Here is a 57,310-nt window from a genome sequence, read left to right as displayed (position 1 = left end):
TGCCCTGGCTCAGTCCCCTCTCCGGTGAGCAAATGTTGGTCGGACTGGGCGGCACGCTGCGCAACTTGGCCAGCATGGCCGCCGCCCGGCAGCAGTACCCGCTCAACACCTTGCACGGCTTTCGCCTGCAACGCGCCGATCTGGACAAATCCATCGAACTCCTGGCGACGCTGCCACTGCGTAAGCGCCAAAAATTGGCCGGATTAAGCAGCGACCGCGCTGACATTATTTTGCCCGGCGCGCTGGTCATTCAGGCCATCATGGCCCAGGTGGGCGCGGAAACCGTTACCATCTCGGTGAATGGGCTGCGCGAAGGGCTGTTCTGTGAGCATTTCTGGCAGCATCTGGCTTATCCCGTGGTGGACAACGTGCGCCGTTATGGGGTGTTAAACATGGCCCGTACCTATCGTTACGACAAGCGCCATGCCAGCCACGTGCGTTTTCTGGCCGGCCGCCTGTTTAACCAATTAGCGCCCCTCTGTGGTTACGGCCCGGCGGAACGCGAACTGTTGGAGGCGGCGGCGCTGCTGCACGACATCGGCACGGTCATCAGTTACTACGACCATCACCAACATTCGCAGACGCTGATCATCAACAGCGGGCTGCCCGGCTTTACGCCGCGTGAAATGTCGCTGATTGCCCTGCTGACCCGTTACCATCGCAAGGGCACGCCGACCATCGCCGGCTACGAGAGCATTTTAGACGACCAGGATGAAACGCTGCTGCTGCGGCTGAGCGCCATTTTGCGGCTGGCCGAATTTTTGGAGCGCGGCCGTAACGCTACTGTGGACGACATCACCGTGCTCATGGACGACGCTGCGCTGCGCCTGATGCTTATCGCCGATGAGTACCCGGCGGTGGAGATGTGGGAAGCGGAGCGTAATGCGCTGGAGTTGATGGCGGTGGCCTTTGGTCGGCCGGTGGTGTTGGAATGCACGGCCGTCCCCGATGCCTGGTTCCGGCTGTAAGCCGATGATGGACGTCACCCTCCCTATCCCCACCTTGCCTTTCCTCAAGTGGGCCGGTGGCAAACAGCGGCTTATTGCCCAATACCGGCCCTATTTCCCGCCGCCAGGCAGCATCCGCCATTATTACGAACCGTTTATTGGCAGCGCCGCCGTTTATTTTCATTGGCAGCCCCGTCCGGCCATCCTGGCCGACCGGAATGAGCAGTTAATTGAAGTGTATAAGATGGTGCAGCGGGACGTGACGGCCGTTATCGCCGCCCTCCAGCCCCACCACAACGACCCGGGCTATTATTATGCTGTCCGCGCCCAAGACCCCGGCCAACTCACGCCGGCCGAGCGCGCCGCCCGCCTGATTTTCCTCAACAAAACCTGTTACAATGGCCTTTACCGCGAAAACAGCCGGGGCGAGTTTAACGTGCCCTTTGGCCGCTACAAGCGCCCCAAGATTTGCGACGTGGATCGCTTGCGCGCCGCTGCGGCGGCTTTGCAGCCGGTGACGCTGGTGGCGGCTGATTTTGCCTGGGTACTGGATACGGCCGTGTCCGGCGATTTCATCTATTTCGACCCGCCCTACGCGCCGCTGACCGCCACCAGCAGCTTCACCAGCTACCACAAGCACGGGTTCGACGCCGCTGATCAGAGCCGCCTGGCGCAGACGATTGAGGAACTGACGGGGCGCGGCTGCAAAGTGATGTTAAGTAATTCCAGCGCGCCGCTGATTTATGATTTGTACGGCCGTTCCCCCTACCGCCTCATCGAAATTCAGGCCCGGCGGGCAATTAACAGCAAGGGCAACGGCCGTGGCCCTGTCAAAGAACTGCTCATCCTCAACTATGCCTGACAAGGTGAGAAAATGTCAGATATCGCCTTTGCGCGTATAGACAAAAGACTTCATTCGAGTTGTCAAATCTTTAAGATTTGACAACTCTATTTTCAAGGGAGACTTGTTCAATCTCCATGCTCAACTTCCCCCGCTTGACACCAAACCCATTGCCACTAAAATTTGGCCCATGATGAAGCGAACATGGTGGATTGGATGTGGTCTATTGCTGCTCTTGACATTGGGGCGGCAGCAAACGGCCCAGGCCCGGCCGGCGCAGCAAGCCATAGATTGGCGCTTTGGCGTGATTGAGAGCTACACCTCTCCCCGCGCCGCCAACAATTTGGGCGTTAGCTGGACGCGCGTGCGCTTCCAATGGGCCGAAACCCAGCCGGACGGCCCCGATAGCTGGAAGCCCCGCGTCAGTGATGAGCAGATTGACGGCGAAGTTGCTGCCGGGCGTGAAGTGGTGGGCCTGCTCATCGGCATTCCCGATTGGGCGCGTGACGACAATTTGCTGCCGCGCGGCCTCTACCTGCCCCACAACGACCCTGGCAATACCTGGGCGGTTTTTGTGCGGGAGATGGTGGAACGATACGACGGCCGTATCAACCATTGGATCATCTGGAACGAGCCGGACATAGACGATGTGGCTGCCCCCGGCCACACCTGGGACGGCGACATCGAAGACTTCATCCAACTGCTGCGCGTCGCCTACCTGGTCGCCAAAGAGAGCAGCCCTCTGGCGGTGATTCATTTGCCCGCCTTCACCTACTTTTGGAACCCCGATTACATCGGCGATTTTTTCGACGTCCTCATCGCTCAACCAGACGCGGCGGCCAACGGCTACTTCTTCGACGTCGCCACCGCCCACCTCTACTTCCAGCCCGCCACCATCTACGACGGCATCCGCATTTTGTATGATGAGATGGCCGCCCGCGGCCTGCCCTGGCGGCCGGTCTGGCTGGTGGAGACCAACGCCCCACCGATGGACGACGAATCCTGGACAGTGGAAAACTGGACCCTTTCGGTGACGATGACCGAGCAGGCGGCCTTTATCCCGCAGGCAGCGGCGGCGGCGCTGGCGGCGGGGGCGGAGCGCATCGCTGTGTATAAGCTGTTCGATTTGCGCAGCGACCGCGAGGCCAACCCGGAGCCTTTTGGCCTGCTGCGGATGCAGGGCACACGCCGTCCGGCGTTTGAGACCTACATCCACACCATCCGTTATATGGCCGGAACCATTCGCGCGGAGCGGGAGCGTTGGAATGAGATAGGGCAGATTCGCCTGGACCAAAGAGGCCAGACGACGACAGTGTTGTTTGCTCGGCTGCCGGGTAAGACGTTTACGGCCGTTATCCCCGCCACCGCCCCCTCCGCCCTCTGGGTAGACATGTGGGGCCGCTCACGGGAGATTAAGGCCGAGGATGGTGAATTCCGGGTGGAACTGCCCGGCGCGCTTTGCACACAGTCCATCGGCGACTACTGCATGATCGGCGGCACGGCCTATTACCTGGTGCAGGCCACGCAGGGCACCGCCTTACCGCCGACGCCGCTGCCGCCCGGCTTCCCCACACCCACGCCCGACCCGGATGTGACGCCAACAGCCACCGGTTCGCCTACGGCCACGCCCACCACACCACCCACGGCGACGACCACGCCGACCACACTACCCACGGTGACCACACCGCCCACGGTGACCATCACCGCTACCCCAACGACGACACCAACAGCCACGAATACGCCCACCGCATCGCCCAGTTCCACCGTCACCGCTGTGCCAGCAGCGATAAATACGCCAACGGATACGCCGCCAACGGGTATTCCGCCAACGGCCGTGCCCTTACCACCGTCGTCACAGATGAACGATTCGCTCTCCTACTGGTTTTTGGGCGCAGCGCTGCTGGTAGGTCTGGTAGTGGTTGGCCTGTGGTTGGCTAAAAAGGTATAATTTCGCTGCCGTATAAACCGCATTCATCTAACAAAACCCATGACAGCATTTGCCAGCCTCATGCAAAGAATCGTGTAGAGCGTCTTAGGCCTGGCAAGGGATCCGCAATTTGAAAGAAGGTACCAAATACTATCCGCTTTATAACTATTTGCAGCAAAGCGGGCAAGATGAAGTAATACTAACGTTCACGGTCATTGAAACGCTGCTTGGTGACCGTCTGCCGCCCACAGCCCGCACCCAAAGAGCCTGGTGGAGCAATCGCAGCCAGGGCGCAGTGCAGGCCACTGCCTGGCTTGGCGCAAAATATCACGTCGAGGTTCTCGACCTGGCCGCCGAACAAGTCACTTTCGGCAAACGGGGCCGTGTCTACAATGTGCAGCGCGAAGGAAACATCGTTTTGTGGGACGCCAACCTCATCAAAGCGCTGCGCCACCACATGGGGCTGAACCAGAACGAGTTCGCCCGCGAGTTGGGCGTGCGCCAGCCCACCATCAGCGAATGGGAAACAGGCGCCTATGAACCACGCCGCTCCTCATCCAAGCTGCTCACCCTCGTCGCCGAACAGGCCGGTTTCCCATATGAATAACCGCGCTTTTTTTTGCCAAATTGTTGACAAAAAATCATATAACGAATAATATAGATTACTATATCGTATAAAATGTTTACAGATCGTACTGGTAAATGGCATATCTTGTCAAGAAGCAGACGGCACGGGCGCAGCACAAAAAAGGGAGTATGGCATGAGCGCACACGATTTGGATACCTTGCTGAAAAAATGGGAGCGAGATGAATTATCAACCGAGCAGGCTGTCGGCCAGATGATGCTGCTGCTGCAAAGTTTATCGCGGCGGGTAGGGCATTTAGAAGTGGCACAAGAAAACAAGCGTCGTCTGGACAAACCAGCAAGAGATAATTCTTAAGCCGAATCAGGCAGCAGGTTTAGCGTGCTGTCTGCCGTCTCTCAGGCAGATGCTTTTTAACCCGCCGGTGTTATACTCCCATCAACTTAATATGCGCTGCACCGGCAGCGTGGGAGGTATGCACCATGTCTTATGAATCGAATTATCAGCCGAATATCCCGGCTCCCATTTCAGACGTAAAACTGGCGGAGACGTTTAACGCCGTCATGGCCCGTGTTTATTTGTGGATGACATTGGGGTTGGTGGTAACAACGGCCGTTTCCTTCTACGTCGTCACCAATGAAGCTATCCTAAACTTTGTCTTTGGCTCTGTTTGGGTGCTGCTGCTTTTGTTTGTGGCCCAAATTGGCCTGGTTATTGCCCTGGTCCGAGCGCTGCCGAAGCTGTCTACTGGGGCGGCGTTGGGGCTGTTTTTTGCTTATGCCGCCCTGAATGGCGTCACCCTGTCGGCGATTTTGCTGGCCTATGATTTAGGCGTGGTGACGATGGCGTTTGGGGTAACGGCCGTTATCTTCATCCTGCTCACCATCGTTGGGCTGACGACCAAACAAGACCTCACCAAATGGGGGCCTATTCTATTTTTTGCCTTGATCGGTTTGATTTTGGGCACACTGGTCAACATGTTCCTGCGCAGCAGCATCCTGGACTATATCATCACCTACGCTGGCATCCTTATCTTCATGGGGCTGATCGTTTACGATACCAAAACCATCAAACAAATGACCTACCAGGCGGCCAGCCAAAGCGGTGACATCCAGGCTGTGGTAGGCCGGATCAGCGTCCTGGGCGCACTGAAGCTGTATCTGGACTTCATCAACCTGTTCCTCTACATTTTACGGCTGTTCGGCCGGCGTCGTTAAATCAGGACAAAAAAAGAGACATTCGGAAACTCCGAATGTCTCTTTTTTTTGCTTGTTACCAGCCGTAAACCGAAGTCCGTATGCGGTTTTCCGTTGGCATTTGCCAGAGGTAGCGCCCCACGGAATACCGAATACGGGTACTAATGTGCGTGACCGTGCGCCAATTCCTCGTCTGTGGCCGCGCGAATGGCGGTAATCTCAATCTCAAAGGTCAGGTCTTCACCGGCCAATGGATGGTTGAAGTCCAGCAGCACCTCTTCGTCACGAATTTCGGCCACGTAGGTCTCAATTAACTGTCCCGTGCTCTGGTCGCGCATCCGCAGCCCCATCCCTTCCTCCAGCGTTAGATCTTCAGGGAAGATGTCCCGCGGGACGATCTGGTAAGCGTCGGGGTCTATTTCGCCGTAGCCGTCTACGGCCGCCACGTTGACTTTTTTGTTGTCGCCCACAGCCAGGCCATACAGCTCTTTTTCCAGACCAGGGATAATTTGCCCAAAACCTTGGAGAAACTGCAACGGATCGTTCCCGATAGATGAATCAACGACCTGCCCATCTTCCAGGGTCAGGGTGTAGTGCATACTGATAACCAGGTCGTCGGCAACCTGTGTAGTAGTTTGGCTCATTAAAATGCCGGCCCTAAATTTTGCTGACGTTGACGGCCGATAGACCTTTCTGGCCCATCTGCACCGAAAATTCGACGCGCTCGCCTTCGGCTAACGTGCGGAAGCCTTGTTGATCACCCAGAGCAGAGAAGTGGACAAACACATCGCCACCCTTATCGCGGGCAATAAAGCCATACCCTTTTTGGTCGCTAAACCATTTCACTGTACCTTGTTCTATTTCGTCCATCTTAAAAAATCTCCTTCAAAATTCATTCTTGCCACGAAAAAAACCGTCCAGACGGTGTAAGTCTGGACGGTTCTCTCGGTTTCCGAAGCAAAAACTTACTAAAATCTTGGGCAAACTTTATCCTAAGATGTAGAGCAAGTCAATTGCTATCTGAGGATTTTTACCCCTCCGCCCAGCACCAGCGCCGCCCCGTGCGCTTTGTTTTCGGCTCGTTCCAGCATGGTTGCCGATTTGATAGCCCAACGTCACTTGTCACGTCTGGCGCTCTAACCGCAAACGGCCGTTCAACGTCACCACCAACCGGCGGCTGTGTGCCCGGTCGCGGTGTTCACAGAGGTAAATGCCCTGCCACACACCCAAATGGAGACGGCCGTTTTTGATGGGCATGGTCACACTGGGGCCAAGCAGCGCCGCTTTGATATGCGCCGGCATATCATCTGGTCCTTCATCGGTGTGCTGGTAATGGGCGGCATTTTCGGGGACCATCTGGTTGAAATGGCGCTCAAAGTCGTGGCGTACTGTCGGATCGGCGTTTTCGTTCAGGGTCAGCGAGGCGGAGGTGTGTTGGATAAAGATGTGGGCCAAACCGACAGCGTAGTCGCTTAATTCAGGTACCTGCTGCACAATTTCGGCAGTTACCAGATGAAGGCCACGCCGTTTGGCGGAGAGAGTGATTTCTTTTTGTAACCAAGTCATGGGCGGTATTGTAAGAATCGGGTATGACCCTGTCAATGACTGGACACAAAACCTGTTGTTGGCTACTGTACAACGCCAGCGGGCGGCGCCATTGTTGCCAGGCCCGATCAAACAACATATGAAATGCCCTAAGGAATGGCACTTAAATAACTTGTCCATTTGCTGTGGCCGGTAAGTTAATTAACTCTTGTTCCTAAACTGCCGATGTTTTCCATTCCACCGAGGACTTATGCGCCTGCAACTTTCCCTACAGCGGTGCGTAGTAGGGGGTGAATTGTCAGGAGATTGAACGTTGAACGAAGAACAAATTTGGCTTGACCATGCCAGGCAAGGCGACAAAGCGGCGTTCGGCAAGCTGGTCGAAGCTTATCAGACGCCTGTCTTTAATCTGGCGTACCGCATGTTGAACAATGCGGGTGAAGCAGAAGAAGCGGCCCAAGAGGCGTTTATTCGTGCGTATACGCGGTTGGATAGCTACAACCCGGAGCACAAATTTAGCACCTGGATGCTTTCGATCACTTCTAATTACTGCATTGATCTCATCCGCAAACGGCGGGCACTGCTGCTGTCTCTGGACGAACCGCTGCCACCCCACCCGGCCTTGATGTCCGATAATTCCAAAGGGCCGGAAGCGCAGATGGTGATGAATGAGCAGCAAGTGATGGTGCAGACGCTGCTGCAGGAACTGCCGGACGATTACCGCCAGACGGTTGTGCTGCGGTATTGGTACGACCTATCCTACGAGGAAATTGCTGAAATGATGGACACCACCGTCAGCGCGATTAAGTCCCGATTATTCCGGGCGCGCCGTTTGCTGGCGGAGGTGGGCCAGAGCAATGGGCTGGGTCCGATGGTTGAATCGGCGGCGTTGACGGCCGTCTCATGACAATAAGGAGAAAAGGGAGAAGGTTATGGAACACGAAGAGACTTATCTCTTAATGATGGAGGCGCTCGATGGTGAGCTTGTAGACAGCGACCAGGTCGAGCTAGAGGCTCACCTGCGCGCGTGTCCATCTTGCCAACAAGAATGGCAGGCGCTGCTGGCCGTGCATACGCTGTTGCAGCAAGCGCCGGCCCTCAGCCCGGCGGTGGATTTTGCCCAGCGTACCCTTGCCCGGCTGCCAAATCGGCGGACGCGCGTCTGGGCGTTGACGGCCGTTTATATCTTGCTGCTTTTGGGAGGTGTCCTGCCTATCGCTTTGGGCATCTGGCTGGCATTTGTGATGCGGCCAATCCTCAGCGAACCGACTATTCTGAGCAGTATTAGTCAATCCATCGGACAGGCATGGCAGGTAATGGGCACAATCGCCGCGGCGCTGCTGTCTGGATTAGGCCAGGTGATTGTGCAGCAGCCGGCCCTGCTGGGCTGGTTGTTGGTCCTGCTGGGCATCGTCTCTGTTTGGGGTGGTGTGTCCCGGCAGTTAATCTTCCAGCCGAACCCACAGCGAATTTCATAATTGGGAGTTATCCGATGAATAAACGAATGTTATTGGTATTAGTATTGGTTTTGTTGCTAACGGCCGTACCCGCCAGCGCCGCCTTTGCCGCCCCGCCGTTTGACGGCGATCAGACGGTAGAAACGGGTGAAAGCGTCAACAACGATGTGATCTTGTTTGAAGGCAGCCTGGAGATTGAGCCGGAAGGCACTGTCAATGGCAACGTGGCGCTGTTTAAAGGCGATGCCAACATCTCTGGCACGATCAACGGCGACCTGGTTTTGTTTAATGGCAACCTGGATGCGGCGGAAACGGCCGTCATCAATGGTGATTGTGTCGTCCTCAACGGCAGCATCAACGACAACAGCGCCGCTGGTCTGGGCTGCACCAACGTCGGCGGTCTGCCCGACTTTCTACCGCTGGCCGCTCTGGCCGGTTTAGCCAACCAGGTTTCGCCCCAGTTCGGCGAAGGTCCTCATCGAACGGTGCGCGGGCCATCGGCTGACACCGGTTCTGGTGTTGGCAGTTTTATCGGCGTCATCGCCCGCAGCCTGCTGTTTGGCATTCTGGCCTTTGCCGTCGTCTCCCTGGCGCCCAACCATCTGAGCCAGGTGGAATCGGCTCTAAGGCGCAAGCCAGTCGCCAGCGGCACTGTCGGTTTTCTGACGGCCGTAGCCGTGCCGACCCTGGCCCTCTTGCTTACCCTGATTTCGGCTGTGCTGCTGCTCATCTGCATAGGCATCGTCGGCTTTGCGGTGGTCTTTGCTTTGCTGGCCGGGTTGGGCGTAGCCGCGTTGTTTGGCTGGATTGCCGTCGGCGACCTGCTGGGTCAATGGCTGGCGCAGCGGGCGAATCGGCAAAAGATGAGTCCGGCAATGGTCGCCGCGATGGGCACGTTTGCACTAACGTTTGGCCTGGGTCTGTTCAGCCTGATTCCCTTCATGATTGGCGAAGGGCTGGTGAGCATGATCATCACTTTTGTCGGTCTGGGCGCCGTGGCTCTGACCAAATTTGGCACGCAGCCCTACCCGTTGGTACGCATGATGGGCGAAAATCAGGATAAGGTAACGGCCGTGCTAGACACCCTGCCCGATTCTGACTAAACCACAACCCCGGTTTACCAACAAAAAAAGAGGCGCGTCTGGTTAAGACGCGCCTCTTTTTCATTCGGTTGCAAGAGGGTCAGGCGAATTTAGCGGGTTTGCCGCCAACTTTACGGGCGATCTGGCCGTAGAGATGACCGGTAACGGTCGTTAAATACGGTCCCATCGCCAGACTAATCAGGAAGGTCAGCACCCACCCCACACACGGAATAATCGCTAACACAGAACTGATCGCGCCAATCGCCAGACTGGCGCCAAACGTCGCCAGGAACACAATCAAAATATCGCTGATGCTTTGCCGGGCAATGCCAATAACCTCGCCAAAACGGAAACAGGCGGCAAACTCGTCGGTGATGACGTATTGCACAATAATTGCCGGGCTAATAAAAAATAGTGCAATCGCAAACAAAAAGCCCAAACAGCCAATGATAAGTCCCGTTGTTCCCAGCAAGGCGGCCACCGCATCCGAACTGCCGCCGGAATCGGCCAGGGCGCCCAGGCCGCCAGTGGCGAAAGCCGCAATGCAGGCCAACAACCAAAATGGCAGCGTATAGACAAATTGGGCCAGGAAGATATACAGGCCATCCATAAAGAATTTGCCCCAATCGTCCCATTCCGGCAGCGGTTTTTCCACACCAGCCCGCACGTTACGGGTAATAGCCACGGAATAGCCAATCAAGAAAAACACGGGAATTACCAAAAATGAGAAAAGTGTCACGATAAGCGCGATCAACAACTTGTTGATCCACCGTTCATCTTCCAGCACATACGTAAATGCCTTGGCGATGTCCATAAAATACCTCCTGTTTCGACAGCTAAAAGAATATAAATGACAGAGACTCAAACAGTCTCCATTGTAAACCAGTTGTACACAAACAAGGGCTGGTAATTTTGTGAGAACTACCAGCCCTGTAAACGGTTAAAACGATCCAAACAGGTTGCTTATGCCCAACCCTGATTTTTAACAAAGCCGGTGATGACGGGAATCGTCACCATTTGTCCCTGGTAGGCTTGCCAGCCCCAGTAACAGCCTAGCAGCCACATCAGAAATGCCGGGATACCGCATAAAAATGATGTGAACATGCCGACCACAACGGTTAACAACCCCCAGGCCAAGGCCTGGCCGTTGTGGGCGCGTAAGAACGGCCGTCCCTTCTTATCCTCCATCACCATGATGATGATTGGGACTAGTGGGGATAACACATAAGCCAACAGCGCCCATAGTTTGTCGTCGCTGGTCACATCTGTACCAAACAGATTGGTCGGTTCTTCTTTTTCTGGCAGGGGTTCAAAATCTGACATTGGTTCTTTTTCGGGGAAGTCGTCGTAGTTTTCCATATCGTCGCTCATAAGTTTTTCCTCCATACAAAATTAGTGGAGCATCCAATAACTAAAAGCTATTGTATGGCTCCCCCCTGCTGCCGTCAATAGCCACCCAAGACCAAGAGACCTGGCGACTTTTCAAAACCCGTCAGCTCTTTTCAATTTGCCAACGGCCGTTTCCCCAGATAGAATGCCCCTATGTGTAGTAAAATCGTCTTCATGGGCACACCCGATTTCTCCGTGCCCGGCCTGAAGGTATTAATCCAAACCCAAACTGTCGTTGGCGTCGTCACCCAGCCAGACCGTCCGGCCGGGCGCGGCCAGCAGCTTCGCCCCTCCCCGGTGAAGGCGGTGGCCGAGGCTGCCGGTATTCCCGTTTACCAACCCAAATCGCTGCGCAGCGAAGAAGCCGCCGCACCGCTGCGCGATTGGCAGCCAGACCTCATCGTCGTGGCGGCGTTTGGGCAGATTTTGCGGCCCCATGTGCTGGACCTGCCGCCGCATGGCTGTGTTAACGTCCACGCCTCGCTGCTACCGCGTTGGCGCGGCGCGTCGCCCATCCAGCACGCCCTCATGGCCGGCGACGCTGAAACCGGCGTTTGCCTGATGCGCATGGACCCTGGGCTGGACACCGGCCCGGTTTTTACCTGCCGAGCCACGCCCATCGGCCCAGACGATACGGCCGTAACCCTGCACGACCGCCTGGCCCAATTAGGCGCCGACCTGCTGGCCGAACATCTGGCAGCCATCATCGCCGGCCGCCTGACGGCCACCCCCCAGGACAATGCTCTGGCTACCTATGCACCGATGATCCAAAAAGAGGACGGCCGTTTGCATTGGACCCAACCGGCGGCCGAACTGGACCGCCGCATTCGCGCCCTGACGCCCTGGCCGGGAGCCTACGCCATCTGGCAGGGACAGCCGCTGAAGATTTTGGCGGCGCGGCCATCTGCGCAGTCGGCGGCTGGCGCGCCAGGGCTGGTTTTCCAGGGCGAAATGGCCGGTACGGCCGTTGTCGCCACCGGCGCGGGCAGCCTGCAGCTGCACACTGTCCAGTTAGCCGGCAAACGCGCCCTGGACATGGCCGAATTTCTGCGCGGTCGGCCCGATTTCATCGGCGGCCAATTGGGAGAAGCCGTATGAAAATCCTGGTGTATGGCGCGGGGGCGGTGGGCGGTTACGTCGGCGCGCGCCTGGGCCAATCCGGCCATCAGGTGACGATGATCGTGCGCGATGTCACCGCCGAGAGCATTCAAGCCGAGGGACTGCGCATCAGCGAAGGAGAGCAGTCCTTTATTGCCCACCCCATCACGACCACTTCTGTCGCCCAAACCTTCACACTGCCAGACGCGCGATTTGACCTGATCATCATGGGCATGAAGGCGTATGATCTGAAAACGGCCCTGGACCATCTGGTGGCCTTTTGCCCCGACCCGCCGCCCATTCTAACGCTGCAAAATGGCATTGGCGTGGAACGGCCGTTTATTGAACAATTCGGCCCAGAGCGCATCATCGTCGGCGCGCTGACCACACCCGTCAGCAAGCCGATGTCTAACCAGATCATCGTCGAACGCAGCGACCGCGGGCTGGCGCTGGCTCCCGCTCAACGCGGCCAGGACATCGGCCAATGGGTCCATCTGTTTAACCAGGCTGGCCTGACCACCATCGCTTACAAAAATTATGAGGCGATGAAATGGTCTAAAGCGCTGTTGAACATCGTCGGCAACGCCACATCGGCCATCCTCAATCGGCCGCCGGGCGCTGTTTACAAATCGGCAGCGATGTTTGACCTGGAAGTACGGATGCTGCGCGAAACCCTGGCGGTGATGGACGCGCTGAAGTTAAAAGTGGTTGATTTACCCGGCTCTTCGGCCAAACGGCTGGCGTTTGGCGTGCAAAAGGCGCCTCGCTTTGCCTTAAAGCCCATTCTGACGGCCGTTGTCGCCAAAGGACGGGGCGACAAAATGCCCTCCTTCCAGATTGACCTGATGGCCGACAAAGGTCACAGCGAAGTCATTTACCACAATGGGGCCATCGCCAAAGCTGGTCTGGCCCATGCGGTCCCCACCCCGGTCAATACCGCCCTGACCGATGTGCTGGTGCGTCTGGCGCGCCACGACCTGGATTGGCGCGATTTTGATGGCAAACCGGCCCGTCTGCTGGCCGAAGTAGAACGATTCGAGAAGTAAGCTATGTTTGATCTGCGAACGCGCAAAAACGGCCGTCCCCTGCTGGTTGGTCACCGGGGAGCGCTGGAGGTCGCGCCAGAAAATACCATGCCATCTTTTGCTGCCGGTCTGGCCGGCGGCGCCGACATTCTGGAATTGGACGTACAGCTAACGGCCGACAAACAGGCCATCGTCTTCCACGACACCTGTCTGGCGGCCAAAGTCAACCTGCCGGGCATGATTGGCGATTACACCGCCGATTTTTTGCGCTCGTTGGATGTGGGCAGCCATTTTGACGCCCAATTCAGCGGCGTGCAGATGCCTTTTTTGCACGAAGTATTGGCCTGGGCCAAGGAGCGTATCCCCCTGATGATTGAACTAAAACATGGGCCACTGTTTGACCCGGCTCTGGATGACGCGGTGGTAGGGCTGGTGGAAGATTGGGGGATGGTTGAGGATGTGGTGTTGATGGGTGCTGATCAATTCGCGTTACAACGGGTAAAGCGGATCAATCCACGTATTGCCACCAGTTTTATCTACAGCGGCCGTTTACTCAACCCACTGTGCCTGGTGGAAGACCTGCGCGTAGACGCCCTCGGCCCACGCACCGATTTGCTAACCCACGAGGAAGTGGATGTGATTCACGCCGCCGGTTATGCGTGCAGCCCTGGTGGCTTTTGGTGGGATTATGCCCGCGTTGTCGCCTGGGGCGTAGACACCATCACCAGCAATAACCCGGCGGCTGTCCGCTGGGCTGAAATTTTAGCCGCCAAAACCTGACAGGTTTTCGGCAGCCTGCCAGGTCTATGAAGGTCATCCGCCCTTTTATTCGGGCAGTTCTTGCTCGAAGAAAGAAATCACCACTTTGGGATTGTCAATCACATACTGGTAACCGCCGAAGCGGTCGTCTGAATCCACAAAGAGCGGGCCGCGGGCGCTGCTCATGGCCTGGGCCATGTGGGCCACGTCTTCGACATCGCCCCAGGGGTCGTTGTTGCCCTGGACAAACAAGACCGGCGTTTTGCCGGCCCCGGCAGCGGCAAATGAGGGCCGGTACGCCGACCAATACAGCCCGCCGGCCGCCTGGTGCAGCAGCTCGGTTAGCGGCAGCACCACTTTGCTTAATGGACCGAGCAGTTCACGGCCGTATTTTTGGCTGAACACGCTCAGGGTAGTGGGCTGCACGGCCACGGCGGCCTGAATCTGGCTGGTCTGGGGCAGGGCGTAGAGCAGGCTGTTGGCCCCCATGGAAAAGCCAATCACGCCGATGCGTTGTGGGTCTGTGTCGGTACGGCCGTTCAGATAAGCAAGCGCGCCCAGCAAATCTTTGGCTTCTTCCTGTCCAAAGGCCACCGGCGGCGCGGCGGCGCTTTCGCCATGATTGCGCATGTCATACATCAGCACGTGAAAACCGGCTTCGTGCAGGTTGTAGGCCAGCCGCAGCAAATCTACCGGCTTTTCACCGGTCAGGTTGGCAAACAGGTTATCGGCCGTTTCTCCCAGCCGGTTCCACGGCCAGCCGTGAATCAGCACAATTGTCGCCCCGCGCCGGGTGGCATTGGCCGGGGCGGGGACGAACCAGCCGGCAATACGCACGCCATCTTGAGCCGGAAATTGAACATCGTCGTACCCTAACCCCAGGTCGCCCGGATTAGCCCACAGCGCCAGACGTGGCGGGTTGATGAGGCGTTTAGCAAAAAAGGCGGCAATGGCCGCCACCAGGCCGATAATCAGTCCAGCTATCCCAAAAAACCAACGAAGTGCGCGTCGTAAACTCATGGATAACCTCCTTGCTTCGTAAAACCTAATACCCGTAAGTGGTAATCCGTTATCGGTAATCCGTAGGCCGCTACCTCCGGAAAATGTCGTCGGATAACGGGATACGGACTTCAGCCTACGGATGACTAAACAGGTCCATTATACCTGAACAACCCGGTTTGTACCGATGTCAAAATTGGATAAACTGTAGGCGCGTTTACAGTGTTCAGTGTACAGTATTCAGTGTGGCTACCCCTGACTGAACACTGAACACTGGCTGCTGAACACTGGCTACTGAACACTGAACAAGGTAAACCAACCCATGATACCAACACCATTAGAGCAGCTTTTTCAACAGGCGAAAACGGCCGTAAAAACCAATCAATTCTGGCAGGCAGCCGAGTTGTACACCGAAGTGTTGGCGAACACTTCGCCCAAATCTACCGACCCAGACATCACGGAAATGCGTCTGGCGACGCTGCGCGAACGCGGCCGTTTGTTGGGTTTGTTGGGCGAACAAGTGGCGGCGCTGCACGCTTATGAGCAATATCACCTGGAGGCCGGCAGCGGCGCCCATGCCATCACCGCCCTGGTGGCTATCGGCGGTCAATATCGCCGCCTGGGGCAGTATGATCGCGCCCTGCGCGTGTACCAGGAAGCGGCGCAGCTGGCCGATTCGCTGGATTATGCCACCGGCCGAGCGCAGGCGTTGGCCGGGATTGGGGGCGTCTATGTGCTGGTCGGCCGTACCGAAGAGGCGATGGTCCATCTCAATCAGGCGACGGCTCTCTTTGAACAGTTGAGCGACGTGCCCGGCCAGGTGCAGTCGCTCAATCAAAAAGGGGTGGCTTACGGCAGCAGCGGGCAGCTGGACAAGGCCATCGCTGTTTTTAAGATTAGTCTGAAGCTGGCGGAACAGATGAATCGCCAGGATCGGTATGTTGTGACCCTCAATAATTTGGGCGAATGTTACCGCTTGTTGTATGACGTAGCCCAGGCTTTGCTCTATCACCAGCAAGCGCTGGAACTGGCGGAAAAGGCGCGGCTGCGCTTTGTGGAAGGGGATATTTGTCGCAATCTGGGCTTAAGTTATCGGGAACTGGGGCAGATGGACGAGGCGCTGTTTTATCTGCGCCGGGCGTTGGCTATCATGGAGGAAATGGAAAATCTGGATGGTCAGATGAATACCTTGTTTGGCCTGGCAGTGACGGAAGTACAACTGGGCCAGGTGGACAGCGCGTTGGTTCACGCGCATCACATCCGCGACCTGGCGATTAGCAGTGATTCGCAGGGGCATCTGGCCCGGTCGCTGTATGCGTTGGGGCTGGTGGCCCAGGCCCAGGCCGACCCCAACACGGCCGAGGAGCTGTGGCAGCAGGCGCTTTATCTAGCGCATGAAACGGACCGGCGAATGCTGTTGTGGCAGCTTCACGCTTCGCTGGCCGAAGTAGCACGCAATGAGAGTCTGGCGCAGGTTCATTATCGCATTGCCAGCGAGGTGATTTACCAGATTGCCGAGCCGATTGAGGATGAACGGCTGCGCCAGGTGTTTTTAACGGCCGTGCCCATCCAGGCTGTTCTGGCAAAAAGCGACGAATTGCGCAATGGTTAAGGAATTGATGGATACAAACGACAGGAAAAGGCTTTTATGGATGACCATAGTTTACGGCGATCCGGATTTTGGGCTGATGTGGGCATTCATCCACCGCTCATGGTGTGCACCGCTCATGGTGTGCACCGCTCATGGTGTGCAACTTGCTCGCAGCGGACTGCGTACTGACCATAGCTTAGCAAAGGGAGAGAAGATACGCGATGACCAATCAGGAAGAACCTATCCGCATTGTCATTGAAGAAGAAGACCTGCCGCTAATCCCTGATAAACCGGGGTTTACAGCGCCGGATGTCAGGGCTGGCGCGAAGCAAGTGGGCGAAAAAGCGACCGAATTGGTGCAAAAGGCGTGGGACAGCGAACCGCGCCGCAAGGTGACGGACGGCATGAAACACAGCGTTTCTAATGTCGCCGCCAGAAGCAGCAAAGCGGTTGCCAGTAAAGTCGCTGAGACGATGGAGCAGCAAACCCGCCAGCAGGCGACGGCGCTGCAAAATCGGGTGCAGGAAATTGATTGGAAAGAAGAAGCAAAAAAGGGTTCGGCGCAAGGGCTGCGTTGGTTGAGTGAGCGGCTGGCTGCGCTGGCGGAACGGGTGACGACGCCCAGTCACGCGAAACCAGTTAACACGCAGGAGCAAAACCAGGCTGACCAATAAAAGCTACCGGGGTCTGGTGAAACGTGCGCCGAACTGTCGTGTCGGGCAAAAACGCCAATGTCCGGTAAGCGATTCAATTCTTGGACTCTTTTGTAATTTTGCCGGACACATAAAAAACGGGGGCATGGTTCATCAAGCAAGACATCTTCTTTACAAATTTGCGCTGCGTTGTCATGCTGAGCGGAGTCTTCGGAGCGAAGCATCCCGCTCCCGCCAGAGGAGGGGGATGCTTCGGGCGACCTCAGCATGACGCGCTTTCTTGCCAAATTTGTAAAGCACAATATCGCCTGGAATGAACCATGCCAAAACGGGCTGGTTTTCCAGCCCGTTTTTAGATTCGAGGTACTCTGAGCGTTTGTTCAGGCGTAACTACCACGTTGGTTGGTCGGTTGGTTTACCAGCCCACTGACCAACTATTGCAGAGAGGCATGGTAGTTATGTTCAGGTTTTATATTCTGTCCAAAACAGTGATGCCGGGCAGGTCTTTGCCTTCCAGCAGTTCCAGGCTGGCCCCGCCACCGGTGCTGATGTGGGTCATTTTGTCTTCCAGGCCGGCTTTGCGCACGGCCGCGGCCGAGTCTCCACCGCCGATAACCACCTGAACGCCGTGGGATGTCAGCGCAGCCAACAGTTTGGACAGCGCGTTGGTTCCTTCGGCGAAACGGTCAAACTCAAATACACCCATCGGTCCGTTCCAAACCACCAACCGCGCGCCTTGTAACTCTTCATTGAAGCGTTCGATGGTGTCGGGGCCAACGTCCAGGGCCATCTGGTCCGGTGGGATGCCCCACACCGATACCAGTTCGGCCGGCGCGTCAGCCGAAAACTCGGGGGCGACGATGACGTCTGTGGGTAGGACGATGCGGTTGGCGGCAGTTTTTAACAAGCGCTGCGCTTCGGGCAGGGCGTCTTCCTCAACCAGGGATTTGCCAACCTGGTGGCCCTGAGCTTTTAGGAAAGTGTTGGCCATACCGCCGCCGATGAGGATTTTATCGGCCGTTTTGAGCAGGTTTTCGATGAGTTTGATTTTATCGGAAATTTTGGCCCCGCCCATGATGGCGACGTAAGGATGGGGCGGATCAGTAACGGCCGTACCCAACGCATCCAACTCTTTGCCCATCAGGAAACCAGCCACTGCCGGTCCGCCTTTGGCGCGAATCATGCGCGCCGCCCCTTCTGTGCTGGAATGGGCGCGGTGAACAGAGCCGAAAGCATCTTCTACAAATACATCGGCCAGGTCGGCCAGTTTTTGCGACAGTTCAGGGTTGTTTTTGGTTTCACCCGGCTCGAAGCGGGTGTTTTCCAGCATGATGATGTCGCCGGGCTGCATCGCGGCGACGGCGGCCGTCACGCTGGGGCCAACGACCTCGTCCATCTTCTGCACCGGGCGACCGATTAGCTCGCTCAGGCGGTCAGCGACGGGGTTCATGGCGTACTGTTTGTCGGCGGCGGAAGACGGCCGTCCCAGATGCGAACACAAAATGAGCGCCGCACCCTGGTCTAATAAATAATTTAACGTTGGCAAAGCGGCGCGAATGCGGGCATCGTCGGTCACAGTAATATGGTCGGCGGGGTTTTTGCTGCTCAGTGGCACGTTGAAGTCTACGCGCACCAGCACTTTTTTGCCATGCACATGGATGTCTTTAACTGTTTTTGTTTTCATAAATGTCTTTCCTTCCTGATTAAACCAAGCAAACTGAATCAAATCAATATAGCGTCAATCTAACCGTTGACCAGTGACAATTGTCATAAACCGGCGGAGAAATAGTCGCCGTGCGGTCCATTTGCGTGTCGCATCCATTATACGCCGTGTTGCCACGAAAGGGTAAGGAGCTTCGCTTGTCAGAAGCGGTTTTTTGCCGGCCGCCGACGTGTGGCGGCGATGAATTTGAGTTGTTATCTCCCCTGGCCTAAAGATAGGTAACGGCCGTTTACCGTAGGCGCTCCATACGTTGGTTGGAAATAAAGGGTCAGGTTTTTGGCCTCGGCCGGGGCTTGCAAGACAATCCATCCTTCCACCTCACCGCCAGCGTATAAATGAAAGAACAGTTTTGGTTCAGGGCTTACCACAGTGGGTGATTTGATTTCTTCACCGCTGCCATCAAGCAGGGTGATGGCCTGGGTCGTGATGGATTGTTGGTCCTCGGCCAACCCAATGTAGCGCACCCGAACTTTTGCCAGAATATACACCATGCCTTCTGGCGGCGGATTGTTAAACTGGTTGGTGTCCAGAATCATCTCCCAGGCGGCATCGCCCCAAACCACATCCATGACCATAACCTGCCAATCTTCACCGGTGGCGGTTTGTCCAAATGGCGTAGGATCGTCCCGCTTGACGCCCAAATCGGTTGGGTTGATGCGCAGCATGGTTTCCCGGTCTACGGTGATGGACGCGCCTTCGTTAACAGCCAGGTAGACGCTGGGGGGATCGTAGATGGTGTGATCATTGGCGACGAGCATCAGATTGCCTTCGTGCAGATGTATGAGGTATGCCTCCCACCCTTCGCTTACTTCTAAGCCGCTCAGGCTGGTGGCTAATGGCGGTTTGGGCGACACAACGCCGCTGTTAAAGCTGAAATGCACAATACGGCCGTCGCCAGTGACGTGCAGCCCCAAATATCGCTTTTGGGGGTCGCTGTCTGTGTTGATGACGCGAACTTTCACCAGCAGATATTCCCAGCCTTCGGGCGCGGGCGCGTTGTTGGCGTTTGCCAGGTGGATTTCTTGCCAGGCGGCGTCACCACGCAGGCTTTGCAGCAGGGTGATCTCAAATCGGCCGGTGACGGCCATTTTGCCCACCGGAATTGGGTTCTCCCGGCTGCTGCCCGGCAGGGCGGCGGCGATTGGCCTGTCCAGGTCCGGTTCGATCTGGCCGGTTTCTGTGGGGGTGGGAACGGCCGTTGTGGGCGGCATCACCGCCAGATCGCCTAACCGACAGGCTAAGGCCAAAAAGCTCAGGCACAATATGCCCCACAGCGGCCCCAATCGTTTGCAAATATGTCTTACGGGAGACGTGTGTTCTGTCATAAACGTTTGGGAGAAGGGATGACTAAAAGGTTTCCAGATACTTGAAAAAAGCCAGGGCCTGAACAATTTCTAAGGGATACAGACTACATTTGTGAAAAAGAAGGGGGAATTTTCGGTCAGGCCGTTGATCTGACGAAATTCCTCCAGTGAGATACCGGCCATCTGGCTGACGCTGAACGGCGTGTCCCCTTCTCTGATGACATAGGCGCGCCGGCCGGGGCAGTAGGCCGGGTTGGCCACGGCAACCTGAATCACCGCCCCCGGCATCAGATTGGCCGACGAAACGGCAAAACGGGCCATGAGTGGGATGGTGGTATTGTACCGATTGGCAATGCTAAACAGGGTCTCGCCGCTGCTGACCTGGTGATTGATCAGGATGATGGGGTCGGGCAGAGGCAGCGCTGTTGGCGGGATGGGGGTTTCGGTGGGCGGCGGCGGGGGGGGGATGTCTGTGGGAACGGGGAAGGTTTCGGCCGTCGGAACGACTGCTGGACCGCTCCCTTGCCCCGGATCCGTCACAATCATCACCTCATCTTCCGGGTTCATATTCACCTGCACGTCTACACCTTCCACCGCTATCGTGCTGCCACCGCCCATCCCTCGATTTTGGATGAACAGAAGCGTGAGAAATAACCCAACAGCCAGGATGATGGCCATGATAATGATGGTTGCAATGATGATGAGACTAGGCTTTTGCTGCTGCATAAGACAACGCCTAAGGTCGGCGCCAGACGAATCTGGTCGGCGGCAAACAATTCTACTGTTTCAATAGGTTTATGTTACACTTGTCATAAGATAATAGCAAACGGCCGTGTGTCGGCCACTTTTCTGCTGTTGATAGCAAGGAGCTGCATGATGATCTACTACCGCGAACAGCGAGAAAGCAACGAAGCCCATACCCTGGCGCCCTATGCCCTAAAAAGCATCGCTTCCCACGGGCGCGTTTTTCCCGAGGCAGAATCCAGCACCCGCACAGCCTTTGAGCGGGACCGGGACCGTATCATTCATACCACAGCCTTCCGCCGTTTGGAATACAAAACCCAGGTTTTTGTGTTTTATGAGGGCGACCATTACCGCACCCGGCTCACCCACACCCTGGAAGTGGCGCAGTTGGGCCGTTCCTTGGCGCGGGGTTTGGGAGCCAACCACGATCTGACGGAAGCAATTTGTCTGGCTCACGACTTAGGCCATGCGCCGTTTGGACATGCCGGCGAGCATATTCTTAATGCGTTGATGGCCGAGCATGGTGGGTTTAACCACAATACCCAAAGTTATCGGGTGGTGACCGAATTGGAAGAGCGTTATCCAGACTTTCCTGGCCTGAACCTGACCTATGAAACCCGCGAAGGGATGATCAAACATGAGACGGCTTACGACAAAAGTGACGCTACCGGCTATGCGCCGGAAAAACGTGCGTCGCTGGAAGCGCAAATCGCCAATCTAGCGGACGAGATTGCCTACAACGCCCATGATCTGGATGATGGGCTGCGCGCCGATTTGTTTACGCCGGCCGATCTGACCGAACTGTCTATCTGGCAGGAGTTGGTGGAGACGGTGGGCTGGGATGGGCAACGGCCGTTTACCCACAGCATCCGCCACGAACTCATCCGCGAACTCATCGGCCGTTCCGTCACCGATGTCCTGAAACAGACAGACCTGCACCTGAACACCTTCCACCTGGATACAGCGGAGAAAATCCAAACCCACACCGAAAATGTCGTTAGCTATTCACCTGAATTGGGCGTACAAATTCAACGCCTTAAGCAATTCCTTTACGAACGTATGTACCGCCATTACCGCCTCATGCGGATGCAGTTTAAGGCTGAGCGGTTCATCTCCGAATTGTTTGGCGTTTATCTTAAAGAACCCAACATGCTGCCCGACTCCCACCGCCATTATCTGAACCACGCCCCTCTGCCCCGCGTGATCACCGACTACATCGCCGGCATGACCGACCGCTACGCGCTGGATGAATGGCAAAAGATATTCAACCCCTACGCCCGAACATGAACAAAAAAGCCCCCTGACAATCAGGGGGCTTTTAATTCTTTGGTTACCGGCAGTGGTTAGAAGTCGAACGCATCGTCAACGTCTACCTGGCGGATTTCCTGAACGCGCCCTTCAATGTCTGGCGGTTCAAAGTCACCCTCTTTGCTCCAGACGTGGAACTTGATGGACAGCCGGTCAAAATAGCTGTTGGGCGGCAAGTTAGTGTCCTGACCATATTCCATCATGGTAATTTCGGCGTTCAGGATCAACGAGACTGTCTCTAACACAATGGTCTCATGCTCTCGGGCCAGAATTTGCTCCGTGCCTTTGGTCGCCAATTTGGCTTTGATCCCTTCGTCATAGAAGGCATGGTCGCTCATCAGAATCTTGGTACGGGTGCGGATGTCGTTTTTGTCGAACAACCATACCTCAAACGCCGCGACGTTGCGTGGCGTATCCGTCCCAATGGATTCCGATATGGCAATGCCGCAATCACCCAGAAAATCTTGAGATTGGTTCTCGATGGGGAAGGAATACTCAAAACGATCATCGCCCCAAACATAGGTTGTATCCACGCTGGCAATGGGGGTTGTGTCCATGCCAAGATCCGCAGACACCGGAGCGGCCGTGGGCATTTCGATGTAGGAAGACCGGCCCCCATCTTGCATGGCGTTACGCCGATTGAGAACAAACAGAATCGCGCCGATTAAGATGATGAGCAGCAGTCCTAAAAACAGAATGGATGCCAGACTGCTGCCGCCTTCTTCGGCCGGCTGCGCGGCCTCGCTGCCGGGGGGCGTGATGGCCGTTACACCGGCGCAGCCCACACCACCATTCACTACAGAAGCCACAGCTTGCAGCCGCTGCACTTCGGCCGGATCAGTTGAGCGAGTCGCTGCGGCACACGCTGCATCCGCGCCACCCCAACTACCCAGGGCCTCTTGTACCTTTTGCGCATTGTTGTCAAAAGAATACGCATCGGCCACAGCCCGGACAAAATTATCCTGATACTGCTGCGATAAAGCGTTTGGCGCTGCATCCTCCCAGGTTACCGGCGTCAGGCCCCAACCAAAAAGGAACAACCCAATTGCGAACCCAATCGCAAATACGATTAATAAAGAGATACCCGGTTGTTTACGCACAAAATCCATATGTCACCTACCTTCTAGCTCCTGGCGGGAACGATTCAACAGTGACATCCCCTCTGCAAAATAAATCTTATCACAACTAGACTAAGCGTCAAGTTATGTTTAATTCTTTCCTTAACGCTTGCCGCTGTGGTATACTGTCTGGCGATCTTCAATATGAAATTGACCCTCTAACACAGCCAGGAGATTACGAACGTGAAACACTTCTTGAGTATTGCAGATTTGACCCCTGATGAACTTCATGACCTCCTAGATTTGGGCCTTTCGCTGAAGGCGGAGTGGCGCGGTGGCGGCAACCGGCCGCTGCTAAAAGGCAAGAGTCTGGCGTTGGTATTTCAGAAACCGTCGCTGCGGACACGGGTCTCTTTTGAAATGGGTATGGTGCATTTAGGTGGGTATGCGTTTTATTTGTCGCCCAATGAAGTGAAGATGGGCGGGCGTGAAAGTGTGCCGGATGTGGCCCGGGTGTTGTCCAGCTATGTGGATGGTATTATGGCTCGCGTGTTTGAACATCAACATATTGTGGACCTGGCGGCTTATTCAAGCGTGCCGGTAATCAATGGCCTGTCCGATTATAACCATCCGGCGCAGGGATTTACGGATGTGTTTACCATTTTGGAGGACAAGGGCAAACTGGGGGGTTTGAAGCTGGCTTATGTTGGAGACAGCAATAATGTGACGCGCTCGTTGATGTTTGCGGCGATGAAGTTGGGGATGCACATGTCGGTGGCGTCTCCGCCCGGATATAATTTAACGGCGGAAGATGTGCGTCTGGCGGCGGAAATGAGCGTAGGTGGGGCGACGTTGGAGTTGGTGGAGGACCCAGTAACGGCCGTTACCGACGCCGACGTTATCTACACAGATGTCTGGACCAGCATGGGGCAAGAAGCCGAAGCCGCCGAACGCGCCCGGTTGTTCCCACCCTATCAGGTAAACCAGGCGCTCGTCGCCAAAGCCAAACCAGACTGCATTGTGATGCACTGCCTGCCGGCCCATCGTGGTGATGAGATTACCGACGAAGTAGCCGATGGCCCCCATTCCCGTCTGTTCCCCCAGGCCGAAAACCGAATGCACGCCCAAAAAGCGATTTTGGTTCGTTTGTTGGCGGAGTGAACATAGTTGGGAATGCGCGCAGATGGCTGCGCATTGTGGCTAATCACCACAAACAAACACTCGAATGAGGATTGCATGGCAACAAACCGTGCCCGTTATGAAGAAGCATTAAACAAAGGTCACAGCTATGGTTGGGACCAGCGTTGGGAAGAAGCCATCCTGTCTTTTACGCTGGCTGCTCAGGATGAGCCGACCGAAGCCGCCCCTTATGCCGGGCTGGGTATGGCTTACCTGGAGACGAACCAGCTCGAAAAAGCGTTAGACAATTACAAACTGGCGGCGCGTTACTCTCATGGGGAGGTGATGCACTTGCAGCGTGTGGCCGAGGTGCAGGAACGCCTGGGGATGGACAGCGAAGCCGGTAAAACGTATATGGCCATTGGCGAGATCGAGTTGAATCGCAAGCGCCTGACTGAGGCGATGAACAACTGGCATCGCGCTGTGCGTTTGGAACCGGATTTGCTTGGCGCTCACCAGCGGCTGGCTTCGGTTTACCAGCGTCAGGGGGCTGTGCGTAACGCGATTCAGGAGTATCTGGCTATTGCCCGTGTGTTGCAGAGTCAGGGCGAAAAGAACAAAGCGCTGCAAGCGTGCCAGCGGGCGCTGCAATTGGACCCGCGCAATCCAGACGTGCTTACAGCCATTGAATTGATCAAGCAGGGGGAAATGCTTTTTGCCGGCGAGCGCGTGGCAGCGCCCACCGGCGGCAAAGGCAGTGGGTTGCTGCGTATGGCCGTAGACCTGGGCAAAGAGTCGTCGGTTTGGGCGTCGGATGATCGGATGGTGGAAACGGCCGTGCCCGTGCAAGACGCCCGCCGCATGGCCATGGAACAATTAGCCGTTGAACTCTTTGAAGAAACCGAAGACGACGCTCAGACGGCCGGTAAAATTAAACGCGATTTTCTCATCAGTCAGGCCCTGGACAACCAACGTCGCGGCATGATCAATGAAGCAATTAGCGCCTACGAGCAGGCGCTGGCGGTTGGCCTCACCAGCACGGCCGCGCACTTCAACCTGGGACTGTTATACCAGGACAAGCTGCGTTTTGAAGACGCCATCCGCGAATTTGAATTTTCGGTCAAAGACCAGGAATATCGCCTGGCCAGCTATTTTGCCCTGGGGGAATCTTATCGGGCACGCGGCCAGATCAACAAATCTATCGAAAACTTTATCAACGTCCTCAAAATTGTAGACATGGGTACGGTGCGCCACGACCAGGCCGACCGGTTGATTGAATTGTATGAAAACCTGGCCGACAGCCTGGTGACACAGGGTGAGCCGGAAAAGGCAACCGCCTTCGCCAATTCTCTGGTGGAATTTCTGGGGCATAAAGGCTGGGAAGACAAGGTAAAGGAGGCGCGGCGGCGGCTGGACGCTTTTTCTGATACGGGCATGATGATTTTGGGCGACGTATTAACGTCTGGCACGGAGAAGGTGTTGGAATCGTTGTATCTTAGCCAGGAATATGCGCGGCGCGGTATGTACAACACCGCCATCGAGGAGACATACCGGGCCATCCAGCTTTCGCCGGATTATTTACCGGCGCACATTCAACTGGGCGAAGTGCTGGCAAAACAGGGCCGACACGAGATGGGGGCGTCTAAGTTCACCACCATTGCCGATACCTTTAAAGTGCGCGGTGATGTGAACGGCGCGATGATCGCTTATGAAAAGGTGTTGGAATTAGCGCCGTTGGATTTGTCGGTGCGGGCGCGGTTGATTGATTTGTTGAAGCAGCACGGCCGTATTGACCGGGCGCTGGAACATTACATGACCCTCGGCGAAGCATATTACCAGTTGGCCCAGGTGGAAAAAGCGCGTGACATCTACCAGGAAGCCCTGAAATTAGCGCCGCGCGGCGAGGCGTCTCGCAATTGGACACAGCGTGTGCTGCGCGCTATGGTAGACATTGACCTCCAGCGCTTTGAATGGCGGCGGGCGCTGCCACCGCTGCGTGACCTGCGCGAACTGCAACCCGATGACGAGTGGACGGCGCTCACGTTGGTAGACCTGTACTTTAAAGTGGGGCAGACCGGCAACGCCGTGGGCGCTGTGGATAAATATCTGATGCAGCTGGTTCGTACCGGCAGGGGCGTGAAGGTGATCGGCATTTTGGAAGATATGGTGCAGCAACGGCCGTCTGACCCCAACCTGGTAGACCGCCTGACTCGTCTCTATATCCAGCAGCAGCAAATACCAGGCGCCGTGACTGTATTGGACAAATTGGGCGAAGCGCAGTTAGAGGCTGGCGACAAAGCCGGTGCGGTGATCACCATTGAGAAAATCTTAAAGCTCAATCCACCCAATGCCGCCAGTTACAAACAACTGCTGTCCCAATTGAGGTAACACCCCTCGGCCACAGCTTGCCTGGCGGTAGTTGTACGGCCGTTTCATTGAAACACGGAGAAAACCCTTGTTTCCCTTCCCCAATCTCCGTGACCCTCTGTGTAACTGTGGACTATTTTCGAAAGAGGACTCATGGGAATTATTCAGACCGTTGTGCAAGACAACACGTTCCGCCCCGAAGATATTCCGGCGTTTGAACAAAAATTGTTTTTTGAAGGCGCTAAACGCCGGTTGTCGGTCGAGCGGTTTGTCATCTTACTGCTACTGGCGACGATCATTGCCACGTATGGCGTGTTGGGCGATTCTACAGCGACCGTCATTGGCGCGATGATCGTCGCGCCGTTGATGACGCCCATCATGGCAACGGCCGCCGGCATTGCCATGGGGCGCCTGGATAGAGCCATTCGCTCGCTGCTCACCGTTGCCGCCGGTGTCGCCGGGGTGATTGCCTTGTCCTGGCTGCTGGCGACCTTGTTCACCGGCGTCATCAGCTACACTGGCAATACCCAGATTGTGGCGCGCATTTCGCCGCGCCTGATCGATTTGATTGTGGCGTTGGCCTCCGGTGTTGCCGGTGCGTTTGCCATGAGCCGCGAAGACGTGGCCGACTCGCTGCCCGGCGTGGCGATTGCTATTTCGCTGGTTCCTCCCCTGTGTGTGGTAGGAATTGGCCTGGCCGGGGGGCAATGGGATGTGGCGCAGGGCGCTTTGCTGCTGTTTGTCACCAACTTTTTTGCCATTTTGTTGGCCGGCGGCGGCGTGTTTTCGCTGTTGGGCCTAAGCCGGGCGGCTATGGTGCAGGTGGAAGGATCGGCGCGCAAGCGGGCGTTTGGTCTTATCTTTGCCGGGGTGTTTATCATCATGATTCCGCTGGGGCTGACCAGCGCGCAGGTGACGCGCGACACCTGGTCCCAGGTGCAGGCTACGGAAACGGTGGAAGTGTGGGCGGCGGCAGAGCGCCTGGATGTGCGGGACGTGAATGTGCGCAACGACATTGTAACGATCCTGGCGGTGGGCGAAAACGAGCCAACCGCTTTCCCGCAGTTGGTAACAGAGCTGGAGGCGAATTTGGGACGGCCGTTAACCATCAACCTGCAATTCGTGCCATCCCGCGATTTTGTTCACGCCTCAAAGCCGTAGGCGACCATCGGGCGCCAGGGCTGCATTGTTGCTGGTTTACCGGTAAAATAGGAGCAACTGCGTCCACTGCCCATGTCACGGGCAATCTTATGTTGGCCGAAGGAAAATACCATGCCCCAAAAACCAGATGCCTACTATCGTCCCGACAATTTACCGGAAGCGCTGCGCCTGTTAAGCCAGCCCAATGTGTTTGTTCTGGCTGGCGGTACAAATTTGCTGACCGGTGATGTGGCCGGTGCGGTGGTGGATTTGCAAGGCCTGGGTTTGAATCAGATCCAACACACGGCCGTTACCCTCCACCTGGGGGCAACGGTAACGCTGGCAAACCTGGTCGACTGGCTGCGCGAACAGGCCGATCCGACTGGCATGGCCGGGTTACTGCTGCAAGCCATCCGGCAGGCCGGACCCAACACCTATCGCCACGCGGCGACGGTGGGCGGCGTCATCGCCAGCCGCCTGCCAGACAGCGAACTGCTGGCGGCGCTGCTGGTACTGGAAACCGGGTTGGAAATGCAGACGCCAGAACCAGCCAGCCTGACGCTGGCCGATTATTTGTTGGCCGAGGAACGGCCGTCTGGCCTCATCACCCACGTCGTCATTCCCTGGGGCAGCGGCCGTTTTGCCGCGGAGCGCGTCGCCCGCACCCCGGCCGATGCCCCCATCGTCTCTGTGACCGGCTGGCAGCCAGAAGGCGGTCGCCCGCGCCTGGCTGCCACGGGCATTGGCCCACGTCCGACACGGCTGGCCCAGGCCGAAGCGGCGCTGGCAGCAGGCGATGCGGCTGCCGCCGTGCAGGCCTCCCAATCCGCCGGCCACCACCCCGGCGACTTCCGTGGGGACGCGGCCTACCGGCAAGAGATGACGGCCGTTCTGGCCCGACGTGTGTTGGCTGAACTGGGTGAATAGTATCCAGTGTTCAGTGTAAGAGCCATACTGAGTACTGAACACTGATTACCGAACACTGAACACTCCTCCTCCCCCACTTGCGCCTTTCCCCATACCCGGTTACGATCCTTTTACCAAGTCGGCTGGGTGATCGCGGTTGGGCGTTCTCATGAACGTCTGGCTGAGGAAAGTCCGCACTCCATAGGGCACGGCGCCGGCTAACAGCCGGGCAGGGCGACCTGACGGCAAGTGCAACAGAGAGGCATATTGCCAGCCAAACGGTCTGCCGTTTGGCCGGTGAGGGTGAAACGGTGGTGTAAGAGACCACCGGCGGCGGCAGCGATGTCGCCGGCCAGGCAAACCCCGCCGGGAGCAAGACCAAGCAGGACGAAGGGTTTTGTGGCCTGTCCACAAGGCCCACGGAGCGGCCCGCGCCGTCTGACGTCCGGGTAGGTTGCAAGAGGGCATTGGTAACAATGCTCCCAGATAGATGATCACCAGCGTTTACGTCCTCGTAAACGCCTACAGAATGCGGCTTATAGGCTGACTTGGGAAACGATGAACAGGGAACGGTGAACTGTGAATACAAATTCAGTTCATCGTTCATCGTTCATCGTTTATCGTTCATCGTTTATCGTTCATCATTCAAAAAGTTTATGACGGTTCAAGTTTTATTTGTCTGTTTAGGGAATATCTGCCGTTCGCCAATGGCGGAGGCTGTTTTTCAGAAGATGGTGGACGATGCCGGGCTGACCGACCAGATACTGGTGGATTCGGCGGGGACCGGGTCGTGGCATGTGGGCGAAACGGCGCACCGGGGGACGTTGAAGGTATTACGGCAGCATGGCATTGCGTATAACGGCCGTGCCCGCCAATTCCACCCCACTGACCTTACACCCGATACTTACCTGATCGCTCTGGACGCCAGCAACGTACAAGATTTGCAGCGCATCATTGCCGAACGGCCAGCAAAACTCTTTCGCTTACTGGACTTTGCCACCAACACCACCGAAACTGACGTGCCCGATCCCTACTATTCCGGCAATTTTGAGTATGTATACCAATTGGTGGAAGATGGCTGCCGGGTTTGCTGGCCGCCATTCGGGAACGAGAAGGCGTTTAACACCAGGCGGTGATATAAGAGCCTATTCGTCCAGGTAGATCGAAAACCGGCGTTTCTTTGGTCAGCACGGCGTTGGCGCCGGCAGCCAGGCTGTTGGAGCGGGTTTCTTCGCGGTCGTCGGCGGTGTACATGACAATACACGGGGGCGATTCGACATAGACAGAGCGAATGCGGCGACAGACTTCGATGCCGTCCATGCCGGGCATCATCACATCTAGCAGCACCAGGTCTGGCGCTTCTTCATCCAACATTTGCAGAGCCTGACGGCCGTTCACCGCCCCACGCACCACATACCCCGCTTGCTGCAAAATGATCTGGCACAAATCTACCAGAGACCGCTCATCATCCACAACTAAAATCTTGCTGCTTGTACCCATGCCTTCATTCTAGATGATGCAATGATTCGGGTAAATAGGCAGAGGGGACCATACAAACGGCCGAAACATCCCCAAAGAGAAGCCCGCTTTTGCGGGCTTCTTAGTTTACTGGTGGACCATCGCCTCAAAGGTTCGTTTGGGAATGACGTTTTGCGCCTGTGGGCCTTTGCCCCGGTCAATCAAAACGTACTCCACCCGGTCCCCTTCGTAAAGGTTACGGTATCCATCACCCTCAATGGCCGAATAATGGACGAAGATTTCATCGCCACCCTCGTCGGGATTGATGAATCCGTACCCTTTTAAGCGGCTAAACCATTTGACAACACCTGTGCTTTTATTCATTTTGTACCTCCAAACTGTATCATGGGTAACCGCGTAGGCGACTGGCGTCTGACAAGCACAAAGCGCCATCCAAAAATGATGAGAATGGCGCCTGAGGCTGTACGACAAACACCTGCTGACCTTGCACTACAGTTCACCCTTAGCTAACTACCGTGTTTGTCAATAGTTAAACTTTTTTTGGGGCAAACGTCCATCAATGATGCGTGAAAGAATGGCAGAGAGACATTACTGTTTGCTTAAAGGCAGCTTCAGGCTGGCTTGCAGCAGGAGTTTGCTAAAGCCAGTATCGCGGAAGCCGGCCTGTTCGGCCAGGTGGATCGAGGGGGTGTTTTGTTCATTGACCAGGTAAAGAGGGGTACGGCCGTTCCGCAGCACATATTCCACCATTGCCGCCGCCACACTTTGTCCCAATCCCTGCCGCCGATGCGCCTGGTCGGTGGTCACCGAAATCTCGGCGTAGCGCGGCGATTGCCAGTTTAGCCCGGCGGCGGCCACCACCTCGCCGGTGGATTGCGAACGCACGATGAAACGAGGCAGTCCATTGGGACCGTCCGTTTGCATGACCAGCACGTTGATGATTGGCTCGAAGCGCTGCGGCGACAAGGCGTATAGGCGAAAGGCTTCCTCGGTTTGTACATCGAACAGAGCGTGCAGCAATGGGCCATACGACGCCGGGCCGAAGAGGATAACGGCCGTATCCGGTTCTATCGCCTGGTGAATGGCCGCCGCACTGGCCGCCAAATCGGCGATGGGCAGGCGCAGCGTCACCAGCAGCCGGAACAAATCCATGCCCGTGCGCGAAAAGGTCAGGAAGCCCGTGGGTCGTGTCGCCTCGTTGGGATACAACGTCAGTCCCGTTTTCTCATCAGGGTGATGAAAGGCGTAATAATCGGCCACCGCGTCTTCCGGGCGATCGCTCAGCAGCGGCCGAATGGCGCGGCGTTTGTCAGAAAGGTTCATATTTTGTGTTCCGTCAATCGTCCATCCCCAATCCCCACAAGCGTCGCCAACGCTGCTTCAATTCCGGCGCGCACGGCCGTTGCCACCACAGTTTCAAACGCGGCAAAGGTGTCCATAGCTTCCGGTTTTTCCAACACGGAGCCATTGACGGCCAGAATCGCGGCCGTCGCCACACGCCGCAAACTGCCCACCAGGAACAGCGCTGCGCATTCCATCTCCACCGCCAGCACGTTGGCCGCCGATAGTGCGGCATAATCCGGCGCGTAAGCCGTTGGCGTACCGGCAAAAAACGCATCGCGCGTTAGCACCAGTCCACTGTGATGGGGGTGGCCGCCGGCCTGCACACCCTGGCGCAGCGCTTGCGTCAGGTTCAGGTCGGCGATGGCCGGGTAGCCCGGCGGGGCTGCCTCACGGCCGTATCCCGTATGCTGCACTGCGGCCACTGCCACCACCAGGTCGCCAGGACGAACATGAGGCTGCAAGCTGCCACACGTGCCCACACGCAGCAGTTGGCGCGCCCCGGCGGCAATCAACTCTTCAAAAGCGATGGCCGCGCCGGGCGCGCCAATGCCATGCGAACAAACAGCCACCGGCGTACCCCGATACATCCCTCGGTAGGTGTGGTATTCGCGCTGCCGGGCCAGGCACACCGCGTCTTCAAAATAACCGGCGATCTGGGCCGCGCGCTCAGGATCGCCACAGGTGAGAACGGCCGTTGGCATACTATCCGGCAGCAAGCCAGTATGGGGCAACTTCCACGCCATCATATTGACAATTGACTATTGGCTATTGACTATTGGCTAGTTGAAAATCCATGCCTTTCGGCTTGTTGTTCAAAATAGACTCGATCTTCGCCAGCACATCCGCGTCCAATTGGGCGGCGGCGTCCATCGCCTTCATGTTTTCCGTTACCTGGGCGGCGCGGGAGGCCCCGGTGATGACGGTGCTGACGTTGGGGTTCTTCACACACCAGGCGATGGCGAGTTGGGCCATGCTGATGCCGAGGTCGTCGGCGACGGCCGTTAATTCCCGCGTTGTCGCCAGCCGTTTTTGCCCATCTTCGCTCTCCAACATACGCCGCAGCCACTCGTAACCGGGCAGTTTCATGCGTGAATCGTCTGGGATAGCCTCGTTGTACTTGCCCGTCAGAATGCCGGAGGCCAGCGGCGACCAGATGGTGGTGCCCAGGCCAATAGCTTCGTAGAGGCGGGCGTACTCCACCTCAACGGTGTGGCGATGAAACATGTTATACTGCGGCTGCTCCATCGTCGGCGGAATGAGGTTGTACTGGCGCGCCACACTGTAGGCTTCCATCAACTGCTGCGCCGACCATTCCGACGTGCCCCAGTAAAAGACCTTGCCTTGCTGAATGAGTTCGGTCATGGCCCGCACCACTTCTTCCATCGGTACGGTGGGGTCGGGGCGATGGCAGAAGTAGAGGTCCAGGTACTCCACTTGCAGCCGCGCCATCGCCTGATGACACGCCTCGTAGATGTGCTTACGGTTTAGCCCACGCTGGTTGGGTTGGGCATTGGGCACGCTGCCAAACATCACCTTGCTGGAGACGATGTAGCTGTCACGACGCCAACCCGCTTTTTGCAGCGCGGCGCCCATCACTGTTTCCGCCTGCCCCTGGGCATATACTTCCGCGTTGTCGAAGAAGTTGACGCCGGCGTCATAAGCGGCCGCCATGATTTCCAGGGCGGCATCAATATCCACCTGATTGCCAAAAGTAACCCACGCGCCAAACGAGAGGGCGCTGACCTGTAAGCCTGATTTGCCTAAGCGGCGGTATTCCATGTTAAACTCCTTAAGAAAAATTTGTGTCGGTTCGGCTTCTATTCCTCTTCATCCGATTCATCGGTCTGCAAGCCCAATTCGGTAATTTGCAGGCGGATGAGTCCCTTAAAATCAGCCGGGTCGGCCGGTTCGCCTTTGCGCAGAATGGTCAGCTTACCGGCGACGGTAAGCTGCTTCGCCATCAGGCGAATGCGCTTGAGCAGAGTTTGCCAGAAGTCGGGCAAAATGGCGCGGGCCACGTCCTCTGGGCGCACGGAGTCGTCCAGGCCGGCGGCGCGGCACATTTGTAATAGGGTTTCGCGTACTTCATCGTCGCTGACGCGGCGCGGTTTCTTTGGTTGTTCTTTCGCCATCAAGGGTATCCAATAGGTTGTCAGATTTGCGCCGATATTAACACAGCCTGCCCCTGCTGGCTATTGCCAGCCAACGTTGGCCCATCAATTCCATATTTGGTTCGCACCGTCGTGGTGGGGAAGGGTTGAGAAACGGCCGTGTTTCCGCTACGCTATGCACCACGACACAATTTCTAAAAGGATACGATTATGCAATTAACCACCCTGGCAACCTGTAATTTGAACCAATGGGCTTTAGACTTCGACGGCAACTTGCAGCGCATCGGCGAATCTATCCGGCAGGCCAAAGCCGCCGGCGCCAGATATCGGTTGGGGCCAGAGCTGGAAATTCCCGGCTACGGCTGCGAAGACGCCTTCCTCGAGGGCGACACCCTGCGCCACTCCTGGGAATGCCTGGGCGAACTGCTGTCCGGCGACCTGACCAACGACATCTTATGCGACATCGGACTGCCGGTGATGCACCAGAATGTGCGTTACAACTGTCGGGTGTTGGCCTTGAACGGCCGTATCCTCCTCATCCGCCCTAAACTTATCCTGGCTGACGATGGCAACTACCGCGAGCCGCGCTGGTTCGCACCCTGGCCGCACCGCCGCACTCTCGAAGAGTACGCCCTGCCGCGCGCCATCCGCGCCATCACCGGCCAAGACAGCGTGCCCTTTGGCGATGCGGCCATCGCCACCCGCGACACCGTGCTGGCGTCTGAAAGCTGCGAGGAACTGTTCGCCGTAGACAGCCCCAACGTCTACCTGGGATTGGACGGGGTGGAAATTCTCGCCAATGGCTCCGGCAGCCACCACGAACTGCGTAAACTCCACCGCCGCATAGACCTGATCCAGAACGCGACGAGCAAAGGCGGTGGCGTCTACCTTTACGCCAACCAACAAGGCTGCGACGGCGGGCGGCTGTATTTTGATGGCTGCGCCCTGATTGCCGTAAACGGCCGTATTGTCGCCCAAGGTTCCCAATTTTCGCCGCGTGACGTGGAAGTGATTACAGCTACGGTGGATTTGGAGGAAGTGCGTTCTTACCGGGGCGCCATTGGCAGCCGCCAGGTGCAGGCCAGCGCAGCGGCCCCCGTACCGCGCATCGTCGTGGATTTTGATCTGACCGATGGGGCGGTGGTCGTCAGCCGACGGCCGTCAGCCGCCATCGCGGTGCGCTACCACACGCCAGAGGAAGAGATTGGCTTTGGGCCGGCTTGCTGGTTGTGGGACTATTTGCGCCGTTCGGGCATGAATGGCTTTTTTATCCCCCTATCCGGCGGCGCGGACAGTGCAGCGGTGGCGGCGCAGGTGGGCATCATGTGCCAGATGGTCGCCGCTGAGGCCGAGGCCGGCAACGCCCAAGTTATCGCCGATGCCCGCCGCATTGCCGGGACCGACGACACTTATCTGCCCACCGACCCGGCCGCATTGGCCGGGCGCATCCTCTACACCGGCTACATGGGCACGCAGAACAGTTCCAAAGCCACGCGCCAGCGAGCCAAACAACTGGCGGCGCAAATTGGCGCGTCACATTTGGATATTAAAATTGATCCGGTGATTACGGCCGTGCAAAAGCTGTTCATCAGCGTCACCGGCCAGACGCCGCGCTTTAAAGCCCATGGCGGTTCGGACAGGGAAAACCTGGCGCTGCAAAATATCCAGGCGCGGCTGCGCATGGTGTTGTCTTATTTGTTGGCGCAGCTGCTGTTGTGGGTGAACGGCCGTGCCGGTTCCCTCCTCGTTTTAGGCACAGGCAACGTGGACGAGGCTTTGCGCGGCTACCTGACCAAATACGATTGCAGCAGCGCCGACATCAACCCCATCGGCGGCATCAGCAAGGTTGATTTGCGCCGCTTTTTGCGCTGGGCCGCCGCAACGCGCGGCTACACCGCCCTCTACGCTGTGGCCGCTGCCCCGCCGACAGCCGAACTGGAACCCATCACCGCCGCCTACGCCCAACTAGACGAAGCCGACATGGGCATGACCTATGAAGAATTGAGCCACTTTGGTCGCCTGCGCAAGGTGCAGCGCTGCGGCCCGCTGGCTATGTATGAAAAATTAGTCGTCGAGTGGGACCATCTGCCACCGGAAGAAGTGGCCGCCAAGGTGAAACATTTCTTCCGCGCTTACGCCATCAACCGGCACAAAACCACCGTGCTGACGCCCGCCTACCACGCCGAATCTTACTCACCGGACGACAACCGCTTCGACCTGCGCCAGTTCCTTTACAATACCCGTTGGACCTGGCAGTTTCGTCGCATAGATGAACAGGTCAACCAATCGCAAGTGGTAACTATTCACCACGGAGGCACGGAGGGCACGGAGATTTAGCCTGTAAATCCTTCGTGTTCCTTCGGTTTCACTCAGGACAAGTCTCCGTGTCTTCGTGGTGCAATCCCAGAGGGGCTGTATAGTTACCACTATTTTTTAGATTGGACCAATCTGGGCCATGTAGTTTCTAGATGATCAAGTAGCGCTTACTCTTGGGCCAATAGCCAACGATTTTGCCCGGTCAGCAGCACAAACACGCCGCCGGCGCCGGTGTAATTGAACAGCGCGCCGGCCTGGAAGTCCTGGATGACCATGTCGTTGATGGCGTACTCGGCTTCTTGTGGCTCGCCTAATTTCTGGCTGACGCCCGGCCTGGTGTGCCACACCTGCCCAAAAGCCCCTTTGAGCATGGCTGTTTCCTGGTAGGCAGCGGCCGTACTTACCCCATAGACGGCCAATGTGTTGTCAGCGTACAACACGTAAACCTCGTTGCTGTCACCACGCCAGATCATCCGGCCGTTAGCGTAGCGCTGGGTGGCGGCGGCTGGACGCTGTGTTTCGTTCCTGGCGCAGCCCAAAGTGGTCTGGTGTTGGCTGTAAACCGACGGCCAGGCAATGACAGCTGGTCCGCAGACGGCCGTTGGCGTGGCCGGGCTGCTTGTGGTCTCTTCTGGGCCGTTGTAACTGGTAAGTACGGCCGTAATCCCCGCCAGGTTCAGCTCAAAATCCGTCGCCTCGTACTTGGGCAGCAGCACGGCGATGGCCGGAATGCCGCTGCCATCCAGCCAGTTGGTCAGGTCGCCAGTGAGCTGCAAATCGGGTTGCACAATGCCATCGTTGTTGCTGTCTGGGAAGCGGTAGCCGGAGGCACGGCCGTACACCTTTGCCAGTGACACAGAGACCAGGCTGCGCTCCAGGCAGGCGCCCGGCGAGGCCACCCCATAGTTCAGCCCGTGCGCCGCCAGCAGCAAAACGGCCGTTGGCTGCTGCTGGTTGATGAAGTCTCGCAACGCCTGCGATTCCGGCTCGGAAAACGGGGCCGCGCCGCCAGCGCCAGGGGCGACGCTGCCCAAAACCAGCGGGTCGGCCAGCCAGCGGCAGTCGGCGTTGCGGTTCAGGTCCACGCCGTTGGCGTTCAGCCGCCCGGCCAGGCGGCTGGTGGCGGCGGCAGCGTCCGGGTTCAGACTGGGGATGATGGTAAGGGTGACATCGGCGGGAACGGCCGTGGGGTTGGCGCTAAAATAAGCGATCAGTTGGTCGGCTAACTGCACGGTGTTGGGCGCGTACCCGGCGTGAATGCCGCCCACCAGGATAAACTGCCGCCGCCCATTGCCCAGACGCACAGCCTCCAACGCCGCGCCGCGCACCGACCGCCCAATCGTAAACACACCCTGCCGGGGAATAACCAGATCAGGTGTAGTTGCGGCGGTTGGCGTGGCTAATAAAGATGGCGTGGCGCTGGTCGTCGGGTCGGCGACAGGGGAATCGGGCGCCGGCGAGGGGGTCCGCGTCGGCAGCGGCGGCGCGCTTAACCAGGCGGCGTAGCGCTCGTAGCGCGCCCCGCCGGGGTCTACCAGCACGTCGCGCTCGACAATGCGCCCTTCTCCGGCGGCCATATCCAGCCGCTGGTTGACGGAAATCACCAGGGCGCAGCCGTTTTGCAGACAGTCTACAGCAAAATGGGAGCGGTCGGCGTCAAATTCCACGCCGACAAGGCCGGTTTGCGCTTCGGCGTAAAAGCCGGGCGGGAGGCGATGCGCAAGAATTGGCCGGCCGGTTGGGCCACCAAATGGCCGGACAGCAGGGTAACGGCCGTATCCTCTGCCCCGCCAACCCCCTCCACCCGCTCAATTTGCAGCGTGGTATTGGCGTCCAGGTACAAGCGGGAACGGTCCGGCAAAATCAGCTCCAGCGAACCGGCATTGGTTTGCAGCGTCTGCGGCTCGGTTCCGGCAAAAGAGATGAGTCCGTCAGATGGGATGCGGGCCAGGTCGCTGCTGCTCTTTTGCCAGATAGCGCTGTCGTCCCATTCCAGCAAGACCAATGTGCCCGCCGGCAGGGTTGCCGTCTCAGGTAAGTTGGCGGGTGTGTCTTGGGCGACCAAAGCGGGCAGCGTGCCGGTAGGGGGAGGGGTGGTCACGGCCGCGCCGGTTAAAGAACCGGCCACCGAATCGGCCAGGACGCGGAACAGGCCCAGGGCCAGCGCAATAAAGGCCAGGCTCATAATCAGAAGGCGCACCCAAACTGGCAGGCGTTTTATCTGCCGCTTGAGGCGTTCGGCGGTGGAAAGGCCGGCAGCATCCGGCGGCTTCAGTGGGTAAGCGCTCACCGTCGGTGGTGTAAACGTCGGCGATGGTGGAACAACCGCATTCGGCGGCGCGCCACCAACCAGCGGTTCTATTGCCTGTACCAGTTCGCCAGCGGTAGCGAAACGCTGCTCGCGCTTTTTGGCCATTGCCTTTTCGACAAGCGGCTGATACTCGTCGGGTAGGTGGGGGTTAAACTGATGCAGGGGCGGGACAGGTTCATATACGTGGGCGTGCAGCAGCGCCATGCTGTCTGCGGCCTGAAACGGCCGCTGCCCGGTGAGCATCTCAAATAACACTACGCCCAGGGAATAGATGTCGGCACGGCCGTCTAATTCTGTGCCGCCCAATGCCTGTTCAGGACTCATGTAAGCCGGGGTGCCGATCGTACTCAGACCTTGCGTCAGGTTGACGGAGGCGTTAAGCCGCTTTACGATGCCGAAGTCGGACAAAAAGGCTGTCTGGCGCTGATCGAACAGGATGTTGCCCGGTTTCAGGTCGCGGTGGACGACGCCGCGGCGATGCGCCTCATCTAGCGCTCTGGCTAAACGCTGTAAAATTTCCAGGATGGTGGGCAAGGGCAGCGCGCCCTGGCGCAGCCAATTATCCAATGTGCCACCGACCATATAGCGCATTACCAGATAGGGCGCGCCGCCCACTTCGCCATAATCGTAAATGGGTACGATGCAGGGGTGGTCCAGCGAGGCGATGGTCTGGGCTTCCTGGTCAAAGCGGGCGCGCAGTTCTTCACTTTGCAGCGCCTGCGTGTTCATGATTTTGATGGCGACCTCGCGGTGGATGTGCGGATCCTGCGCCAGGTAAACCACTGCCATGCCGCCCTGGCCTATTTTTCTGATGATCTGGTAGCGTCCAACTTCGGTTAACATGCTATCGTTTCACGTCATTGGTCTGAATCAGGCCGATGGAAGGCTGCCAGACCGTCGGGAGAGTTTCCTAGGTGCAGCGTTTCGGTGGGCAGCAGCGTCTGGTAAGGGGCTTCTGGCTCAAACCAAAAGGTGCAGACCTGCCTCTCTGGCGGGCCTAACGAAACGACGTCTTGTGTGCCGTGTAATTGAACGGGTAAGTTCGGGGGGATCTGACGGCCGTTGACAAACGTACCATTTTTGCTGTCGGTGTCATACACATACACCTTGTTGCCATCTGTTTCCAGGCGCGTATGGCGACTGCTCACAATAGTCTGCTGCGGTTGAACGCGGTGGCCCTTGCCCGCAGGTATGGTTTGACGGCCGATAGTAAACTCCTGATAACTGTGAATTGGGTAGCGAACCGCCTCCTTTCCCACCTCTTGCACATGCAAATAGCCCAGTAGGTCATGTAAACCCAGGCGGTTGTCCATCCAGGGGCGCGCATGGAACAGGGTGCGTGTCATAACCAGACGCTCTTCGGCCGTTAAAATCAGACGCTGGGATTCAATGATATAAGACAGTTTGCCCAATTGGCTAACACTGTCTATGTGGCACCAAAGCTGCGCCTTTTTCAGCGGGGAAAGTTGTGAATCGGGATGCAGCCCTGGATAAATAAGAATACAGGCGCTAAGATGAGACCAGGCGTCGCTTTGTTCAAAGGCATAACGCAGGTGGTTTAACCTGCTCGGTTTCAGCACATTAGCTGCTCCCTGACGCAGGTAATTTTTCCAGACATTACGCGCATATCTTACCTGCTGAAACGGGTTGATACTCTTCCCTGCCAGCATGGGTTCGTCGCCTTCGCTGCTGTGCGAATACCAGGTTGTTTCCAGGTCTGTGGCGATAATGGGGTTGAAGCAGTTTTTAAATTCCAGGAGGGTTACAAAACGTGGGCCAAGCACAACGGCGTCTAGCTGTGTCAGGCCGGCAAAGGCGGGGTCTTGTTTTGGATCAATGTTGGCGATAAACAGGTAAAGCTCTGGCGAATTGTGGAATTCATCATACAAAGCGCGCGCCGCCGCTAACGTGGCCTGCCGCTCCTTCACATCATTGGATAATTCGGTGTGGATGTAAAGCTCAACTGTCACGATTTCCCTCCCGTAAAAATAAGAAGCATTATAACGTATTCTACCGGTGTATCGGAAGGTGTTGGGCTAATTTGTGGATGGGAGAGTCATCTGAAGCCTGGCTTAGGCAGTCTGGCTAGTAGACGTATTCGGTATTCCGTATTCCGTGGGGTGCTGCCTCTGGTAAATGCCAACGGAAAACGGGATACGGACTTCGGCTAACGGTTACTAGCTGCGGGAGGAGTCAAAACAGGGCGCAGATAAACGCTGATCTGGGTATTTTCGCAATAACATGGTGTAAATCGGACCGGCCTCTGAAGTTCTCCTACCCCGTTCACCTTTCTACCCACAGCGCAAAATCCAGCGCCCACAGCCGGATTACCGTGTCTCTTTCGCCCAACGTCGCCAGCCCATTGCCATTGGGCTGAAAGGTCATGCCCGCGAAGGCAAAGGATGAATGGGGTTCGTCTAAAATGGCGACTGTCTGCCAGTCGGCGCAGCGCCACAGGCGCACTGTGCCATCGGCCGATTTGCTGGCCAGAAATTGATCGCCGGCTGAAAAGGATACGGCCGTTATCGGCCCACCATGCTCTGTCAACGTCTGGCGCAGTGCCCCACTTTGCGCCTGCCAGAGGCGCACGACGCCATCATGGCTGCCGGAAGCCAGCGTTTGCCCATTCGTTGTCAGCGCCAGTGACAGCACCTCGCCCTGATGGCCGGAAAAAGCCTGCAGTTGGCGATGTTCGACCGCGTCCCAGACCATGATCAGACCATCGCCGGCGCCGGAGTAAACCAGACGGCCGTCTGGACTGACGACGATGCAGCTAATTCGCCCCGTGTGGCCGCGCAAAGAAGCTGTTTCGCTTTGTGTCAGCAGGTCCCAGAATTTAAGCGTCTGGTCATAGGCGCCAGAGACAAGGGTACGGCCGTCTGGTGAAGCGGCTACTGCGTAGACATAATCCTGATGGCCGCGCAGGGTATACGGTCGCACCGGGCCGACCACATCCCAAATCTTCAGCGCATTCTTGGAAGCGGAGATGATCTGCCGGTTGTCTGGGGTGACGGCGACAGTGAAGACAGAGCCACTGTAGCCAACAATGTCGCGCATTTCCTGGCCGGTGTCGGCGTCCCACAGGCGGACGCTTTGATCATAGGAGGCCGAAGCCAGGAAACGGCCGTTTGGCGACCAGGCAATGCGGGTGATGGCGCGGTTGTTGGCTTTGAGAATGTGGCGCAGCGAGAAACCGAGTGGTGCGTGTTCCTTTTTCATGTCATACAGACCTCCGCCGCCGGAATAACAACCACAGCAAAACGGCCGTCGCTCCACCCATCACCGACGCCAGCAAATTAACCATGTCGTTGTTCAGCCAGGCATAGCCACGAATGGGCCGTGTGGTCTGGCCGCAGCGGTGCAGCTTGCGTTCCGTGTCTTTTTGGCACTGATCGCAGTAATAAATTTGCTGCACAGTGGCCCCCAACAAACTATCGAACAGCGAGCCAATCAGACCGCTCAACGCGCCCATCAACGCCAGCAGCCAAAACGATTTACGCCGCCCTGCCAGCCCTGCCGCCAGCCCGATGAGCAGACCACCGAGCATAGAAACCGCCGTGCCCAACAACGACACCCCGCCCGACGTGCCTACTTCCACCACATTACCCGTCGTAATCAAGCGCGGCGGGGTTTTGCTCAACGTACCCAATTCCGTCGCCCACGTATCGGCCGTTACTGTCGCCATGACGCCGGTAAACAGATAATACCAGGCGGGCGATGGGATCAGCGCATTGCCCAAAGCGATGAGCGCCCCCAGGCCACCATTCGCCAGCGCCTGCGCAAAATCACGTTGATGTCCCTTCTCAAATTTTTCGGCCGCTTCACGCTTTTCGCCCTCTTTAAAGTGAGACAACAGGCTGGAACTGACAAAAAAAATGCCCAGCAGCAGCGCCCAGGCCCAGCCGCCCAGCCCCAACGTCAGCGTGCCCACCAGCAGGCCCCCGACCACACCCGATCCGGTTAATGACTTGCGCCGATAGGCCAGCGAAGTGATGCCGCTGCTAATGATGAATGCGCTGACGAGTTGTTGGATCATCTCTTCCTTTTACCTCAACACAGGCCTGCCATCTGTCATCAAAATCTGTGCACCGCCTTACACAACGGCTCACAAATGACGGCGACGAATTGCGCCCACCCCGCAGAAGTTTACCAAAGCAGGGATAGATTGGGAAGCGCTGATGACAGTTAGCGCAGCTATTGTTCTGTGGTAACCGTTCACGTCAGAACAAATGGGACACAGATTTTCACAGATGAACACAGATTCAAGTCATCCAAAATCTGTGTTCATCTGTGTACTATTCCAAAAGGGACTGAACGCTTACACCTATGTCTCCGCGTACCACGCCGTCAGGCGCATGGCAGAAATGAACCGGGCCAACAACCGCGTCGCCGCTTACCTGGCGATTGTCTCATGACACAAATCACCCGACTGCCCGGCCCGGCATATGACACATGACACCCCTCCTTCACGCCGGATCAAGGATAATTTTCACTTGACATTGTTCTGATAATTGCCGACACTTGGGAGTGTTCTCAACCACTATTTTGTCACTGGTTGAGTCGTCTTGTTCGTTGACAGCGCAAGATAAGATCCACAAAATTTTCCCACCAGGAGCAAGTACATTCCCATGACAGAAAATTTAAATCCGTTTGCAATTGCGCAAGCGCAGCTAGATGGCGCTGCGGCCGTTTTACAATTAGACCCCGACATGCACGCATTTTTGCGCCAGCCGATGCGTGAATTTCACTTCACCATCCCGGTGAAGATGAACGATGGGCATACGGAAATCTTCCAGGGTTTCCGGGTGCAGTACAACGACGCTCGTGGCCCGGCCAAGGGTGGCATTCGCTTTCATCCTAGAGAAACCATTGATACTGTGCGGGCGTTGGCGGCGTGGATGACCTGGAAAACGGCCGTGTCCGACATCCCCCTCGGTGGCGGCAAAGGCGGCGTTATCTGCAACCCGCGTGAAATGCAGCCTGATGAACTGGAACGCCTCAGCCGCGGCTACATGCGCGCCATCTCCCGCTACGTTGGCCTGACCAAAGATTCACCCGCCCCGGATGTTTACACCAACCCACAAATCATGGCCTGGATGCTCGACGAATACGAAGTCCTCACCGGCCACCACGAACCAGGGGCCATCACCGGCAAGCCCTTGCAACTCGGCGGCTCGGCGGCGCGTGGACCAGCCACGGCCATGGGCGGCATGTTCACCATCCGCGAAGCGGCCAAACTGCGCGGCCTGACGCTGGCAGGCGCGACTTGCGCCATTCAAGGCTATGGCAACGTTGGCGGCTTCGCCCACCGGCTGGCCCATGATCTCTTTGGCCTGAAAGTGATCGCCGTCAGCGACGAGTTTGGCGGCGTCTACAACGCCCACGGCCTCAACCCAGACGACGTGACAAAACATTTACAACAAACCGGCAAGGTTATCGGACTCCCCGGCGCCGACGCGATTGACAATAAAGATTTGTTGGAGCTAGACGTAGACATCCTGATTCCGGCGGCCATTGAAAATCAATTAACCGGCCAAAACGCCGACAACATCAAAGCCAAAATCGTGGCTGAATTAGCCAACGGCCCCACCACGCCCGAAGCCGACAAAATCCTAAACGACAAAGGCATCTACATCATTCCCGATTTCTTGTGTAATGCCGGCGGCGTCATCGTCTCTTATTTTGAGATGGTGCAAAACGCCTACCAATTCTACTGGGACGAAACGATGGTCAACGACCGGTTGGACAAGAAAATCACTACCGCCTTCCTGGCAGTCCACGACATGGCCCAGGCTAAAAAGGTGGAGAACCGCGTGGCGGCTTATCTGGTAGCCGTCAATCGGGTAGCCGAGGCAGTGCGGCTGCGCGGTTGGGTATGATAACTTTTTGAAATAAAGTTTCGAGCATACGTTCAATATGTGCCAGGGGCGCAGGTCTGAATGGCTTGCGCCTCTTCTTTCTCTGGAATTGGCTGTGACAAAAGTTGTCAAAAAAGAACACATGTGCTATTATTGTGGAATAAGATACATACAAATTGGCGGCCTGAGGTAGTTGCGACGAAGCCAAAATCTATGATATTATTTTGTTGCGTTTTGGCGCTACGGCACTTGCTAGTTTTGTTTTTCGTTCAAGAAAAGGAGAGAATTCAATGTATCAAAAGATCATTATCATTGGCAACTTAGGACGCGACCCGGAGATGCGGTACATGCCCGATGGCACGGCCGTTACCAGTTTCAGCGTCGCCACCAGCTCGCGTTGGACCGACAAAGCCAGCGGCCAACCCCGCGAAGAAACAACCTGGTTCCGCGTTAGCGTCTGGCGGCAGCAAGCCGAAACGGCCAATCAATATCTGACCAAAGGCAGCAAAGTATTGGTCGAGGGTCGCCTGAAGCCAGACCCCACAACCGGCGCACCGCGGCTGTGGACGCGACAGGATGGCACCGTTAGCTCATCCTATGAAATCACGGCCGACACCGTGCGCTTCCTGACGCCCAAGGGTGAAGGTGGCTACGCCAGTGGTGGTGATTTCGCCGAAGAAGGCGCGCCAGCCCATGAAGAAGACGACATTCCTTTCTAAGACGAGCAATACCCGCCAGGTTTGCAACAACCTGTCCGGTCTGTAGAGTAAAAACGGCGAGCGGGTTTTGCCCCCCTCGCCGTTTTGCATGTCAGGCGGGTTTGACGGCCGTCACCCGACCACTTAACACATGCGGTTTGCCGGTCATACGCGGCGAAGCAGCCAGTTCCACGTTTGGGTTGGCTTTGTCACGCACGGAAACGGCCGTAAACCCGGCCGCATACATAGCCGCCACGTAATCGGCCACATCCTCCGCGCCGGTGATGCAGCCGGTCCAGGCAGCCATATTGGCCCGTTCCTCCGGTGTAAACTGCCCCAACGTTACCACATCAGACACGGCCATTTTGCCACCTGGCTTCAGCACGCGGAAGGCTTCACGGAAGACGGCCGGTTTGTCTGGACTAAGGTTGATCACACAGTTAGAAATGATCACATCTACCGTGTCTGCGGTCACCGGCAGCGCTTCGATGTGCCCTTTGCGAAACTCCACATTTTCCAGGCCCACCACCGCCTTGTTGCGATTGGCCTTCGCCAGCATCGCATCCGTCATGTCCACGCCAATGACGTGACCCTCTGGCCCCACCTGGCGAGCAGCCATGAAGCAGTCAATGCCACCGCCGGAACCCAGGTCCAGCACCGTTTGCCCCGGCTGTAATTCAGCCAGGGCGATGGGGTCGCCGCAGCCCAGCGACAAGCCGGTCACGTCGTCTGGCAGCCAACTGGTATCGCTCTGGTACAGGTTGGCGAATAGTCCCTCGGCATCGGCGCTGGGATTGTCGCCGCAGCAGTCACCGCCATCGCCACAGCAGGAGGAAGCCAGTTCCAGTTTGAACTCGTCGGCGATACGGCCGTAGCGCGCCTGCACTTCTTCATGTATCTTTTCGGGGGTTAACTCTTCCATTTTGCACCTCATATTGATGTTTATCTATATATCTAGCTAAAAAAAGAGCCAGACGTTAAGGATTGACAGGTATTTCTTGCAGCCGGATGAAAGGGCTTTCTGCTACCTTTTCCGGCGCAAAGCGGAACAGCAGCGTGCCACAACATTCGGCGATGGCGTCCTGATTCAGGGTGTAAAACACTTGCTTCCCATCACGCCGTGTATGCACCAACTCCGCCTCACGCAAAACGCCCAGGTGATGGGAGACGGTTGGCTGCGTGACGCCGCCAATTTGCTCCACCACGTCATTGACGCACAGCCAGCGGCAGCAGAGCAAGTGCATAATCTGCTGCCGGGTATCGTCGGCAATGGCTTTGGCAAACGTCACAGGGTCCATCATTTCTCGATATATCGAAGATTGTCTATATGATAGCGCAGGATTATTTTTTGTCAAGCGCAGAGACGTTGCATTGCAACGTCTCTGCGCTGGCAGCAATTCTCAATTTACCCTGGTGTGCTAGTAGGGGCGGGACGGCGCGGACGGGGAACAGCCGCAGCGAAGACATTTTCCCGCGCCGTCTCGCCCAATGGGACCCAAAGAGGGGCGAGATAGGCGGGAGGCCAGGCATTGGTGATTGGCAAAAATGTTGCACCGCCCATCCCGCCCCTACGGCTGGATTGCAAATTGATAATTGCTGCTGCGTGGGGAACCTTTTTGACTTAAAAGTAGCCCACCGATAGAATCCACGAACAATTTTCTAGTCATAAATGGGACAAAACTGTATGCGAATTGTAGTAGACGCTATGGGCAGCGATAACCACCCTGGCCCAGATGTGGCCGGCGCGGTGCTGGCTGCCCGCGAATTTGGGGATACTATTATCCTGGTGGGCGACCGGGCGCGGATTGAGGCGGAGCTGGTGCAATTAGATGCAGCCGGTTTACCATTGGAGATTCAACACGCCGGGCAAGCGGTGAGCATGACCGACAAACCGTCGGATGTGGTGAAGAGCAAACCGGATTCTTCGATGCACGTAGGGCTGAGCCTGGTGCGCAGCGGCGCAGCGGATGCGTTTGTCTCGGCGGGCAACACCGGCGCGGTGTTGGGCATTGCCATGCTGCGCCAGGTGGGTCTGGGGCGCATTCCAGGCGTGAAGCGGCCGGCGCTGGGGGTGATTTTCCCGACGAAGGAACGGCCGTTTCTCATGGACAACGGCGCCAATGCCGACTGTCGGCCAGAGTACATGCCCCAATTTGGCCTGATGGGCAGCCTGTACGTGTCGCAGGTCTTGGGCATCGCCAACCCGCGCGTGGCCCTCATCTCCAACGGCGAAGAAGAAGGCAAAGGTAATGCGCTGATTAAAGAGGCCATTCCCCTACTGGCGGCCAGCGGGCTGAATTACATTGGCAACATCGAGCCAAAAGAGTTTATGCGCGGCGCGGCCGATGTAGCCCTGACCGATGGGTTTACCGGCAACATTATGATGAAAACGGCCGAAGCTATCGCCAGCTACATGTCTGACCTGATCCGGGAAGAACTGATGGCAAACCCGCTAACGGCCGTTGGTGGCCTGCTGGCAAAATCGGCGTTTGGGCGGGTGCGGCGGCGGCTAGACCCGCACGAAGTGGGCGGCGCGCCGCTGTTGGGCGTGAACGGGGCGGTGATTGTTGGACACGGCCGTTCCAACGCCTACGCCATCAAGCAGGCGGTAGGGCAGGCGCGGCAGTTGGTGGCCCACAACGTTGTGGCGTCCATCGCGGAAGGTTTAGCCGCAGTAAAACCGGCGGCTGCCCAACTGAAGGAAGAACTATGACAAATTTTCTGGATGCCCGTGGACGGCCCCGAATTGTGATCACCGGCCTGGGCATGATCGGACCATTGGGCCACACGGCCGACGAGAGCTGGGACAATCTGATACACGGCCGTTCCGGCGTCGGCCCCATTACCCAATTCGACGCCAGCCACCTGCCGGTGCGGATTGCCGGCGAAGTGAAGGACTTCAATCCCGGCGATTACATGAACTTCAAAGAATCGCGGCGCATGTCGCGCGCGTCGCAGTTGGCCGTAGCTGCGGCGACAATGGCCCTGACTGACGCCGGGCTGGCGCATGGCCTGCCGGACAACGAACGCACGGGCACGCTCATTGGCACCGGCGTCGGCGGGTTTGAGGTGGGCGAACGGGAGACGACGGTGCTGCGCACCAAAGGTTTCAGCCGGGTCAGCCCCTTTGCCATGACTTCTTTTTTGCCCAATATGCCCAGTTACCACGTCAGCCTGCTGGCTCAGGCTATGGGTCCCATCAGCACCGTGGTGGCTGCCTGCGCCACCGGCACACAGGCCATCGGCGAAGCGGCGGAGTTTATCCGGCGCGGTTCGGCCGATGTGGTGATTACCGGCGGCGTGGAGGGGTTGATCCACGAATCGGCCATCGCCGGATTTGCGGCGATGCGGGCGATGGCTACCAGTTACAACGACGCGCCAGAGAAGGCCAGCAAACCGTTCGACAAAAACCGTGAGGGTTTTATCCTCAGCGAAGGGGCGGGTGTGGTGGTTTTGGAACGCCTGGACCAGGCGTTGGCGCGTGGTGCGAAGATTTACGCCGAACTGTTGGGCCATGCTTCTTCTTCGGATGCGTTTCATGTGGCGGCGCAGGACCCAGACGCGGCTGGCGCGGTGCGGGCCATGCGTTGGGCCATTGAAGATGGCGGTCTGCGAACCGGCGACATTCAATATATTAATGCTCACGGCACAGGCACGCCGATGAATGACCTGACGGAAACGCTGGCGATTAAACGGTTGTTCGGCGAACCGGCCTACGAAATCCCTGTCAGCAGCAACAAATCTATGATGGGGCACGCCATGGGCGGTACGGGAGCCATAGAAGCGATTTTCTCGGTGTATACGCTGACGCATGGCCTCATCCCGCCGACATGGAATTACGAGACGCCAGATCCCGAATGTGACCTGGATTATGTGCCCAACGTGCCGCGCCGGGCCGACGTGCAGAGTGTGTTGTCTAATTCGTTTGGGTTGGGCGGGCAAAATGCCTGCCTGGTCCTGGGGAAATACGCCAATCACATCTGAAAGAAAAGGGATCTTTGGGATTTCACCACGAGAGGCACAGAGGCTTGTCCTGAACGTAGTTGAAGGAACACGGAATGTTTACAGGTTCAATCTCTGTGCCCTCCGTGTCTCCGTGGTAAATAGTTACCTGAAATCAACCATTTTTAACAAACCAACGAACTGAGTGCTATGATTATCTTACGCGATGAAAAACGGATTGCCCGGCTGAGTCTGATAGCCAAAATTACCAGTTATGGCGGCATGGGTATTTTGCTGCTTGGTCTGGCGTTGGCGTTTGTGTCGGCGGATTTCCAGCGGGTGTTTATCTTTCAGTTGATGGCCCTGTTTGTGGGTTGGATTGCGTCGCAGGTGGGTATTTATCTGACACAGCGGTACGTGCGCAGCCCACGGCCGGACCAGGTATTGGATGAAGCGGCGCGGAAGGTGAGCAAAAACGGCCGTATCTACCACTTTCTCCTGCCGGCCCCGCACACCCTGCTAACGCCTCAGGGCATCATCGTCTTTAACCCCAAGCCCCATACCGGCAAAATTAGTGTACAGGGGGACAAATGGCAGCAGAAGGGCGGTTTTTTGCGCCGGTTGTTGGGGCAAGAACCCATTGGCAACCCAACGCAGGAAGTGGAAAGAATGGTCGAGGGCCTGGCTAACTTCATCCGCAAAAATGCCCCAGAGGTGGAAGAAGTGCCCATCGGCGCGTTGATCGTCTTTACCACCAAAGGCGCATCAGAGCTGGACCTGAAAGAGTCGCGCATCCCGGCCATGCACTACACCAAGGTCAAAGGCTTTTTGCGTCAACAGAAACATGAGGTATTGTCGCCAGAGGTGTATGGGGCCATTCGTCGGGCGTTTGATGGTCAGGCGGTGCATCTGGCCGAGGTTGTGTATGAGGGAGATTCAAGCTAACGTTTATTGGCTGGCTGGCAAATCGGTGAACCTGTATCTGTGTGTGGATGGGGATGGGTTGACGCTGATTGACGCTGGAATGCCGAAGAATGAAGGGATGGTGCTGACGGCCGTTGCCCGGTTAGGCTATCAGCCGACCGACCTGAAGCGCATCGTCATTACCCACGCCGATCTGGACCACGCCGGCAGCGCCGCGGCTGTTCAGGCAGCCACCGGCGCCCTGGTGTATGCCAGTGACGACACGGCCGTTTTCCTGCAGAACGGCCGTTCCCCCAAACACCTCCCCTGGCTGGCCCATATCATCGCCGATACCTTCTTCAGGTACAAACCTGTGCCTGAGGCGGCGCTGCGCCATTTCCGGGCTGGCGACACAGTGCCGGTGATGGGCGGCCTGGAAGTATTGGCGACGCCGGGCCACACGACAGACCACTACTCCCTGTACAGCCCGACGACCGGCTTGTTATTTGCCGGTGATGCGCTGAACACACGTAACGGCCGTCTCCAATCCTCTCCCCCGGCCATCACCGCCGACAAACAAGCCGCCCAGCAGTCCGCCCTTCGTTTATTGGAAAAAACGCCGTCTCTCTTCGCCTGCGGTCACGGGGCGCCGCTGGCCGACCCCGACGGCAACCATCGGATGCAGTTGTATACAGAACTGACACAAAATTGAGGTGTTCCCATGGCCTTGCAACAAAGAGCCGTCTTAGAACGAGAATTAAACGATTTGCGCGAAGATATTTTGCGTCTGGGCAGCCTGGTGGAAACAGCCATAGACCAGGCCATGACCGCCCTGGCGCAGCGAGACGTGCGGCTGGCTCAAGAAGTAATCGTCGGCGACCATGAAATCAACGCCCTGCGATTCAAAGTTGAAGTAGAAAGCCTGCGTATTCTGGCTACCCAGCAGCCATTAGCCATTGACCTGCGCGTGGTGATTGCCGGTATTCACATGGCGGTGGAACTAGAACGCATTGGCGACCACGCCGCCGGTATTGCCAAGCTGGTCTCGCGCCTGGAAGGCGAAGAGTCTATAGATACATTGTACAAGCTGCCCAAAATGGCTAAACGCGCCAGCCAAATGGTGGAGCAGAGTGTGCGTGCTTATATTGAGCGTAATGTAGACCTGGCTTACAGCGTGATTAAACGGGATGATAAACTGGACGATCATTATCGCAAACTCTATGTGGGGGCTTTAGAGCAAATGCAGCAAGACCCCGGATACATTCGGCGGGCCACTTTCCTGCTGTGGATTGGTCATAATCTGGAGCGGATGGGAGATCGGGCGATTAACATGGCCGAGCGGGTTATCTTTATGGTTACCAGTGAGTTTGTGGAAAATCTGGACGATATTGACGACATTGACGATTTTGGGGCGTTACTGCCCGAGTAGACAACCCAGTAAAAGGATGGCCGGTGGGGAATGAACGGCCGTCCTTTTCCCCCCAAAAATAAATTGCCGTTTGACAAGAGATAATTATCCACTAGAATTTCTTCGGTATCAAAGTACTATTGATGAGGAGGTGATAACTGGAATAGAAGAGAAAAACCTGTTATACGCACCACCAAGTTCCCCCCCACTATCAAGTCACGTAAGTTAAGCTGTATAAAATTCATCACTGAGTTCTGTAGATGATAAAAACATCCTTAGGAGGAGAAAACATGAAACGATCAACTCTCTTGGTATTGTTATCCCTGTTGTTGGCCCTGTTCCTGGTTGCCTGCGGCGGCGGTGGTACCACCACTGAGCCGGCCGCCCAGCCCACAACCGGCGCAACCGCCCCCGAAGCTCCCGCCGCCGCCACCTGTACCGATGCCATCGGCTGTGTGGAAATCGCCGCCGGTGATCCTATTCTGCTGGCGTCCTCTCTGGTCATTTCCGGCCCCAACACGGAACTTGGCCTGGACTCGCAGTATGGCGTAGAAATCGCCATTGCTTTGCGCGGCGAAATTATGGGCCATTCCATCACCTTGCAGCCAGAAGATGACGGCTGCAGCGCCGAAGGTGGACAAACCTCAGCCCAGAAAATCGTCTCCAACCCGCAGATCGTCGCCATGATTGGCACGAGCTGCTCTGGCGCTGGCGTTCCGGCAGCCAAAATCATATCGGATGCTGGTTACGCCATGGTCTCCCCGTCCAACACCTCCCCGTCACTGACCGATCCGGCGCAGCATCAACCCGGCTATCTGCGCACCGCCCACAACGACGAGGTTCAGGGCGCGGCGATGGCCGAATTTGCCTACAATGAATTGGGCATCCGCAAAGCAGCGGCCATCCACGATGGCGACCCCTACACCGAAGGTCTGGCATCTGTCTTCTCCGACGCCTTCAAAGCTCTGGGCGGCGAAATGGTCGCTTTTGAAGCGGAAGCCGCAGACGCGACCAACGTGGAGCCACTGCTGACTTCCGTCGCTACGGCTGGCCCAGAATTCATCTATCTGCCCGTTTTCATCCCGTTGGGTTCGTTGATTGTGAACACAGCCAGCGACATTGACAGCCTGAGCGGCGTCATCCTGGCCGGCGCGGATGGCATTCAATCGCCCAGCTTCCTGGCGAATACGTCTGGCACGTCTGAAGAGATGTATGCCTCTGGCCCAGACCTGAGCTTCAGCAATGCCTTCTACACCGACACCTTCCTGCCATTGTATCGGGAAAAGGCCGGCGGCGACCCCACTGCGCCATTCCATGCCCACGCCTTTGACGCCACCAACATGGTGCTGGACGCCATCGAAAAGGTCGCCCAACAAGGGGCCGACGGTTCGTTGTTGATCGGCCGTCAGGCGCTGCGCGATGCTTTGTTTGCCACTTCCGGCCTGGAAGGTATTACCGGAACCATCACCTGCAACGCCAATGGTGACTGCGCCGACCCGAAAATCTCCGTCAGTCAGGTCCAAAGCGGCGAATTTGCTCGCATATGGCCCTAATCTTCAAGCATTCGGCTATGTCTGACATGCCGAGTTAATAAGAACAGGCTCCGGCCATGCCCGGAGCCTGTTCTTATCTTCATTTGGTTTAACCGTTCTCGACACGCAGGAGTATGGTCTCGCCCGTTGTGGCCGTGACCTTATGGAGCAGGAGCGCATGTCCCCACGATTCAAAGAGATTGATTTCATCGGCGTCTTTTTGTGGTTGTTTCGGGCTGTCATCATTGTATTGGTTATTTATGGTACGGTGGCCAAGCTGTTTTTGGGGGTGGGAAATACGTACTCCGCGTCCACATGGTTAGATTTTTTCATTTCAGGTCTGTCGCAAGGCAGTCTTTACGCGCTGATCGCCCTGGGTTACACCATGGTTTACGGCGTTTTGTTTATGATTAATTTTGCCCATGGTGAGTTTTTTATGTCGGGGGCGGTGACGTCTACTGTGTTGGTAGCGACGTATTTAAGCGCATCGGGGTTTTTAGATTCTAATCCATTGCTGGGGCTGCTGCTGATTACGGCCGTTTCCATTCTCACCGCCATTGGCATCTCTTTGTTAACCGAACGCATTGCTTACCGCCCGCTGCGGCGCGCGCCCCGACTGGTTCCACTGATTACAGCCATTGGCGCGTCCTTTTTCTGGCAATATTTTTTTCGCGGTCTGTTTGGCTCGGCGCTGATTCCCTTTCCCGTCCCGGCTGTGCTGCAAGGGCGCATCTCTATCTTTGGCCTGGAGTTTTTGCGCACTCGCGTTGTCGTCATGGCTACGACCGTTTTGGCCCTGATATTCCTCTCCCTTTTTATCCAGCGCACCAAAACAGGCAAAGCCATCCGCGCTGTCGCCGAAGATAAAGATGTCGCTGCGTTGATGGGCATCAACGTAGACCGCACCATTTCCATCACTTTTGCCATTGGCGCCTCGATGGCTGGCATCGCTGGGGTGTTGTGGGGCCTGGTGTTCCGCCAGGTTCATTTTTACATGGGCTTTGTGCCGGGCATCAAGGCGTTTACGGCCGCTGTGTTTGGCGGCATTGGCAGCATTCCCGGCGCAGCGCTGGGCGGCTTGCTGCTGGGCGTGATCGAGGCGGTGGGGCCGCCGCTGTTCCTGGAAGGATTGGGACTGACCGGCGCGCACCAATTGAAAGACGTTATCGCCTTTACCATGTTGGTGTTGGTGTTGATCTTCCGTCCGCAAGGTCTCATCGGCGAGAAGTTGGCCGAGAAAAAGGCTTAAAGGAGCGACCCATGACCCAAACAGCGAACTTTGGCAAAGCGGTCCGTATTGGCCTGATCGCCGGGGTGGTGGCTTTAAGCGTCAGCGCCATTGGCATGGTTCAATCGTTTGACGTGCGCGACATTATCACCGGTGTTTTAACATTGGGACAGTTGTTATTATTTGGCGCGGCGCTGCTCGCCGGGTATTTTTCCTGGCAAAAGGGTGAAGGGGTCGCGCCGTTGGGGGTTGTGCTGCGTGGTCTGACGGCCGGCTTGTTAACGGCCGTTCCCGTCATCGCCCTCATTTTCCTGACCATCGCCTGGCCAGGCATTCGCACTTCCTTCGTCAACGTCTCACCGGCGCTCATCGAAATTCTGACGTTTGGGCAGGAACCAGTCACCGGCAGTCTGATCCTGTTGGCCGTCATGGGGGTGTTGGGTGTCCTGGGCGCGGCTTTCGACATGCTGCCGCAGCGCATTCAGAAGCCGCTGCTGTATGGCCTGTTATGGACGCTGTGCATTGGCTTGTTGTCGGAGATTTTGCTGCTGATTTTACGGCCGTATGCCCCTCGCGGCCTGCTTAGCTTCTTGTTTGGCGCTAAAGGGATTACCCCGGTGACGGCCGTTCTCATCTTCATCCTGGCCACCGTTGGCAGCGCCTGGTGGGCCGCCCAGGGCCAGGGCGCCATGCAGCAGCGCCGCGCCACCATGTCGCCATCTACCGCCACCCAACTACGCCGCCTCAACATCGGCCTGCTCATCATTTTCATCCTCATGCTGCCCATCATCATGGGAACCTACCTCACCGAAGTCGCCAACATTGTGGGCACATTCATTCTCATGGGGCTGGGGCTAAACATCGTCGTTGGTTTTGCCGGTCTGCTCGATCTGGGCTACGTCGCTTTTTTCGCCATCGGTGCTTATGTGATGGGGCTGCTCACCACCGAGGGACACCTGGGTATCGGCGGGTTGTCATTTTGGACGGCGCTGCCCTTCAGCGTATTGGCCGCCACCACCGCCGGGATCATCCTGGGCATCCCTGTCCTGCGAATGCGCGGTGACTATCTGGCCATCGTTACCCTGGGCTTTGGTGAAATCATCCGCGTCCTTGTCGTCTCCGACCTGCTCAAACCATATATCGGCGGCGCGCAAGGTATCCTGCAAATCGGCCGGCCACAAATCGGCAGCTTCGTTTTTGTCCAGCCGCAGCATTTTTATTACCTGATATTGGCCGGCTGTCTTTTGGCCGCTTTTGTTTCCTGGCGTTTCCGCGATGCGCGGTTAGGGCGGCAGTGGATGGCCCTGCGCGAAGATGAAGACGTTGCCGAAGCGATGGGCATCCGCCTTGTCAGCACCAAACTGATGGCTTTTGCCACCGGCGCCGCTTTTTCCGGTCTGGCCGGGGCTATTTTTGCCGCTCGCCTTAGCTCCATCTTTCCCCACAGCTTCAACCTGCTCATCTCCATCAACGTGTTAAGTCTGATCATCGTTGGTGGGCTGGGCAGCTTGCCTGGCGTGGTGGTCGGCGCGTTGGTGCTGGTGGGCCTGCCGGAACTGCTGCGCGAATTTGCCGAGTATCGGATGCTGCTGTATGGCGCGCTGCTTATCGTCACCATGCTGCTGCGCCCCGAAGGGCTGTGGCCTTCACCCATTCGCCGCCGCGAACTGCACGAAGCGGAAGAGATGGCGCACAGGCACGACGATGAGCTGGAAGAAGCCAGCTCGCTGGCCTAAGTGATCATCTAGAAATTACATGGCCCAGATTGGACCAATCTCCAAGATTGGTCCAATCTAAAAAACAGGAAGTTACTCCTAGACGATTACTAAGCAAAGAGGATACATCCATGACCAACATCCTGGAAACACAAAGAGTTGTGAAACGATTTGGTGGTTTGGTGGCTGTCAGCGACCTGACTTTTAGCATTCCTCTGCGCTCTATTGTCAGTATTATTGGCCCCAATGGCGCGGGGAAAACCACCTTCTTCAACTGTATCACCGGCTTTTACAACATTGACGAGGGGGATATTGTGTTTAACGGCCGTTCCATCAAAGGCCGCTCCCCTGACCAAATCGCCCAACTGGGCATCTCCCGCACCTATCAAAACATCCGCCTGTTTAACTCCATGTCCACCATTGAAAACATCTTGTGCGGCATGGAACCCCAACTGCATTCCAATTGGATCGGCGCGCTTTTCCACCTGCCCACAACGGTCAAGGAAGAACGGGAAGCCCTTCAAGAAGCCAACCGCCTGCTCGATTTTGTGGGGCTGCGCGGCAAAGGCGACGACCTGGCCCGCAACCTACCCTATGGCGATCAGCGCCGCCTGGAAATTGCCAGGGCCTTAGCCAGTAAACCCAAACTGCTGCTGCTGGACGAACCAACGGCCGGCATGAATCCCCGTGAAACAGCCGAAACCACCGAATTTATCAAACACATGCGCGACGAATTAGACATCACCATCCTGCTCATCGAACACGATATGCGCGTGGTCATGGGCATTTCCGAATACATCACCGTGTTGGATTACGGCAAAAAAATCGCCGAGGGTCTACCGGCCGACATCCAAAGCAATCCGCAGGTTATTGAAGCCTATCTGGGGCGCGGCGCGGCCGCCAGCGCGACTATTGAAGTGCCTGTGTAACCCGTGTAAACGGAAGACACTGAACACTGGTCACTGAGCACCGAATACCGAAAACTACGACGAAAGAGGCAAGGAATCATCCAGATGGCCCTACTCGAAATCAACAATCTACACGCCTACTACGGCAACATTCACGCCCTGAAAGGTATTTCACTGAAGGTTGAAAAAGGTGAAATTGTTTCCCTCATCGGCGGCAATGGCGCCGGCAAAACCACCACGCTGCGCTCCATCAGCGGCCTGATTCCGCCAAAGCCGGGCGCTATCACTCTGGGCGGCGAAGATTTAAGCCAATTCAAAGCCCATCACCTGGTCAGCAAGGGCGTGGCCATGGTCCCCGAAGGGCGCGGTGTCTTTGCCAAATTGACAGTGTTAGAAAACCTGGAAATGGGCGCTTTTCACCGCACAGACAAAGAAGGCATTCTCGCCGATATACAAGCTGTCTATGACTTGTTCCCTCGTCTGGCAGAACGTAAAAAGCAGCTCGCCGGGACCATGAGCGGTGGCGAGCAGCAAATGTTGGCTATGGGCCGGGCGATGATGTCACGGCCCAACTTGCTGCTGCTGGACGAACCCTCGATGGGTCTGGCTCCGGTTCTGGTGGAAGCCATTTTTGACACCATTCTAGCCATCAACCAGACTGGCACGACTGTCTTGCTGGTGGAACAAAACGCGCATATGGCCTTGCAAGTCGCCCATCGTGGCTATGTACTCCAGACCGGGACCATCGTTCTCAGCGATTCGGCCAAAGAATTGCAGAGGAATCCGATGGTCCAG

Annotated in this window: 56 protein-coding genes and 1 other RNA gene (1 of these 57 cut by a window edge); 34 read left to right on the top strand and 23 right to left on the bottom strand. The window is 56.9% G+C overall.

Annotated features, from left to right (window positions below; genetic code table 11):
• The 6 genes from IPM39_18105 to IPM39_18080 form a co-directional block, all read left to right on the top strand.
• Positions 1 to 968, top strand: the 3' portion of a protein-coding gene (locus IPM39_18105; protein MBK8987953.1) for a Ppx/GppA family phosphatase. 601 nt of this gene lie to the left of the window's left edge; the window shows 968 of its 1,569 coding nt (coding positions 602-1,569); the start codon falls outside the window, past its left edge; its stop codon occupies positions 966 to 968.
• 4 nt (positions 969 to 972) lie between these two features.
• On the top strand, positions 973 to 1,809 hold the full coding sequence (locus tag IPM39_18100; protein MBK8987952.1) for a DNA adenine methylase: 837 nt from the start codon (positions 973 to 975) through the stop codon (positions 1,807 to 1,809).
• A 205-nt stretch (positions 1,810 to 2,014) separates the two neighbouring features.
• Positions 2,015 to 3,736, top strand: a complete 1,722-nt coding sequence (locus IPM39_18095) for a hypothetical protein (GenBank protein MBK8987951.1) — start codon at positions 2,015 to 2,017, stop codon at positions 3,734 to 3,736.
• Between the two features lie 109 nt (positions 3,737 to 3,845).
• The gene (locus tag IPM39_18090; protein MBK8987950.1) at positions 3,846 to 4,322 is read left to right on the top strand and encodes a helix-turn-helix domain-containing protein; all 477 of its coding nucleotides are present in this window, start codon (positions 3,846 to 3,848) and stop codon (positions 4,320 to 4,322) included.
• Between the two features lie 154 nt (positions 4,323 to 4,476).
• Complete coding sequence (locus tag IPM39_18085) at positions 4,477 to 4,656, top strand: hypothetical protein (GenBank protein MBK8987949.1); 180 nt, start codon at positions 4,477 to 4,479, stop codon at positions 4,654 to 4,656.
• A 125-nt stretch (positions 4,657 to 4,781) separates the two neighbouring features.
• Entirely contained in the window at positions 4,782 to 5,516 is a 735-nt protein-coding gene (locus IPM39_18080) for a Bax inhibitor-1/YccA family protein (GenBank protein ID MBK8987948.1), read from the top strand.
• A gap of 140 nt (positions 5,517 to 5,656) precedes the next feature.
• On the opposite strand, the gene IPM39_18075 is transcribed toward IPM39_18080, so the two are convergent.
• From IPM39_18075 to IPM39_18065, 3 genes are all read right to left on the bottom strand, one after another.
• Positions 5,657 to 6,139, bottom strand: coding sequence for a peptidylprolyl isomerase (locus IPM39_18075; protein ID MBK8987947.1), 483 nt, complete (start codon positions 6,137 to 6,139; stop codon positions 5,657 to 5,659).
• Between the two features lie 13 nt (positions 6,140 to 6,152).
• The gene (locus IPM39_18070) at positions 6,153 to 6,356 is read right to left on the bottom strand and encodes a cold-shock protein (GenBank protein ID MBK8987946.1); all 204 of its coding nucleotides are present in this window, start codon (positions 6,354 to 6,356) and stop codon (positions 6,153 to 6,155) included.
• Positions 6,357 to 6,617: 261 nt separating this feature from the next.
• Positions 6,618 to 7,061, bottom strand: coding sequence for a YjbQ family protein (locus tag IPM39_18065; GenBank protein ID MBK8987945.1), 444 nt, complete (start codon positions 7,059 to 7,061; stop codon positions 6,618 to 6,620).
• Positions 7,062 to 7,353: 292 nt separating this feature from the next.
• Here IPM39_18065 and IPM39_18060 point away from each other — a divergent pair, with 292 nt between their 5' ends.
• From IPM39_18060 to IPM39_18050, 3 genes are read left to right on the top strand one after another with little or no spacing between them, the layout of a single operon-like run.
• Positions 7,354 to 7,947, top strand: a complete 594-nt coding sequence (locus tag IPM39_18060; protein MBK8987944.1) for a sigma-70 family RNA polymerase sigma factor — start codon at positions 7,354 to 7,356, stop codon at positions 7,945 to 7,947.
• 25 nt (positions 7,948 to 7,972) lie between these two features.
• On the top strand, positions 7,973 to 8,518 hold the full coding sequence (locus tag IPM39_18055) for a zf-HC2 domain-containing protein (GenBank protein MBK8987943.1): 546 nt from the start codon (positions 7,973 to 7,975) through the stop codon (positions 8,516 to 8,518).
• A gap of 14 nt (positions 8,519 to 8,532) precedes the next feature.
• Entirely contained in the window at positions 8,533 to 9,600 is a 1,068-nt protein-coding gene (locus IPM39_18050) for a hypothetical protein (GenBank protein MBK8987942.1), read from the top strand.
• Positions 9,601 to 9,679: 79 nt separating this feature from the next.
• Here the strand turns inward: IPM39_18050 and IPM39_18045 are convergent, their stop codons facing one another.
• On the bottom strand, positions 9,680 to 10,393 hold the full coding sequence (locus IPM39_18045) for a DUF4013 domain-containing protein (GenBank protein ID MBK8987941.1): 714 nt from the start codon (positions 10,391 to 10,393) through the stop codon (positions 9,680 to 9,682).
• 149 nt (positions 10,394 to 10,542) lie between these two features.
• Positions 10,543 to 10,950, bottom strand: a complete 408-nt coding sequence (locus tag IPM39_18040; protein ID MBK8987940.1) for a hypothetical protein — start codon at positions 10,948 to 10,950, stop codon at positions 10,543 to 10,545.
• 171 nt (positions 10,951 to 11,121) lie between these two features.
• Between IPM39_18040 and IPM39_18035 the strand changes: the two genes are divergently transcribed.
• From IPM39_18035 to IPM39_18025, 3 genes are read left to right on the top strand one after another with little or no spacing between them, the layout of a single operon-like run.
• Positions 11,122 to 12,066: a methionyl-tRNA formyltransferase gene (locus IPM39_18035; GenBank protein MBK8987939.1), complete on the top strand. Its 945-nt coding sequence runs from the start codon at positions 11,122 to 11,124 to the stop codon at positions 12,064 to 12,066.
• The gene (locus IPM39_18030) at positions 12,063 to 13,112 is read left to right on the top strand and encodes a ketopantoate reductase family protein (protein MBK8987938.1); all 1,050 of its coding nucleotides are present in this window, start codon (positions 12,063 to 12,065) and stop codon (positions 13,110 to 13,112) included. Before IPM39_18035 ends, IPM39_18030 begins: the two co-directional genes overlap by 4 nt.
• 3 nt (positions 13,113 to 13,115) lie before the next feature.
• A complete protein-coding gene (locus IPM39_18025; GenBank protein MBK8987937.1) occupies positions 13,116 to 13,871 on the top strand; it encodes a hypothetical protein in 756 nt (251 codons plus the stop codon).
• A gap of 45 nt (positions 13,872 to 13,916) precedes the next feature.
• Here the strand turns inward: IPM39_18025 and IPM39_18020 are convergent, their stop codons facing one another.
• Positions 13,917 to 14,870, bottom strand: a complete 954-nt coding sequence (locus IPM39_18020; GenBank protein ID MBK8987936.1) for an alpha/beta fold hydrolase — start codon at positions 14,868 to 14,870, stop codon at positions 13,917 to 13,919.
• A 301-nt stretch (positions 14,871 to 15,171) separates the two neighbouring features.
• Between IPM39_18020 and IPM39_18015 the strand changes: the two genes are divergently transcribed.
• Positions 15,172 to 16,461, top strand: coding sequence for a tetratricopeptide repeat protein (locus IPM39_18015; protein MBK8987935.1), 1,290 nt, complete (start codon positions 15,172 to 15,174; stop codon positions 16,459 to 16,461).
• A gap of 200 nt (positions 16,462 to 16,661) precedes the next feature.
• Positions 16,662 to 17,114 (top strand): hypothetical protein, encoded by a 453-nt coding sequence (locus IPM39_18010; GenBank protein MBK8987934.1) that lies wholly within the window; start codon positions 16,662 to 16,664, stop codon positions 17,112 to 17,114.
• Between the two features lie 448 nt (positions 17,115 to 17,562).
• Here the strand turns inward: IPM39_18010 and IPM39_18005 are convergent, their stop codons facing one another.
• The 3 genes from IPM39_18005 to IPM39_17995 form a co-directional block, all read right to left on the bottom strand.
• The gene (locus IPM39_18005; protein MBK8987933.1) at positions 17,563 to 18,777 is read right to left on the bottom strand and encodes a phosphoglycerate kinase; all 1,215 of its coding nucleotides are present in this window, start codon (positions 18,775 to 18,777) and stop codon (positions 17,563 to 17,565) included.
• 233 nt (positions 18,778 to 19,010) lie between these two features.
• Entirely contained in the window at positions 19,011 to 20,141 is a 1,131-nt protein-coding gene (locus IPM39_18000) for a hypothetical protein (protein ID MBK8987932.1), read from the bottom strand.
• Positions 20,142 to 20,210: 69 nt separating this feature from the next.
• A complete protein-coding gene (locus tag IPM39_17995; protein MBK8987931.1) occupies positions 20,211 to 20,846 on the bottom strand; it encodes a LysM peptidoglycan-binding domain-containing protein in 636 nt (211 codons plus the stop codon).
• A gap of 150 nt (positions 20,847 to 20,996) precedes the next feature.
• Here IPM39_17995 and IPM39_17990 point away from each other — a divergent pair, with 150 nt between their 5' ends.
• Positions 20,997 to 22,151 (top strand): deoxyguanosinetriphosphate triphosphohydrolase, encoded by a 1,155-nt coding sequence (locus IPM39_17990; protein ID MBK8987930.1) that lies wholly within the window; start codon positions 20,997 to 20,999, stop codon positions 22,149 to 22,151.
• Positions 22,152 to 22,207: 56 nt separating this feature from the next.
• Here IPM39_17990 and IPM39_17985 read toward each other — a convergent pair whose 3' ends face one another.
• On the bottom strand, positions 22,208 to 23,272 hold the full coding sequence (locus tag IPM39_17985) for a hypothetical protein (protein MBK8987929.1): 1,065 nt from the start codon (positions 23,270 to 23,272) through the stop codon (positions 22,208 to 22,210).
• A gap of 192 nt (positions 23,273 to 23,464) precedes the next feature.
• Here IPM39_17985 and argF point away from each other — a divergent pair, with 192 nt between their 5' ends.
• The 6 genes from argF (at position 23,465) to IPM39_17955 (ending at position 29,898) form a co-directional block, all read left to right on the top strand.
• Positions 23,465 to 24,391, top strand: coding sequence for an ornithine carbamoyltransferase (gene argF, locus IPM39_17980; protein ID MBK8987928.1), 927 nt, complete (start codon positions 23,465 to 23,467; stop codon positions 24,389 to 24,391).
• Between the two features lie 75 nt (positions 24,392 to 24,466).
• Complete coding sequence (locus IPM39_17975; GenBank protein MBK8987927.1) at positions 24,467 to 26,737, top strand: tetratricopeptide repeat protein; 2,271 nt, start codon at positions 24,467 to 24,469, stop codon at positions 26,735 to 26,737.
• 132 nt (positions 26,738 to 26,869) lie between these two features.
• Positions 26,870 to 27,877, top strand: a complete 1,008-nt coding sequence (locus IPM39_17970; GenBank protein MBK8987926.1) for a TIGR00341 family protein — start codon at positions 26,870 to 26,872, stop codon at positions 27,875 to 27,877.
• A 111-nt stretch (positions 27,878 to 27,988) separates the two neighbouring features.
• Positions 27,989 to 28,783 carry an FAD binding domain-containing protein gene (locus IPM39_17965; protein MBK8987925.1) on the top strand — a complete coding sequence of 265 codons (795 nt, stop codon included), beginning with the start codon at positions 27,989 to 27,991 and terminating at the stop codon, positions 28,781 to 28,783.
• A 114-nt stretch (positions 28,784 to 28,897) separates the two neighbouring features.
• Positions 28,898 to 29,317, top strand: an RNA gene (gene rnpB / locus IPM39_17960) — RNase P RNA component class A.
• Between the two features lie 101 nt (positions 29,318 to 29,418).
• Positions 29,419 to 29,898 carry a low molecular weight phosphotyrosine protein phosphatase gene (locus IPM39_17955; GenBank protein ID MBK8987924.1) on the top strand — a complete coding sequence of 160 codons (480 nt, stop codon included), beginning with the start codon at positions 29,419 to 29,421 and terminating at the stop codon, positions 29,896 to 29,898.
• On the opposite strand, the gene IPM39_17950 is transcribed toward IPM39_17955, so the two are convergent.
• From IPM39_17950 to IPM39_17925, 6 genes are all read right to left on the bottom strand, one after another.
• Positions 29,882 to 30,262 carry a response regulator gene (locus IPM39_17950; protein ID MBK8987923.1) on the bottom strand — a complete coding sequence of 127 codons (381 nt, stop codon included), beginning with the start codon at positions 30,260 to 30,262 and terminating at the stop codon, positions 29,882 to 29,884. The two genes, IPM39_17955 and IPM39_17950, sit on opposite strands and share 17 nt — an antisense overlap.
• A 105-nt stretch (positions 30,263 to 30,367) precedes the next feature.
• Complete coding sequence (locus IPM39_17945) at positions 30,368 to 30,604, bottom strand: cold shock domain-containing protein (protein ID MBK8987922.1); 237 nt, start codon at positions 30,602 to 30,604, stop codon at positions 30,368 to 30,370.
• 225 nt (positions 30,605 to 30,829) lie between these two features.
• Positions 30,830 to 31,564: a GNAT family N-acetyltransferase gene (locus tag IPM39_17940; GenBank protein MBK8987921.1), complete on the bottom strand. Its 735-nt coding sequence runs from the start codon at positions 31,562 to 31,564 to the stop codon at positions 30,830 to 30,832.
• Positions 31,561 to 32,316 (bottom strand): nucleoside phosphorylase, encoded by a 756-nt coding sequence (locus tag IPM39_17935; GenBank protein ID MBK8987920.1) that lies wholly within the window; start codon positions 32,314 to 32,316, stop codon positions 31,561 to 31,563. The genes IPM39_17940 and IPM39_17935 overlap by 4 nt, the downstream gene beginning before the upstream one ends.
• 34 nt (positions 32,317 to 32,350) lie before the next feature.
• Positions 32,351 to 33,364, bottom strand: coding sequence for an aldo/keto reductase (locus IPM39_17930; protein ID MBK8987919.1), 1,014 nt, complete (start codon positions 33,362 to 33,364; stop codon positions 32,351 to 32,353).
• 38 nt (positions 33,365 to 33,402) lie between these two features.
• Positions 33,403 to 33,717, bottom strand: coding sequence for a DUF3253 domain-containing protein (locus IPM39_17925; GenBank protein ID MBK8987918.1), 315 nt, complete (start codon positions 33,715 to 33,717; stop codon positions 33,403 to 33,405).
• Between the two features lie 189 nt (positions 33,718 to 33,906).
• Between IPM39_17925 and nadE the strand changes: the two genes are divergently transcribed.
• A complete protein-coding gene (nadE, locus tag IPM39_17920) occupies positions 33,907 to 36,033 on the top strand; it encodes an NAD(+) synthase (GenBank protein ID MBK8987917.1) in 2,127 nt (708 codons plus the stop codon).
• A gap of 146 nt (positions 36,034 to 36,179) precedes the next feature.
• Here nadE and IPM39_17915 read toward each other — a convergent pair whose 3' ends face one another.
• From IPM39_17915 to IPM39_17895, 5 genes are all read right to left on the bottom strand, one after another.
• Entirely contained in the window at positions 36,180 to 37,679 is a 1,500-nt protein-coding gene (locus IPM39_17915; GenBank protein MBK8987916.1) for a hypothetical protein, read from the bottom strand.
• The gene (locus IPM39_17910; protein ID MBK8987915.1) at positions 37,643 to 39,166 is read right to left on the bottom strand and encodes a protein kinase; all 1,524 of its coding nucleotides are present in this window, start codon (positions 39,164 to 39,166) and stop codon (positions 37,643 to 37,645) included. Before IPM39_17910 ends, IPM39_17915 begins: the two co-directional genes overlap by 37 nt.
• A gap of 14 nt (positions 39,167 to 39,180) precedes the next feature.
• Complete coding sequence (locus tag IPM39_17905; protein MBK8987914.1) at positions 39,181 to 40,293, bottom strand: FHA domain-containing protein; 1,113 nt, start codon at positions 40,291 to 40,293, stop codon at positions 39,181 to 39,183.
• Between the two features lie 313 nt (positions 40,294 to 40,606).
• The gene (locus tag IPM39_17900; protein ID MBK8987913.1) at positions 40,607 to 41,542 is read right to left on the bottom strand and encodes a WD40 repeat domain-containing protein; all 936 of its coding nucleotides are present in this window, start codon (positions 41,540 to 41,542) and stop codon (positions 40,607 to 40,609) included.
• A gap of 1 nt (position 41,543) precedes the next feature.
• Positions 41,544 to 42,359 (bottom strand): DUF92 domain-containing protein, encoded by an 816-nt coding sequence (locus IPM39_17895; GenBank protein MBK8987912.1) that lies wholly within the window; start codon positions 42,357 to 42,359, stop codon positions 41,544 to 41,546.
• Positions 42,360 to 42,951: 592 nt separating this feature from the next.
• On the opposite strand from IPM39_17895, the gene IPM39_17890 reads away from it, so the two are divergent.
• Both IPM39_17890 and ssb read left to right on the top strand, forming a co-directional pair.
• Positions 42,952 to 44,202 carry a Glu/Leu/Phe/Val dehydrogenase gene (locus IPM39_17890; protein MBK8987911.1) on the top strand — a complete coding sequence of 417 codons (1,251 nt, stop codon included), beginning with the start codon at positions 42,952 to 42,954 and terminating at the stop codon, positions 44,200 to 44,202.
• Positions 44,203 to 44,471: 269 nt separating this feature from the next.
• Entirely contained in the window at positions 44,472 to 44,900 is a 429-nt protein-coding gene (ssb, locus tag IPM39_17885) for a single-stranded DNA-binding protein (GenBank protein MBK8987910.1), read from the top strand.
• Positions 44,901 to 44,991: 91 nt separating this feature from the next.
• On the opposite strand, the gene arsM is transcribed toward ssb, so the two are convergent.
• Together arsM and IPM39_17875 are read right to left on the bottom strand one after the other, a co-directional pair.
• On the bottom strand, positions 44,992 to 45,801 hold the full coding sequence (gene arsM, locus IPM39_17880; protein ID MBK8987909.1) for an arsenite methyltransferase: 810 nt from the start codon (positions 45,799 to 45,801) through the stop codon (positions 44,992 to 44,994).
• Between the two features lie 55 nt (positions 45,802 to 45,856).
• The gene (locus IPM39_17875; GenBank protein MBK8987908.1) at positions 45,857 to 46,180 is read right to left on the bottom strand and encodes a helix-turn-helix transcriptional regulator; all 324 of its coding nucleotides are present in this window, start codon (positions 46,178 to 46,180) and stop codon (positions 45,857 to 45,859) included.
• A 383-nt stretch (positions 46,181 to 46,563) separates the two neighbouring features.
• Between IPM39_17875 and plsX the strand changes: the two genes are divergently transcribed.
• The 10 genes from plsX to IPM39_17825 all read left to right on the top strand — a co-directional run.
• Positions 46,564 to 47,592: a phosphate acyltransferase PlsX gene (gene plsX / locus IPM39_17870; protein ID MBK8987907.1), complete on the top strand. Its 1,029-nt coding sequence runs from the start codon at positions 46,564 to 46,566 to the stop codon at positions 47,590 to 47,592.
• A complete protein-coding gene (fabF, locus tag IPM39_17865; GenBank protein ID MBK8987906.1) occupies positions 47,589 to 48,863 on the top strand; it encodes a beta-ketoacyl-ACP synthase II in 1,275 nt (424 codons plus the stop codon). The genes plsX and fabF overlap by 4 nt, the downstream gene beginning before the upstream one ends.
• Positions 48,864 to 49,031: 168 nt before the next feature.
• Positions 49,032 to 49,766, top strand: a complete 735-nt coding sequence (locus IPM39_17860; protein MBK8987905.1) for an NERD domain-containing protein — start codon at positions 49,032 to 49,034, stop codon at positions 49,764 to 49,766.
• Positions 49,747 to 50,436, top strand: a complete 690-nt coding sequence (locus IPM39_17855; GenBank protein ID MBK8987904.1) for an MBL fold metallo-hydrolase — start codon at positions 49,747 to 49,749, stop codon at positions 50,434 to 50,436. Before IPM39_17860 ends, IPM39_17855 begins: the two co-directional genes overlap by 20 nt.
• 9 nt (positions 50,437 to 50,445) lie before the next feature.
• Positions 50,446 to 51,153, top strand: coding sequence for a phosphate signaling complex protein PhoU (phoU, locus tag IPM39_17850; protein MBK8987903.1), 708 nt, complete (start codon positions 50,446 to 50,448; stop codon positions 51,151 to 51,153).
• A gap of 269 nt (positions 51,154 to 51,422) precedes the next feature.
• Positions 51,423 to 52,685: a branched-chain amino acid ABC transporter substrate-binding protein gene (locus tag IPM39_17845; protein MBK8987902.1), complete on the top strand. Its 1,263-nt coding sequence runs from the start codon at positions 51,423 to 51,425 to the stop codon at positions 52,683 to 52,685.
• Positions 52,686 to 52,842: 157 nt separating this feature from the next.
• Positions 52,843 to 53,913, top strand: a complete 1,071-nt coding sequence (locus IPM39_17840) for a branched-chain amino acid ABC transporter permease (GenBank protein ID MBK8987901.1) — start codon at positions 52,843 to 52,845, stop codon at positions 53,911 to 53,913.
• 11 nt (positions 53,914 to 53,924) lie between these two features.
• Entirely contained in the window at positions 53,925 to 55,628 is a 1,704-nt protein-coding gene (locus tag IPM39_17835; GenBank protein ID MBK8987900.1) for a leucine/isoleucine/valine transporter permease subunit, read from the top strand.
• Between the two features lie 110 nt (positions 55,629 to 55,738).
• Positions 55,739 to 56,536, top strand: coding sequence for an ABC transporter ATP-binding protein (locus IPM39_17830; GenBank protein MBK8987899.1), 798 nt, complete (start codon positions 55,739 to 55,741; stop codon positions 56,534 to 56,536).
• 84 nt (positions 56,537 to 56,620) lie between these two features.
• Positions 56,621 to 57,310, top strand: a 690-nt coding sequence (locus IPM39_17825) for an ABC transporter ATP-binding protein (GenBank protein MBK8987898.1), incomplete at its 3' end; no start/stop codon positions are given.

Source organism: Candidatus Leptovillus gracilis (genome assembly GCA_016716065.1).
Classification (GTDB): Bacteria; Chloroflexota; Anaerolineae; order Promineifilales; family Promineifilaceae; genus Leptovillus; species Leptovillus gracilis.
This window is presented reverse-complemented; position numbering and strand designations above follow the sequence as displayed.

What these genes read in the sequence shown, in the direction of transcription:
- IPM39_18000 (MBK8987932.1), bottom strand. Translation starts at nt 20,141, where the DNA reads ATGACAGAACACACGTCTCCCGTAAGACATATTTGCAAACGATTGGGG.
- IPM39_17890 (MBK8987911.1), top strand. Translation starts at nt 42,952, where the DNA reads ATGACAGAAAATTTAAATCCGTTTGCAATTGCGCAAGCGCAGCTAGAT.
- plsX (MBK8987907.1), top strand. Translation starts at nt 46,564, where the DNA reads ATGCGAATTGTAGTAGACGCTATGGGCAGCGATAACCACCCTGGCCCA.
- IPM39_17950 (MBK8987923.1), bottom strand. Translation starts at nt 30,262, where the DNA reads ATGGGTACAAGCAGCAAGATTTTAGTTGTGGATGATGAGCGGTCTCTG.
- IPM39_18020 (MBK8987936.1), bottom strand. Translation starts at nt 14,870, where the DNA reads ATGAGTTTACGACGCGCACTTCGTTGGTTTTTTGGGATAGCTGGACTG.
- IPM39_18045 (MBK8987941.1), bottom strand. Translation starts at nt 10,393, where the DNA reads ATGGACATCGCCAAGGCATTTACGTATGTGCTGGAAGATGAACGGTGG.
- nadE (MBK8987917.1), top strand. Translation starts at nt 33,907, where the DNA reads ATGCAATTAACCACCCTGGCAACCTGTAATTTGAACCAATGGGCTTTA.
- IPM39_17860 (MBK8987905.1), top strand. Translation starts at nt 49,032, where the DNA reads ATGATTATCTTACGCGATGAAAAACGGATTGCCCGGCTGAGTCTGATA.
- IPM39_18075 (MBK8987947.1), bottom strand. Translation starts at nt 6,139, where the DNA reads ATGAGCCAAACTACTACACAGGTTGCCGACGACCTGGTTATCAGTATG.
- IPM39_17835 (MBK8987900.1), top strand. Translation starts at nt 53,925, where the DNA reads ATGACCCAAACAGCGAACTTTGGCAAAGCGGTCCGTATTGGCCTGATC.
- IPM39_18050 (MBK8987942.1), top strand. Translation starts at nt 8,533, where the DNA reads ATGAATAAACGAATGTTATTGGTATTAGTATTGGTTTTGTTGCTAACG.
- IPM39_18065 (MBK8987945.1), bottom strand. Translation starts at nt 7,061, where the DNA reads ATGACTTGGTTACAAAAAGAAATCACTCTCTCCGCCAAACGGCGTGGC.
- IPM39_17910 (MBK8987915.1), bottom strand. Translation starts at nt 39,166, where the DNA reads ATGTTAACCGAAGTTGGACGCTACCAGATCATCAGAAAAATAGGCCAG.
- ssb (MBK8987910.1), top strand. Translation starts at nt 44,472, where the DNA reads ATGTATCAAAAGATCATTATCATTGGCAACTTAGGACGCGACCCGGAG.
- IPM39_17945 (MBK8987922.1), bottom strand. Translation starts at nt 30,604, where the DNA reads ATGAATAAAAGCACAGGTGTTGTCAAATGGTTTAGCCGCTTAAAAGGG.
- IPM39_17995 (MBK8987931.1), bottom strand. Translation starts at nt 20,846, where the DNA reads ATGCAGCAGCAAAAGCCTAGTCTCATCATCATTGCAACCATCATTATC.
- IPM39_18030 (MBK8987938.1), top strand. Translation starts at nt 12,063, where the DNA reads ATGAAAATCCTGGTGTATGGCGCGGGGGCGGTGGGCGGTTACGTCGGC.
- IPM39_18040 (MBK8987940.1), bottom strand. Translation starts at nt 10,950, where the DNA reads ATGAGCGACGATATGGAAAACTACGACGACTTCCCCGAAAAAGAACCA.
- IPM39_17990 (MBK8987930.1), top strand. Translation starts at nt 20,997, where the DNA reads ATGATCTACTACCGCGAACAGCGAGAAAGCAACGAAGCCCATACCCTG.
- IPM39_18010 (MBK8987934.1), top strand. Translation starts at nt 16,662, where the DNA reads ATGACCAATCAGGAAGAACCTATCCGCATTGTCATTGAAGAAGAAGAC.
- IPM39_17830 (MBK8987899.1), top strand. Translation starts at nt 55,739, where the DNA reads ATGACCAACATCCTGGAAACACAAAGAGTTGTGAAACGATTTGGTGGT.
- IPM39_17845 (MBK8987902.1), top strand. Translation starts at nt 51,423, where the DNA reads ATGAAACGATCAACTCTCTTGGTATTGTTATCCCTGTTGTTGGCCCTG.
- IPM39_17900 (MBK8987913.1), bottom strand. Translation starts at nt 41,542, where the DNA reads ATGAAAAAGGAACACGCACCACTCGGTTTCTCGCTGCGCCACATTCTC.
- IPM39_18100 (MBK8987952.1), top strand. Translation starts at nt 973, where the DNA reads ATGATGGACGTCACCCTCCCTATCCCCACCTTGCCTTTCCTCAAGTGG.
- IPM39_18005 (MBK8987933.1), bottom strand. Translation starts at nt 18,777, where the DNA reads ATGAAAACAAAAACAGTTAAAGACATCCATGTGCATGGCAAAAAAGTG.
- IPM39_18025 (MBK8987937.1), top strand. Translation starts at nt 13,116, where the DNA reads ATGTTTGATCTGCGAACGCGCAAAAACGGCCGTCCCCTGCTGGTTGGT.
- phoU (MBK8987903.1), top strand. Translation starts at nt 50,446, where the DNA reads ATGGCCTTGCAACAAAGAGCCGTCTTAGAACGAGAATTAAACGATTTG.
- IPM39_18085 (MBK8987949.1), top strand. Translation starts at nt 4,477, where the DNA reads ATGAGCGCACACGATTTGGATACCTTGCTGAAAAAATGGGAGCGAGAT.
- IPM39_17925 (MBK8987918.1), bottom strand. Translation starts at nt 33,717, where the DNA reads ATGGCGAAAGAACAACCAAAGAAACCGCGCCGCGTCAGCGACGATGAA.
- IPM39_18015 (MBK8987935.1), top strand. Translation starts at nt 15,172, where the DNA reads ATGATACCAACACCATTAGAGCAGCTTTTTCAACAGGCGAAAACGGCC.
- IPM39_17895 (MBK8987912.1), bottom strand. Translation starts at nt 42,359, where the DNA reads ATGATCCAACAACTCGTCAGCGCATTCATCATTAGCAGCGGCATCACT.
- IPM39_18055 (MBK8987943.1), top strand. Translation starts at nt 7,973, where the DNA reads ATGGAACACGAAGAGACTTATCTCTTAATGATGGAGGCGCTCGATGGT.
- IPM39_17855 (MBK8987904.1), top strand. Translation starts at nt 49,747, where the DNA reads ATGAGGGAGATTCAAGCTAACGTTTATTGGCTGGCTGGCAAATCGGTG.
- IPM39_18035 (MBK8987939.1), top strand. Translation starts at nt 11,122, where the DNA reads ATGTGTAGTAAAATCGTCTTCATGGGCACACCCGATTTCTCCGTGCCC.
- IPM39_17840 (MBK8987901.1), top strand. Translation starts at nt 52,843, where the DNA reads ATGTCCCCACGATTCAAAGAGATTGATTTCATCGGCGTCTTTTTGTGG.
- IPM39_17940 (MBK8987921.1), bottom strand. Translation starts at nt 31,564, where the DNA reads ATGAACCTTTCTGACAAACGCCGCGCCATTCGGCCGCTGCTGAGCGAT.
- fabF (MBK8987906.1), top strand. Translation starts at nt 47,589, where the DNA reads ATGACAAATTTTCTGGATGCCCGTGGACGGCCCCGAATTGTGATCACC.
- IPM39_17965 (MBK8987925.1), top strand. Translation starts at nt 27,989, where the DNA reads ATGCCCCAAAAACCAGATGCCTACTATCGTCCCGACAATTTACCGGAA.
- IPM39_17875 (MBK8987908.1), bottom strand. Translation starts at nt 46,180, where the DNA reads ATGATGGACCCTGTGACGTTTGCCAAAGCCATTGCCGACGATACCCGG.
- arsM (MBK8987909.1), bottom strand. Translation starts at nt 45,801, where the DNA reads ATGGAAGAGTTAACCCCCGAAAAGATACATGAAGAAGTGCAGGCGCGC.
- IPM39_17975 (MBK8987927.1), top strand. Translation starts at nt 24,467, where the DNA reads ATGGCAACAAACCGTGCCCGTTATGAAGAAGCATTAAACAAAGGTCAC.
- IPM39_17930 (MBK8987919.1), bottom strand. Translation starts at nt 33,364, where the DNA reads ATGGAATACCGCCGCTTAGGCAAATCAGGCTTACAGGTCAGCGCCCTC.
- IPM39_18080 (MBK8987948.1), top strand. Translation starts at nt 4,782, where the DNA reads ATGTCTTATGAATCGAATTATCAGCCGAATATCCCGGCTCCCATTTCA.
- IPM39_17970 (MBK8987926.1), top strand. Translation starts at nt 26,870, where the DNA reads ATGGGAATTATTCAGACCGTTGTGCAAGACAACACGTTCCGCCCCGAA.
- IPM39_17955 (MBK8987924.1), top strand. Translation starts at nt 29,419, where the DNA reads ATGACGGTTCAAGTTTTATTTGTCTGTTTAGGGAATATCTGCCGTTCG.